The following is a 57671-nucleotide window of genomic DNA, read 5'->3' on the forward strand; positions in this document are numbered from 1 at the left end:
ATGTTGACAAGTGCTCCATAAATAGAAGAATCACCGTGCGGATGGTACTTACCCATGGTATCACCGACAATACGTGCACACTTTCTGTGTGGCTTGTCCGGTCCATTATTCAATTCGATCATAGAATATAAAACTCTACGCTGTACCGGTTTGAGTCCGTCTCGAACGTCAGGAAGGGCGCGGGACGCGATTACACTCATGGCATAATCAATATATGATGTTTCCATCGTCTTTTTCAGATCCACCTCATGAATCTGATCAAAAATCTTGTCATCCATTTGTAAACGTCCTCCTACTAAATATCAAGATTCTGAACATATTTTGCATTTTCTTCAATGAATTCACGACGAGGTTCTACCTTATCACCCATCAAAGTTGAAAATGTAACGTCAATTTCAGAAGCATTTTCATCATGAACCATAACACGCTTTAAGATACGGCGCTCCGGATCCATGGTTGTCTCCCAAAGCTGCTCTGCATCCATCTCTCCAAGTCCCTTATATCGCTGGATCTTATTATTTCCGTCACGACCGATCTCTGTCAAAATGTTATTGAGTTCTTCATCACTATAGGCATACCAGACCTTGCGGTTCTTTTCGATCTTGTAAAGTGGCGGTGTTGCCAGATATACATAGCCCTGCTTGATGAGTTCCGGCATAAAACGATAGAGGAAGGTGAGCATAAGTGTTGCAATATGCGCACCATCGACATCGGCATCTGTCATAATGATGATCTTGTGGTAACGAAGTTTGTAATATCAAAATCTTCGTGGATACCGGTACCAAAGGCTGTGATCATCGCCTTGATCTCGGCATTTGCATAAATCTTATCTTCTCTAGCTTTTTCTACATTTAAAATCTTACCACGCAAAGGCAATATAGCCTGTGTTGCACGACTTCTCGCTGTTTTTGCAGATCCACCGGCGGAATCTCCCTCGACGATAAAAATCTCACAATTTTTTGGATCCTTATCGGAACAGTCTGCCAGTTTACCCGGAAGTGAAGTTCCCTCTAAAGCAGTTTTTCTTCTGGTCAGATCTCTTGCCTTTCTGGCTGCTTCCCTTGCTCGCTGCGCAAGCAGCGTTTTTTCACAGATAGATTTGGCAACCTGCGGATTCTGCTCCAAAAAATAAGTCAACTGCTCACTTACAATACTGTCAACCGCTCCTCTTGCCTCACTATTTCCAAGTTTTTGCTTTGTCTGTCCTTCAAACTGCGGCTCTTCGATCTTGATACTGATAATCGCAGTCAATCCTTCACGGATATCCTCTCCACTAAAGGCACTCTCATTTTCCTTCAAAATCTTTGCTTCTCTTGCATAAGCATTAAAGGTCTTTGTAAGCGCACTACGGAATCCTGCCAGATGTGTACCACCTTCCGGTGTGATGATATTATTAACAAAAGAATAAGACGAATCATTGTAGGAATCATTGTGCTGCATGGCAACTTCTACATAAACGCCATCTTTTTCGCCTTCACAATAGATAACCTCAGGATAAAGTTCCTGATTTCCTTTATTCAGGTAGGTAACAAATTCCTTGATACCACCTTCATAGTGGAAAACGCGTTCATTAATCGGATCTTCCCTCTTATCCTGCAAAGTAATGCGGAGATTTTTTGTCAAAAATGCGGTCTCACGAAGACGCACCTTTAAGGTATTAAAATCAAAGGTCGTTGTCTCAAAAATAGATTCATCCGGTGAAAAAGTAACCTTGGTTCCTGTCTTATCCGGATCACAAGTACCGATCTCTTTCAAAGAATACATGGTCTTTCCACGCTCATAGCGCTGCTTATAAACCTTACCGTCACGGCAGATTTCTACTTCCAGCCAATTAGAAAGCGCATTTACAACAGATGCACCTACACCATGCAGACCACCGGATACCTTATATCCGCCACCGCCAAACTTACCGCCGGCATGTAAAACTGTAAATACAACTTCAACCGCAGGAATTCCTGCTTTTGAGTTGATGCCGACCGGAATACCACGACCATCATCTTCTACCGTAACCGTGCCATCTTCGTTGATACTTACAATAATATGGCTACAAAATCCTGCCAAAGCCTCATCTACGGCATTGTCAACGATCTCATATACCAAATGATGCAATCCACGCTCAGATGTGCTACCGATGTACATACCCGGACGCTTACGAACAGCCTCTAATCCTTCCAATATCTGAATCTGATCTGCTCCATATTCCTGATTATTCTGACTCATTTTTATCCTCCATCATATTGCTATGTAAATGAACGCATCCATTCTCTACTTCGTATACCTTATTCAAGGTAAATCTATTTTTCACAAAATCATCCAGACCCGTACAGGTAATGATAGTCTGTGTATCGTCGATCGCCTGTAAGAGATAATTTTGTCTATTATGATCCAATTCTGAAAGTACATCATCAAGCAAAAGAACAGGTTTATCATGAATGGTCTGCTCTACTAATTTGATTTCTGATAATTTCAGCGACAGAGCACAAGATCTCTGCTGCCCCTGCGAACCAAACTTACGCACATCAATATCTCCCACAGAGATTTTTAGGTCATCCCTGTGCGGTCCGACTGAAGTCTGTGCATATTTTAAGTCTTTTTCCTTGGCACGGATCAATTCATCTTCAAAGAAAATATCCTCAATATTTGGTTCATATTTGATAACCATTTCTTCCCTGCCACCGGAAATCTTGTGATGGATATCATGAACAACTTCATTTAATTCCATGATAAACTGATTTCTTCTGGCAATGATCTTTTTGCCGTAGTTGACAAGCTGCATATCCCATACCGGAAGTGTTTCCTTGAGACTCGGGTTAAAATAAAGATCTTTGAGAAGTTTGTTCCGCTGATTTAATATCTTATTGTAGTTTGTCAGATCCGATAAATAAATCTTATCCAACTGACAAAGTTCTGCATCAATAAATCTTCTTCTCTCTGCCGGTCCGTTCTTAATTATGTTCAGATCTTCCGGCGAAAAGAAAATAATATTTAAAATACCAAAAAGTTCGCTTGCTTTCTTGATGGGAACCTTGTTGATGGCAATGCCCTTTGCCTTATTTTTCTTAAGGTGGATATCGATCTGGTATTCCTTTTCGTTCTTTTCCACCAGCGTCTTGATATGAGACTCTGTCTGGTCAAAACGGATCATCTCTTTATCCCGGCTGCCCTTGTGTGACTTTGTCGTTCCACTGACATAGGCAGCTTCCAAGATATTTGTCTTTCCCTGGGCATTATCACCATACAAAATGTTGGTGCCCTCATCAAATGTAATATCTAAATGTTCATAATTACGAAAATTACTTAATTCTATGGACTTTATGATCATCTGACTACTTTAACGCTCTCTCCCTCAAAAGTAACCACATCACCTGGGTAGATTTTTTTGCCACGACGAAGTTCCACCTCGCCATTGACACTTACCAGTCCATCTAAAATGACCATCTTGGCATCCACACCGGAGGACATCATATTGGCTTTTTTGAGTAATTGTCCAAGTTTGATATAGTCATCGCCCTCTCTTAAACTGATTTCTTCCATTTTATCTTCCTCTTAGTTTGTCGCTGTATTAAAGTTTACCGGAAGAATGAGGTAAATGTACTTGTCCTCATCATCCTTGATAAAACATGGTGCCTTTGGATTAACCATATAAATAGATACTTCTTCTTCATCAATAACACGAAGGGCATCGATAAAGAACTTTGGATTGAATCCGATCAAAATATCCTTACCTTCTTTGCCGATCTCGATATCTTCCTTCATGGATCCGGCAACAGAATTGATCTTTAATTCCATGTTTCCATCGGTAATATCCATGATGATCGGCTTTTTGTCGCCTTCTTTTACCATCAGAGTCGCACGGTCGATACAGTCTAAAAGTTCTCTCTTGTTGATCTTAAACTTTGTCTCATAATCGGTAGACAACATCTGATCGATTTTAAAGTATTCTCCTTCAATCAGACGGGAAACAACCGTTGTATTGTCGAATTCAAAAATAATATGATTGTCTGTAATAAAGAGATTTACCATTTCTTCGGTGGATCCTGGAATGATCTTGCTGACTTCTATCAGGCTCTTTCCTGGAACAACGACCTTTTTATTTTCATAAGATTCCTTTAATTCGATGTTACGAATGGAAATTCTATGACCATCCAGAGAAACCACTTTCAGATGATTTCCTTCAATTTCAAATAATTCACCTGTCATCAATTTGTTATTTTCATTATCTGCAATAGAAAAAATGGTCTGGCGGATCACTTCCTTTAATGTAAACTGTGAAAGTAAGATCGGCTCATTACGAGGAATGATCGGAATATAAGCAAAATCTTCACCGGATTTTCCTACGATAGTAAAGTTTGCCTTTTCACAGGTAATAGTTGTCTTAAAGGTAGCATCTGTTTCAATGGTAACTTCATTATCAGGAAGTTTACGAACAATATCAGAAAAGAATCTGGCATCCAATGCAATGATGCCTCTTTCTTCAATCGTGCCTTCAATGATCGTTTCAATACCAATTTCCATATCATTGGCCGTTAATTTGATCTCATTTGTAGAAGCATCGATCAAGATACATTCTAAGATAGCCATGGTAGTTCTGGTAGGAACTGCTTTTGAAACGATGTTTACTCCTTTTGCTAGTTCTGCTTTTTGACAGGTGATCTTCATAATCGGTAAAACTCCTTTCAGTTTAACATAGATAAATATAATAGAAATTAATAGTAATATTATTATAGGGTGTGCAAAAGTGTATAAGTCGTGAAACGCTGATGGTTTCTGGACTTGTCCTAAAAGTTAAATCAAAAAGTACTGTTGAAAGGCTGAGGAAACACAGAGGATGTTTTGTAGATAAAAGGGACAACCTCTTAAGGTGTTTTACCTTTATCCTCAGGCTGTAAACATAAATTCACAACTTATCCCATATATTTAAACATAGAAATCAACAACTTATACACAATCTCATCTAATTTGGATTGATCTTCTTTTTGATGGTGTCGATCTGTTTACGAAATTCTTCATCATTATTATATTCTTCTTCAATCACATTACGTCCGTGTAGGATAGTAGAGTGATCTCTTCCGTTGAGTAACTGACCGATACCTTCTAAGGTAGCATCTGTCATGGTATTGCATAAGAACATGGCAATCTGACGCGGTCTGGAAACGGATTTACTGCGATCCTTGGAAAGCATCTTTTCCATAGGAATATTATAATGTTCAGAAACAACTTCAATGATGAGTTGCGGTGTAACTTCTCTAGGCTTGTCCGGATAAATGATATTCTGAAGTTCACGCATGGCAATATCCATGGTGATCTCGCTCTTTTCCAGATTGGAGTAGGCAATGAGTTTGTTGAGTGCCCCTTCCAGTTCACGGATGTTGGACTTGATATTCTCAGCAATGTAATCCAAGATATCATCACTCAGATTGATCTTTTCAGATTCGACTTTTTTGCGCAAGATCGCCATTCTGGTCTCATAATCAGGATTGCCGATATCAGCCATGAGTCCGCTTTCAAAACGGGAGCGGATTCTTTCTTCCAAAGTCTCCATCTCTTTTGGCGGCTTATCGGAAGTGATAACGATCTGCTTTCCAGCCAAATAAAGAGTATTGAAAGTATTGAAAAATTCTTGCTGCGTGCTTTCCTTACCTATTAAAATCTGGATGTCATCGATCAGAAGGATGTCAACCGAACGATATTTTTCTCTGGTCTTTGTGATGGCATTGGAAGAATTGGATCCACGAATGCCTTCGATGACTTCATTTAAGAATTGTTCGGAAGTCACATAAAGTACCTTTTTATCAGGATTTTCATTGATAATGAAATTGCCGATGGAATGTAAAAGGTGTGTTTTTCCAAGTCCCGGTCCACCATAGATATAAAGTGGGTTGTATGCTTCGCCCGGAGATTCTGCAACAGCGAGAGATGCCTGTCTGGCAAATTTGTTGTTGCCACCTACGACGAAAGTATCAAAAGTGTATTTTGCATTTAAATTAGAAGTTGCATAGTTGGCTGACTTTGGAATAAAAGTCTCATTGATAGCCGGTGTGCTGAATTCGCCCGGTAAGGCAAAACGCAATTTTACTTCCTTAGTAAAGCCACATACTTCACTGATCATGATGGCAAGAAACTTTGCGTACTTCTTGGTGATATAATTGATTGCCATCTGGTCAGGATCGGATTCCTGATCATCTTTTGGATCAAAGACAACGATTAGTGTATCATCTTCAATGGATGTTGGCTCCAGTGGTAATAACCAGGATTTGAAGGAAATATCAGAAATAGAGTGTTCTTCTTTGAAACTCTGTAAAATATCATCCCATTTTTCCTGAATAAGTTCTAAATTCATATGTAGTCCCCGTTCTTTATCCTAATAACCTATCATCTATAATACCTTAATAAAGCCATTTTATCAACAAAAACATCATAGGTATAGGGGATAATACAGGCACCTTATTTTCTTTATTTTCCAAAATACGACGTTATAGGGCTATCTTTGTGCATAAAGTGGATAATAGACTTAGTATGTGGATAAGTTATAAACCACAATATCTGACACAAAATGACATTTTTAGCAATATATCTGTGGATGAATGTTTTTAAATTTTACACTTATCCACAAAGTTATCCACTTTATCAAGAGAATTTTAGAAAATTGTGGAAAAGGTAAAATACCTAAAAAATGTTGATTTTGCTTGACTTTGAGACTTTTTTTGTTATAATGATAGCGATGTTTTTTCATAAAGGGAGGTGGATACTATGAAGATGACATTTCAACCAAAAAAGAGACAGAGATCTAAAGTACATGGTTTTCGTTCAAGAATGAGTACAGCAGGCGGAAGAAAAGTATTGGCTGCTAGAAGAGCAAAAGGTAGAAAGAAATTATCAGCTTAGGCCACAGACCCTGTGGTCTTTCTTCTTTTTATCAAAAACGATCATGACCCAATTCGAGAGACTTTTTGTCATGGAAAGGTGAGTGGATATTAGTGAAATTCAGTGATTCTTTAAAGAAAAATGCCGATTTCCAGTATGTTTATAAAAACGGACAATCCAAAGCAAATCGATATTTAGTTATGTACGTATGCGAGAATCAAGGATCCACAAATCGAATTGGAATTTCTGTTAGTAAAAAAGTAGGAAACAGTGTAGTACGACATCATTTGACGAGACTGATCAGAGAAAGTTATAGACTACATGAAGAGATGTTCAATAGTGGTTTGGATATCGTAGTCGTTGTAAGAAACAGGGCAAGGGATTGTTCTTATCATGAAATTAATGATGCTTTGCTTCATCTTGCAGGTCTTCACAACATATTAAATAGGTAATAATTGGAAAAGAATATGCAATCAATTTTGAAAAATGGTTTAATCTGGATTATCAAATTCTATAGAAAGTATATTTCGCCAATGAAGACAACGAAATGCCCGTATTATCCCACATGCTCGACCTATGGTCTGCATGCTGTGGAGAAGTACGGTTTTTTTAAAGGCGGAGCTTTGGCTGCCTGGCGTATTCTTCGTTGCAATCCATTTTCAAAAGGTGGTTATGATCCTGTTCCATAAAATGGAGGTTTTTAACATTGACAGAGTTATATTTAACTGCTTATGATGGTGCGATCTTAGGACCAATCGCTAAAGGACTCGGCTGGATCATGGATAAGATATACGTTTTTCTTAGTTCCGTATGTCATATCAACAGCATCGCCCTTACCATCATCGTATTTACGGTATTCATTTACCTGTGTCTGTTCCCGCTGACTTATAAGCAGCAGAAGTTTTCTGTGCTTACAAGAAAGATGCAGCCGGAACTGAATGCTATCCAGAAGAAGTACAAGAATAAAAAGGATACTGCTTCTATGCAGGCACAGCAGGAAGAAACACAGATGGTCTATGACAAATACGGTGTTTCTCCAATGGGTTCTTGTTTACAGATGCTCATTCAGATGCCGATCCTTTTTGCACTTTACCGTGTATTCTGGAACGTACCGGCTTACATTACCAGTGTAAAAGACATTTTTACTGATGTTGTAAACGGCATTATGGCAACCGATGGTTATGCACAGACCATGGAAGCACTTTATAAGAGTGCAGGTCTTAAGAATGTTGCTTTTCATGCAGATGCAACCGGTACAGCAATGAGCAATTCTATCATTGATGTTCTTTACAAATTGAGTGAATCCGGTTGGAGCGCTCTGGCAGACAGTTTTCCTAATCTTTCTGACTCCATCGCAACCACAGCCGCAAACTTAAAAGATATCAACTACATGTTCATCTTAAATATTTCCGATACACCTTGGAATCTGATGAAGACAGCATGGGCTGATAAGTATTGGGTACTCCTCATTGCAGCACTTTTAGTTCCAATCGTTTCTTATCTTGGACAGGTCGTCAATATGAAGTTGATGCCTACACAGGATACTTCCGGATCCGGCAACGCACAGGCAGATCAGATGGCACAGCAGATGAAGACAATGAACATGATGATGCCTTTGATGACACTTTTCATCGCCTTCACCTGTCCGGTAGGTCTTGTTTTGTACTGGACCATGGGTTCTGTAGTCCGTATCGTTCAGCAGATCTTACTGAACAAGCATTTTGAGAAGATCAATCTGGATGATATTATTGAAAAGAACAAAGAAAAAGCAGCAAAGAAGAAAGAGCAGCGCGGTATCCGTCAGGCACAGATCTATGAAGCAGCAAAGATGAATACAAAGAGCAACAGCATGGCTTCAAAGGCAAACATTTCTTCTGACAAGATTGATGCTTTGAACAAGGCAGAAGAAGCGCGTGCACATGCTGCAAGCGGATCTATGGCATCAAAAGCCAATCTGGTAAAAGATTTTAACGAGCGTAATAATAAATAATGGGGGTTTAAAATCATGGAATTTGTAGAATTTAGAGGAAAAACTGTTGATGATGCAATCACAAATGCATTGGTTTCTCTTGGAACAACAAGTGATCAGATTGAATATGAAGTAATCGAAAAAGGCAGCAACGGTATTCTTGGTTTTGGCAGCAAAGATGCAGTCATCAAGGTTGCAAAGAAGTCTACACCGGAAGATGTTGTAAAAGATTTCTTAACAGAAGTTTTTGATAAGATGAACTTAGAAGTTGAGATCATCACAAAGTTTGATGAGATCGAGGGTGTGATCGACATTGAGTTGAAGGGACCTGAGATGGGCGTTCTGATCGGTAAGCGCGGGCAGACATTGGATTCTCTCCAGTATCTGACAAACCTTGCTGTCAACAGAAAGTCAGACAATTATCTTCGTGTAAAGATCGACACAGAGGATTATCGTAGAAGAAGAAAGGAAACCTTGGAAAACCTTGCCAAGAACATGGCTTATAAGGTAAAGAGAACCAAGCGTCCGGTTTCTTTGGAAGCAATGAATCCTTATGAGAGAAGAATTATTCACTCTGCTTTGCAGAATGACAAGTATGTTGTAACACATTCTGAAGGGGAAGAACCTTACAGACATGTTGTTATTACCCTGAAGAAATAATATAAATGGGTTGAAATCTTTGGACTTTATCTTCATAATAAATGGGGATAAGGTCCAATTTTTTCTTATAAGGAATTGATTATGTATAAGACAGATACTATTTGTGCAATCGCATCTGCCATGACAAATGCCGGTATCGGTATTATCCGTGTGAGTGGTTCGGATGCGATTGAAAAAGTTGATCGAATTTATAAAGGAAAACAGAAACTGACGGAAGTAGAGTCTCATACCGTACAATATGGTCATATCGTTTATGATGATAAGGTCATAGATGAAGTTATGGTACTGGTCTTGAAGTCTCCGCGTACTTATACGACAGAAGATACTGTTGAGATCGATTGTCATGGCGGGACACTTGTCATGCAGGAGATTTTAAAAGCCGTTATAGCGCAGGGTGTAAGACCGGCGGAACCGGGAGAGTTTACTAAGCGGGCATTTTTGAATGGCAGGATCGATCTTTCCCAGGCAGAGTCTGTTATGGATGTGATTTCTTCCAATTCCAACTTGGCTCTTCACAATTCCATCAATCAGTTGCAGGGCATTTTTTCAGATCAGATCAAGGATATGCGGTCTAAGATCATTTATGAGATCGCTTATATTGAGTCGGCTTTGGATGACCCGGAGCATATAGACATTACAGGTTATGGGGAAGAACTTTTACCAAAGATACAGGAGATCATAGATCAGATTTCGCATTTGCTTGCAACCGCGGATAATGGTTCTATGTTAAAAGAGGGCATTAAGACGACGATCATTGGCAAACCAAATGCCGGAAAATCCTCTCTTTTGAACCTGCTTGCCAGAAAAGACCGGGCGATCGTTACGGATATTGCCGGAACAACCCGTGATACTTTGGAGGAGCAGATCAGTTTGAATGGTATTTCCCTTCGCATTATTGATACGGCGGGTATTCGCCATACAGAAGATGTGGTAGAAAAGATTGGTGTTAAAAAGGCATATGATACCATGGAAAATGCTGACCTCATCCTTTATGTCGTGGATGCATCAAGACCATTGGATGAAAATGATATTGCCATTATGGAAAAGATCAAAGATCTCAAAGTTATTGTACTTTTAAATAAGACGGATCTGGATCCGGTCGTGGATGCGGACGAGATCCATAAATATCTGTCACAGGACATTTTGCCGTTTTCTGCAAAGAATGGTCAGGGATTGGATTATCTGGAGAAAATGATCACAGATATGTTCTTTACAGGTCAGATCATGGACAGTAATGAGGTATTTCTTACCAATGCCAGACATATTGCAGCGCTTTCTGATGCAAATGAGAGTTTAAAGCATGTTGTGGAAAGTATCTCTATGGATATGCCGGAAGATTTTCTGTCGATCGATCTTATGGATGCTTATGAAAGTTTGGGTATTATCATTGGTGAGTCGGTAGAGGAAGACTTGGTAAATGAGATTTTTGCAAAGTTTTGTACCGGAAAATAGAAAGTGCCCATAATTAGGAAGGAAAAATTATGCCAGTAATAGAAGAAACATATGATGTCGTTGTTGTCGGTGCGGGTCATGCCGGATGTGAGGCTTCTCTTGCCGCAGCACGACTTGGGTTAAATACCATACTTTTTACGATCAGCATGGATAGTGTGGCTATGATGCCGTGCAATCCAAATATCGGCGGAAGTTCTAAGGGACATCTGGTAAGAGAGATCGATGCTCTTGGCGGACAAATGGGTATCAACATTGATCATACTTTTATCCAATCCAAGATGCTCAACAAATCAAAGGGTCCGGCAGTTCATTCTCTCCGTGCCCAGGCGGACAAGGCTGCCTATAGTATGGAGATGCGCAAGACTTTGCAAAATACCGAAAATCTTACCCTGCGTCAGGCAGAAGTCTGTGAGATCATAGTAGAAGACGGAAAGATCACCGGGGTAAAGACTTTGTCCGGTGCTATTTATCATTGTAAGGCATGTGTTCTTTGTACCGGAACTTATCTGAAAGCCCGTTGTCTTTATGGTGATGTGATCGAACATACCGGACCGAATGGTTTAAAGGCTGCTAATCATCTGACGGATTCTTTGGTGGAAAATGGTATTGAAATGTACCGCTTTAAGACAGGCACTCCGGCAAGAATAGACGGTTCGACCATTGATTACGACAAAATGGAAGAACAGTTTGGAGATGAGAAAGTTGTTCCATTTTCCTTTACCACAGACCCGGAGGATGTGCAGATAGATCAGGTGTCCTGTTATCTGACTTATACAAACGAAAAGACACATGAGATCATTCGCGCAAATCTAGATCGTTCGCCAATGTATTCCGGTGTGATCGAGGGCACCGGTCCGAGATATTGCCCTTCCATCGAGGACAAGGTCGTAAAATTTGCTGATAAGAACAGGCATCAGTTGTTTGTGGAGCCGGAAGGCCTCAATACCAATGAAATGTATATCGGTGGTATGAGTTCTTCACTCCCGGAAGATGTGCAGTATGCCATGTATCATACGGTTCCTGGATTGGAGCACGCAAGGATCGTCCGCAATGCTTATGCCATAGAATATGATTGCATCAATGCCAATCAACTTTATGCCACACTTGAGTTTAAAAAGATCAAAGGACTTTTCAGTGGCGGACAGTTCAATGGCAGCAGTGGATATGAAGAAGCTGCCTGTCAGGGACTTCTTGCCGGTATCAATGCTTCTCTTGAAATTTTAGGAAGAGAACAGGTTGTATTAGATCGTTCCGAAAGTTATATCGGTGTTTTGATCGATGACCTTGTAACAAAGGAAAACCATGAGCCATATCGTATGATGACATCCCGTGCAGAGTATCGTCTGCTTTTGCGCCAGGATAATGCGGATCTTCGTTTGACTCCGATCGGTCATAAGATCGGTCTGATCTCTGATGAGCGTTTTGCCTGGGTAGAAGAAAAGCGGCGTCTGATCGAGCAGGAAATCAAGCGCGTGCATAATGTTCATATCGGTGCCAATGAAAAAGTACAGACTTTTCTTGAATCACAGGGAAGCATACCTTTGAATTGTGGTGTGACTTTGGCAGATCTGATCCGCAGACCGGAACTGAATTATGAATGTCTGGCGCCGATTGATCCGGAGAGGCCTCGCCTCCACCCGGAAGTGAGAGAGCAGGTCAATATTCATATCAAATATGAAGGCTATATCACAAGACAACAAAAACAAGTAGAGAACTTTAAAAAGATCGAGTCAAAGAAAATACCGGAGAATATTGATTATGAAGTCGTTCCGAGTCTTCGTATTGAAGCCCGCCAGAAGTTGGAGGCATTGCGGCCACTTAGTATAGGGCAGGCTTCCAGAATTTCCGGTGTATCACCTGCGGATATTTCCGTACTTTTGGTTTATCTGGAAAGTTATGATTATAAGAAAGAACATAATATAGAGTAAAGATTGGAAAAGTGTATGAATTATAATTTAAATCGATTTTATCATGGATTGCAGGAACTTGACATTAACTTATCAGAAGATCAGATCAAGCAATTTCTTATTTATTATGAAATGCTGATAGAAAAAAATAAGGTCATGAATTTGACGGCAATCACGGAATTTGATGAGGTTGTGGAAAAACATTTCTTAGACAGTTTGTCCTTGGTTGAGGTTGCAGATCTTCATAAATCTCAGAAAGTACTTGATCTTGGTACAGGTGCAGGTTTTCCCGGTATTCCGCTTAAGATTGCTTTTCCTGAACTTGAGATCACACTCATGGATTCCTTGAACAAGCGTATTTTGTTCTTGCAGGATGTCATAGATGAACTTAGTCTGGAAAATGTTGAGGCAGTGCATGGCAGGGCAGAAGAAGCAGCGCGCAACAAGAATTACAGAGAGCAGTTTGATCTATGCCTATCGCGTGCCGTTGCTAATATTTCGACTTTGTCAGAATATTGTCTACCATTTGTAAAAGTAGGCGGAGTCTTTATCTCTTACAAGTCATCAAATATTGATAAAGAACTGGATCAGGGAAAGAAAGGTATTTATCTTTTGGGTGGAAAAGTTTCGGATGTGCACAAATTTTCTTTGCCGGATTCTGATCTGCAAAGGTCTTTTGTAGTCATTCAAAAAGAAAAGAAGACACCAAAGGCTTATCCGAGAAAAGCGGGGATGCCTTCTAAGGATCCATTACATTAAAGACATAAAAATGGGATAAGAGGAAATTCTTATCCCATTTTTATTATTCCAAGAAACGCATACGATCGTCTTCCTGACTTTTGAAATCCGGTGTAAGTTGGATTTTTTTATTGTTGTAATTCATGAGGCGCATACAATCCGGACAGAGTGTTCCGAAAGAAACCGGCTTGCCACAACGCTGGCATTTGGTGCCGACGATCTGTGTATCTTTTTCTACATATTCGATACGCCCCTCTTTGATCCAGTTTCTCACTTTTTTTATGGAAATCTGAAAATGATCTGCTACCATATATTCATTTACAACATTGGATCGAATGTAATCTTTCACACGCATAAAGAGGTCTTCCTCCTGACAATGCGGACAGACGTCGCCCTCATAATCAGCGGATAATAATTTGTGACAGATTTTGCATTCCTTTGTATTTTCTATCATAAGCATGTCCCATCTTGTGTAAGTCAATCGTGTTACTTTATGCCAGATAATTCTGAATGATCTTCAGGCATTGATCCGGTACTTCTAACATTGGAAGTAATTTTGAATTGGAAATGTATGTGACATCGATCGCATGATTTTTCTTTACATATTCTTCTGCGATGCTGATGGCTTTCTTCCGGTCTGTACTTTCTATGATGTGAAGATTATCTTTGTCTGTGATGGCTCTTGTCACATCCACGTTTGTATAAGAACATTTTTTGCTGGCATATAAAAATCTGCCGTTACTCTTATGGATGTGTGCAGACTGATAATACAGATCTGTAAATTTCTTGTTGTCCTGTAGTGGGCGGCTCAGATACTTTTTGTCAAAGATAGAACGGATATGATCTTCACTGACATAAAAGTTGTAGAGGGCTGTTCCGACCAGTGGTGCAAACAGGATATTTTTGATCGTCATCTGTAAACGGTTGGTCTCCATCTTCATCTGATGGATGTCAGACGGATTGATCAAAATGATCTGATCGAAAAGATCAGGATTCATTTGATTTGCCATGATGGCAATGGATGAAGCATCTGCGCTGGTAATGACATTTGTCTTTTCACCGATCACATCCTGGATAAAGGAGGTCAGCAACTGCACATACAAAAAATTCGTATAAGTAAGTGATGGCTTGTCTGATCTGCCGCATCCGAGAAGATCCAGTGTGTATACGGTGTGATCCTTTTCTAATTTTTTCAGAATCTTGGACCATTCATAACCGGAACTGATGGTATCTAAATTGTGGAGCAAGAGGAGAGGAGCGCCCTGACCCTGCCTGGTGTAATAGATTCGACCATATTTAAAATCATAAAAATCACCCTTTGCCGTAGAACAAAGATTTTTATCTTTTGCATGATAGTCGATCGCTGTGTTGGTCGCATAGAGAGCAGCCGTTGCAGCAAGCACTGTTTTTAATAAGGAATGTTTTTTACCCATATTTGATCTCCCTAAATTTTCTAATCCTATTATTTTTTATTATAGTGTACTTTATGCGTCTTATCAAATATTTTCTGAAAACTTTTAGAATTTTTCTATAATTTATTTTGTTTTGTTAAGGTAGAATTCTTGCAATGCTAAGTCATAATATTATAGAATATAGGTGGAGTTAAATATCCTAATTATGTATTAAAAAATATTTAATACGGTAGTGTATTAACGTGATAAAATATATAAATATCAAAGGATGAAATATGGTTTACGAATTTCTAAAGAAGCAGCAGGAAGAACTGATCGCTAAAAAAATAGAACTGGATGAGGACTATGAATTAGTCCTTAGCAAAATTAAAGAAAATGAAAAATTCTTAGATCTTTTGGATGAGGAGGATAATTCTTATTTTTCTGATTTCACACCAAGAGATATTAATCAAAAAAACAAGTCCCGTATACAGGAACTGCAACAATTACTGGTAGGATTGAACCAAGATAAAATAAATCTTTCTTCTGAGATAGACAGAGTGCATGAAAAATTATCCGACTGCGAAAAAGCATTGGAAGAGGTAAAGGACACCAAGAACAACCAAGAGCAGTTGAAGGATGTTTCACATGAAAAAGAATTAAAAACGATTTCTTCTTATATTATAAGTGATCCGAGAAGAGCAAAATTGGAACTGGATCATTATATCAGTAAGTATATGTCTTGATATATTATGAGGTAAACAATCCAATATGTTTACCCTCATTTTTTATTTATTCTGTCTTTCATAGATGCGGACAAGTCTTGGTCGGTTGTATCTCTGGATCATAACAAACATACTATCAAATAGGGTAGCACAGATTGCCGTGATCAAGAATACCGGTAAGGCACCAAAAGGTATGGTAAAGAGAATGGACAAGATGCTAAATAGCATGATAAGTTCATGCACAAGTTCTGCATGACACATATTATTGATGACCTCTTGTATGCTATGTATTTTTAAAGAAAATTGGCTTGGATCAAAGACCATGACCTGCCTTTTCCATTGTTTTACTTTAAGTCCTTTGTATAGTTTGGTCTCCCATGTCTTTGGTTGAAACCACCATATCTGGTAGTTATACTTATGATGAAACAGGAGGCTTAGTATAAGAGGAGACAACAGTCTTATCACGATATGATAACTTGTTGTAAAAAATGTGATGGCAAGCGACTCTATCCAGTCAATTTGTAGATGTAGATAGAGTATGGTAAAAAGGATTGTTCCGAGCAGTGCGATGACAAGAGAGACTGAAACTATCCTTGGCCATGGACTGTAAAATTCATCTTCTTTCTTTTTTATTAAAGTCATATACACTCCTTATCCTATAGTTCATGGTAGTATTGTTAAATATCCTCCTGTATTTATCTATTAATTATAGAAAACAAATCAGGATATGACAATATCTAGAAAAGAAAAATATTTATGAAACACTAGATATAGGTACTATGGATGAGATGTTTCACGTGAAACATTATATATATATATACTTATCCACAAATAATGACCACAATATTTAGTGTTGAGATTTGGATAAACTCCAGATGATTTTACTATATCTTGTAAAAATGTTTCACGTGAAACATTCTAATGTGGATAATGTGAATAGACAATATCTAGTATTATATATAGTGAAAGGCTTGATTTTACTAGGAAAAATCGCTTTTTAAAGTTCTATAAAAGTGCTATAATTGGTATCGTTGTAAATAAGAATATACGATAAGAGAATAGAAAGAAAAGGAGTTTCATCAGATGGGAAGAATCATCGCAATTGCAAATCAGAAGGGTGGCGTTGGTAAGACAACGACATCTATAAATTTGTCAGCATGTCTGGCAGAGTTGGGTAAGAAGGTATTGGTTATCGATCTGGATCCGCAGGGAAATACGACCAGTGGATTTGGTATTGATAAAGAAGAAATAGAAAATACAGTTTATGAGTTGATGCTGGGAGAATGTTCCATTCGAGAGAGTATGACAAAAGTGGAAAATATTGAGCATTTATCTTTGATTCCATCTAATGTAAACTTAGCAGGAGCGGAGATCGAATTGCTGGGCATCAATGAAAAAGAATATATTTTAAAGAATGCAGTAGATTACATTCGTGACGATTATGATTTTATCATTATTGATTGCCCGCCATCATTGAACATGCTTACCGTCAATGCTATGACAACAGCAGATTCAATTCTTGTTCCAATCCAGTGTGAGTATTATGCATTGGAAGGAATCAGCCAGTTGATCCATACGATCGACCTGGTACAGGAAAGATTGAATTCAAATCTTAGGATTGATGGTGTGGTATTTACCATGTACGATGCAAGAACAAATCTTTCATCAGATGTTGTAGATACTGTCAAAGAAAATCTGAATGCTACGGTTTATCAGACGATCATTCCTAGAAATGTTCGTTTGGCAGAGGCTCCTTCCCATGGACTGCCGATCAATCTTTACGATCCAAAGTCTTCCGGAGCAGAGAGTTATCGTAATTTGGCAAAGGAAATTATTGAGAGAAAGGATGTCTAGGCATGGCAGCAAAAAAAGGATTAGGTAAAGGACTGGATTCCTTAATTCCAAGTAAACCAATAGAAAGTGCAAAAGAAGTATCAGATCAGAATGCGGTAGAAAATGCAAAAGCAATGGTAAGCATTGACAAGATCGAGCCAAATGCAGAGCAGCCACGAAAAGCATTTGATGAAGATGCTCTGATGGAATTAGCAGATTCTATCAAACAGCATGGTGTCTTATCACCACTTTGGGTGCATGAAGTAAAGAACGGAAAAGATTCTTATTATGAGATCATTGCCGGCGAGCGTAGATGGCGTGCGGCAAAGAAAGCAGGACTGAAAGAAGTACCTGTTATCGTTATGAATCTTTCAGAGCAGGAAATCGTTGAGATTTCTTTGATCGAGAATATCCAGCGTGAGGACTTAAATCCGATTGAGGAAGCCCTTGCTTATAAGAAACTTTTGGATGAGTTCAATCTGAAACAGGATGAAGTAGCGGAGCGTGTGTCAAAGAGTAGAACAGCCGTTACCAACTCTATGCGTCTTTTGAAGTTGGATGAGCGTGTACAGCAGATGGTCATTGACGAAATGCTTTCCACCGGTCATGCCAGAGCCATTCTTGGTATTACAGATAAGGATAAGCAGTACGATTTTGCACAGCGCGTTTTTGATGAAAAACTCAGCGTGCGTGATGTAGAAAAAGAAGTAAAGCGTCTGCAAAATGAGAAAGACAGTGACAAGGTAAAAGAGCCGAAGATCGATCCGAGACTTGAGGCTATTTATGCAGAATTGCAGGAGCAGATGAAAAAGACACTGGGAACAAAGGTAACTATCGTGCCAAAGGATAACAAAAAGGGTAGAGTAGAGATCGAGTATTACTCACAGGATGAGTTGGATCGTATCGTAGGTCTGTTTCAGTCTATCCGTCATGAATAGAACAAATGTTCTGTAAAATACAAAGAAAGAAAAGTTGGTGTTATTATGTTTGAAGAATATTTAGGAATCAGTACCGATTATGTTGTCATTGGTATGGCAGCAGTTATCTTGCTTTTGATCATCCTCATGATCATCAATGTGGTGCAGATGAGCAAGTTAAAGAAAAGATATGCAATCTTTATGAGTGGTAAGAATGCCAAGTCACTGGAAGATACACTTGTATATCGTCTGGAGCAGGTAGATGAACTGATAGAGAGTAATGCGGCAAATGAGAGAAACATTGATGCTTTGTTCAAGAGAATGAAGTTTGGTTTTCAGAAGTACGGACTCATCAAGTATGATGCTTTTCAGGAGATGGGAGGAAAACTTTCCTTTTCACTTGCCATGTTAAATGAGAAGAATGACGGATTTGTCCTCAATGCTGTTCACAGTCGTGAGGGCTGCTATACATATGTAAAAGAGATCATTGACGGCAACTCCATCATTATGCTTGCAGAGGAAGAACAACAGGCTCTCGATGCTGCGCTTGAGAGTAACAAGTAAGGAAAGTAGGAATTTATGCATAGTTATTTACAGGCGATTGGATTTTCCAATATTACAAAAGACGAACTGGATCATTTGATCTATGAAGCGATACGCAAGCCTGATAGTCATGAAGTAGCCCTGGATTCTGATGGAAATGAATTTGTAGAACTTGATTTTGAAGTGTGCGAACATACGGGAATTGCCATTCGTGGTGTATATGATACGGATGACAATTTCAAAGTAGATTATTACTTTCCTTATTGTAAGGGCGGTAATTTTTCTACAGATGCGGAACTGGAGATCATCAAGCAATCGGATAAAGAAAGTTATCAGGGATTTTGTGATGAGATGCGGCTTGGCGTAAATCTGATCTTTTACTTACAGAATGCGATCGAGTATCTGCAAAAGTCCAGCCATGGTTATGATGGAAATCGTTTTCGCAGATCTTATCTGACGGGACTTTCGCTGGAGGGAAAGATATTACTTCCGGTGGCAGAGCCTACCGTAAAAAAGACAGATAAAAAGACGACAGATCGTACTTCACTCGTGGCGGCAGCCAGAGAAGGGGATGAGGATGCGATCGAGAGTCTGACGATCGATGATATGGATACCTATTCCATGATATCAAAGCGTGTCACGAAGGAAGATGTTTATAGCATTGTAAAGACAACCTTTATGCCATATGGTATTGAAAGCGATAAATTTGCTGTGATCGGTCAAATAAAAGAGTTCCATAAATTAACAAATTATGTTACCATGGAAGAGTTGTATGTGATGCATCTGGAAAGTAATGATCTGGAGTTTGATGTTTGCATCAATGCAAAAGATCTATTGGGACTTCCGGAGGTTGGTCGTAGATTTAAGGGCAACATTTGGATGCAGGGAACCGTAGAGTTTTAATTTAATAAAAAGGTCTGTTTTGGCAGACCTGTATTTGTTCTCTTAGTTAAATGGATATAACAAGCGCCTCCTAAGAGAAAGCCGAGGCATTCCCCAAAGGGAAAAAATGAAAAACAACTTTCAGTTCGAATCTATTCTGAAAAATGCTAATGGTGACAACAAAGCATTCCCCAAATTGGGGAACGTTCTAATGTTACCAAATCAAAAAAATCTGTAGATTGACAACTCGAAAGAGAGTTGATAATCTTATATATGGCCGAAGGGAAAAATCCCAGAAACCCAGTAAAATCAAGGGTTTGCGGCATGTGTCGTCATAGCTCAGCTGGATAGAGCACTCGCCTCCTAAGCGAGGGGTCGGAGGTTCAAATCCTCTTGGCGACGGGCTTCAAAGCGTTCGAAAATGTTAGCTGGATTAGCTGACAGCGAACGCTTTTGTTATTTTCTAATCACGTTCGTGACACAAAATTCCATTCAAAATGATCAATTTCCAGCTAACGCAATCCGATTTTTGTTAGCTGACAGCTAATCAAAATTACCGGTTTGCAAACATGGGTTTTAAGAAGTCCAGCTAACATTTGGGTTCCGCTCCGTTGTCACCCCTTATTCGGGGATGTAAATCAGAGAAAAGGCGGGAAAAGAAACAATCTCTCCCAAACCTGCAAACATGAATTAGCTGAAACAGTATTCAATTCTATTAGCTGTAGCTAATGGTCAAACAGCAATGTCTGTTTGGAACTTTACTATCTATAAAAGTTCCAGGCAGGCATTTTTTATTTCCTGAATCCTGGAGGAAAGGAGTCAAGATGACTGAGCCAAACAGACAATCAGGAGAAAACGAAGAAAGAATCATAGAAATTGAGATTGAGCGTCTTCGTCCGTTCAAAAAGCACCCGTTTCAGGTAAAAGATGATAAGGAAATGTTTCTTTTGCAGGAAAGCATTGAGAAGTATGGAATTTTAAATCCGCTGATCGTCAGACCAGTACCGGATGGATACTATGAGATCATATCCGGTCACAGAAGAAAACATGCTGCGGAGAAACTGGGATACCGTAAAGTACCAGTAATCATCCGGGTATTAAGTGAAGATGATTCCATCTTGAGCATGGTAGATTCCAATCTTCACAGAGAACGGATCAGCTACAGTGAAAAAGCTTTTGCTTACAAACTGAAGAATGACGTATTAAAAAGAAAAAGTGGTCGAAAAAGAGCCAAGTTGACCACAAAACACCAAGAAAGCGGGCAATAGAAATCATCAGTGAAGATTGTGGTGATAGCCCAAAACAAGTGCAGCGTTATATTTCACTGACAAAACTGATACCGGAAATGTTGCAGAAACTGGATGATGAGATTATTTCTTTTTGTCCGGCTGTAGAGATAGCTGCATTAAGTGAAAAAGAACAAAGAGAACTGCTTGTAGCAATGGAGTATGCACAGGCGATCCCATCACTCTCACAGGCCCAGAGGATCCGGCAACTGAGTAAAGAAAAACAGTTGTCACTGGAAAAGATGGAAGAGATCATGTGTGAAGTGAAAAAGGGTGAGATCACAAGAGTGGCATTCACAAACGAGCAGTTGCACAAGTATTTTCCAAATTCTTATACACCGGCAATGATGAAACGGGAAATACTGGCACTGTTGAAATTATGGAAAAAAGAATCATGGGAAAGTTAAAGGAGGAAGAAATCATGTGTAAAGTTATATCCGTAGTAAACCAGAAAGGTGGCGTCGGAAAGACCACCACAACCGTAAATGTAGGCATTGGACTGGCAAGAGAAGGTAAGAAAGTGTTGCTGATCGACGCGGATCCACAGGGAAGTTTAACCGCAAGTCTTGGATATGAGGAACCGGATGATCTTCGCATCACATTGGCAACAATCATGATGGATGTCATCAACGAAGAAGAAATCTCTCTGGAAGATGGGATTTTACATCACCAGGAAAATGTAGATCTTCTCCCGGCAAATATTGAGCTTTCCGCACTGGAAGTAACGATGGGAAATGTTATGAGCAGAGAAATGATCATGAAAGAATATATCGATGCGATACGATGCCGATACGATTATATCCTGATCGACTGTATGCCGAGCCTTGGTATGATGACAATCAATGCACTGGTCTCTTCCGATTCTGTGTTGATACCTGTGCAAGCCGCATATCTGCCGGTGAAAGGACTTCAGCAGCTGATCAAGACCATTCTTACAGTAAAGAAAAGACTGAACCGGAAACTGGCGATTGAGGGCATTCTCCTGACCATGGTAGATTTCAGAACCAATTACGCAAGGGATATTGCATCGAGAGTACATACAACCTACGGAAGTCAGATCGAGGTATTTGAAAATGTGATCCCGATGTCTGTAAAAGCTGCTGAGACCAGTGCAGAGGGAAAAAGCATCTACATGCACTGCCCGAAAGGAAAAGTTGCCGAAGCATATAAGAACTTAACACAGGAGGTTTTGAAAAATGAAAAATAGAAGTGGCGAAAAGATTAAACTGGCAAGCATTGATGAACTGCTGGGTGTGGTAAATGAAGAATCTGCAATGGAGATAGAAATCAGTAAGATCCATCCGTTTAAAAATCATCCGTTCAAGGTGCTGGATGATGAAAAGATGCAGGATCTGGTTGAAAGTGTAAGGATCAATGGAGTACTGACACCGGTACTGCTTCGAATGGATGATAATGAAGAATATGAAATGGTATCCGGTCATAGAAGAATGCATGCAGCACAGCTTGCAGGACTTACGACTATCCCGGCAATCGTAAGAGAATTATCGGATGATGATGCCGTGATTGCGATGGTGGACGCTAACATTCAGCGAGAGGAACTGTTGCCCAGTGAGAAAGCCTTTGCTTATAAGATGAAACTTGATGCAATGAAAAGACAGGGGAGTCGGACAGATTTAACTTTGTGCCAAAGTGGCACGAAGTCGAGAACAGATCAGTTATTAGGAGAACAGGTTGGAGAAAGTGCACGAAGTGTTCAGCGGTATATCCGACTGACAGAATTAATTCCGGAACTTCTTGATCTGGTAGATAACAAAAAGCTTCAATTCACGGTTGCTGTCGATATCTCCTATATCGACAAGGAAGTACAGGAATGGATTTACGAATATATCAGCGACACCGGATTTATCAAGCCAAAACAGATTGCAGCACTCAGAAATCAGCTGAATGATGGACCAATCAATCAGATTCAGATGTTATCGATTTTCAATAACTGTGTGATGGCAAAGAAAGTATCCCGGTCTCTTACTTTCTCAGAAAAGAAACTGACAAAGTATTTTCCGGATGATTATACAGCCAAAGATATGGAGCAGGTGATTGAATCATTATTAGAAAAGTGGATGCAGGAACAGTCCTGTTAAGGAGAGAAAAAGCTAAGAAAACAATGTCAAAGAAGTTTAAAAAGAGGACTTCTTAGCAGAAAATGAAAGGAGGAAATTATGGAGAAAAAAATGACATTTAATTATTTTTACGGTACCGAAGCTGATCAGTTCAGCTTCTACCGCATACCAAAAGCATTATTTACAGACAGCTATTTTAAAGATTTATCAAGCGATGCTAAAATTTTATATGGACTGATGTTGGATCGAATGTCTCTTTCCATCAAAAATCAGTGGTTTGACGACAAAAACAGAGCATATATCTACTTTTCCATCGAAGATATCATGGAATTACTGAACTGTGGCAGAAATAAAGCCATCAAATCCATGAGAGAGCTGGATGACGAAACAGGAATTGGTCTGATTGAGAAACGCAGGCAGGGATTTGGAAAGGTGAATGTTATCTACGTAAAAACCTTTATGCCTGAGAAAACAGATGAGAAAAAATTTGGAGAGGAATTAGAGAAGTTTAAAAAACAAACTTCTGTGGAAAATGAAGAGCCTGCAGAAGTTTACAATTTAAACTTCATGAAGTCCCAAAATCAAACTTCTAGAAGTCCCGAAAACAAACTTCAAGAAGTTTACATTTCAAACCCTAATAATACTAATCTTAGTTATACTGAAATGAATGATAATAAATCTAATCCTATCATATCTGTGGATGAGAAAAGATTTGATAGCGATAACCGCTCTGAGGATTATCAGGCTTATGAAAACCTTGTCAAAGAGACCATTGATTATGAATCACTGGAAGTAACCCATCATGACGATATGCGACAGGTAGATGAAATCGTGAACCTGATCGTAGAAACTGTGATGTGTAAAAATGACAAGATATTGATTGCCAGCAATTGGTATCCGGCATCACTGGTGAAGAAAAAATTTCTGATGCTGACCTATTCACATATCGAGTATGTCTTACACTGTATGCGTGGTAACACCACCAAAGTGAAGAACATCAAGAAATATTTATTAGCATCCCTGTTTAATGCACCGTCTACGATGAACGGGTATTATCAGGCAGAGGTGAACCATGATATGCCAGGACTGGTAAGATAGGAGGTGCACATGTTTATTTTAAAACTTGCTGGGAAAATATTATTACTGCCGGTATGGCTGATCCTTTTTGTGATCGGACTGGCAGTAAAGATGACAGTACAGACTTATGCGGTTGTCAGAGGGATCCTTGGGTTTATATTCACTTTGTTGATTATAGCGACTGCATACTGTTACCGTGACTGGGTACAGGTTGCATTTCTGTTTTCGCTGAGTGTAATTCTGTATCTGATCCTTTTTGCAGGAGTGTTCGTAGATACTGTACTGGACATGACAAGAGAACGCATTATTGATTTTATTATATCGTGAGGAGAATATGAAAATGAGCGAAAACAATGATTATATTCAGTTACCACCACTTAAAAAAGACACACCGTCCGATGTGGTAGCATTTATGTGGGAGTACATAAAAGTACCGGAGGATTCAAGAGAAAAAGTTAAGAATCTGCTTAAAGATGCAAATGAAAATGGCGTAAAATTAAGTCATCAGGCACCAACACTGTATGATGTTGTCCCAAAAGAAGAAATTACTGAATTTGAAGAGCTTATGCGCAAAACCATAGCTGACATTGTATCAGAAGCCAGTAGCATTGCCTGTTGGGTGTATGTGCAGAAATATGTGAAACAGAAAACTCTTGACGAAATGCTACAAGAATTGCCAGGAGCAGGCCAGTTTATCATTGTCATGGATACCTGGTTCGAAAGACTGATGGCGGAATAATGGATGCTATGATAGAATAAAGAAAACGATTTGAAGTGCAAATCGGAATTTGTGTGTGGAGGTGATGGTTGTGAAGAAAAAAGTAACAATAGCGTTTGTCATCACTGGCATTCTTGCTATAAGTACAATGATTATATTTTCAACATATAAGTCTTCGGAAGCCTATCGAAAAGCAAAAGCAAAGACACAGTGGGAGTGTTCTGTGGTCTGTGCGGAAAAGTCAACGCCTGATTCCTATGTAATTACATATTCTGACGCAAAAATTTTGTCTAATACAGGCGTGTTGACAGTCCAGAACAGAAACGATTTTGACATTACTGTACATCTGCTCTGTGAAGGAAAACAGGAACTTGTATCTGACAGTATTCCTGCTGGCGGTTGCTATTCTTTTCAGAATGTTACAGATAAAGAATACACGGTAGGTATTCATGCTGAGGTTGATGAAAATACGGATATAAAAGCATTTGTATATGATGGAAAAGACACTGAACCATATACAAGATAAATGGTTTCTAATTGCAAGATAAATTCAAGTTTACAGAACTGAATCAAAAGAGCTCGAAGGAGCTCTTTTTCCTTTTTTATAATAGTATCTGGGACTGTTGTTCCGTTGATAAGATTTTCAAGTTGTTGTGCGACTTCGGCTTGTTTGTTTGGATACAGATGACTATAAGTATTTAAGGTTTGAAAGAATTGTAGAGCAGATGAAACAGGCACAGGGGATCACGGAACAGTTAAAGGCAGAAAATCAGATGGAATGGGTAGCGAGAATGAACAATATATAATCGTGTGCAAGGGAGATTGTGGATACAGAGATGGTTTATCAATAATGGAAATAAAATGAAGGAGAAAAGGCGGCAGTTTAGAAAGGCTGTTGCCTTTTAGGAATTGTTGTTTATTTGTTGTTTTTTATAAGCTATACTATAAGGAAAAGATAACATTAGAGCCAGAGGTGAAATTTATGAACTATAAAATTTTAATGGTTGATGATGATAGAGAATTGCTAAAAATGCTGAATCAATACTTTACATTGAAGAATTATACGGTAATGATTGCAGAAAATGGCATAGAAGCAATGGAAAAGATAAGTGCAAATCCTGATATTATTTTATTGGACGTAAATATGCCGGGAATGGACGGAATTGAAGTGTGCAGAAGAATCAGAGATATGGTTTCCTGTCCGATTATTTTTTTGACTGCAAAAGTAGAAGAACAGGATCGAGTAATGGGATTGTTGTCTGGTGGTGATGATTATGTTTTAAAACCATTCAGTTTGAAAGAATTAGATGCTAGAATTATTGCCCATTTGAAACGTGAAGAACGTTTACATAGGAAAAAAGAACAAAGGTTTTATGGAGAATTAGTGATTGACTATGCCAGTAAATGTGTACATATTAAAGGGAATGCTTTAGAGCTTACGAAATTAGAGTATGAGATCATAGAATTTTTGTCTATGAACCCTGAAATGGTATTTGATAAAGAACGAATCTATGAGAAGATTGGCGGATATGATGCAGAAGGGGACAGCCGGGTGGTTACGGAGTTGATTCGCAGAATCCGCAAGAAAATGAAAATGTATTCGGAACACGAATATATTGCAACGGTATGGGGGAGGGGATATAAATGGGCAAAATAAAAAATCTTTCGTTAAGGAAAACCATTGTTTTGTATATGATAATTAGTTTAATAATTAGTTTTTATCTTTCAGCACTAATTATGCGAATAGCAAGCACAGTACAAAACAACATTTGGTGGAATTATGTAGACCAAGAAGAATATTTTGAAATGGCTGAAGGGGATGGTAGAAGGTATTTGCCAGATGTTCCGAGACCACATTCTTATGAAATGAAAGAATTTGATTATCATGTATCGGAAATATGTGATTTTCTTCAGACATTTACAGTGCTTATCGTATCTGTTGCAGGGAGTATTATAGCGGTATTTCTTTTTTATAAGCATAAACTGAAATGCCCTATCGAAGAATTAGAACTGGCTTCCCGACAAGTTGGTCGAAATAATTTAGATTTCCATATCACTTATGAAAATGAAGATGAGATGGGCGGATTGTGCAAAGAGTTTGAACGAATGAGAGGACAGCTGGCAGAGAATAATCAACAGTTATGGAAAATGCTTGAGGAAGAAAAGGCTTTGCGGGCTGCCATTGCACATGATATACGTTCTCCGCTCTCTGTGCTGGAGGGGTATCAGGAAATGCTTTCAGAATATCTTCCGAAGAAAGAGATAAATATGGAGCAAGCCTTAGAAATGGTAAATGAAAGCAAAAAACAGATTGAACGTATGGATATCTTTGTGGAAACTATGCGAAAGATGAGCAGTTAGATACAAGGGAGTTAGTAGCAGAAGAAATTACCAGTAAACAGGTAGAAATAGACGTACGGGCAGAGATGAACGTGTTTAGGAAAAAATTTGGAAAGCTATATGAATTAGAATGTTCGGAAACAGAAGAAAAATTTTCAGGAGATAAGGAAGTGATTTTAGAGGTTATAGAAAACCTTTTGTCAAATGCCTTTCGTTACGCCAAGACAAAAGTGGAAATGGAAGTGTTTCTTACCTGTTCTGAATTACAGATCAGAATAAAGGATGATGGAGTGGGATTTACAATAGATAAGCAAAAGGCAACAGAGCTTTTTTATCAGCAAAATGTGAAAGACAGTTTGAAACATTCAGGAATGGGCATGTATATCAGCAGATTGTATTGTGAAAAGCATGGTGGTCAGTTACTGATAGAAAATGAAAAACAGAGTGGAGCTGTAATAACAGCAGTATTTCATCGGATTGCATGAGCGGTCCGATTTTTTTATGCTGTTGTCTTTTTGTTGTGATTTATATTTTATGATGTCTATAACGAAGGAAAGGAGGAATACGTATGATTGCTATTTTTAAAAGAGAGATTAGGAATTATCTAAAGCGACCGTTATTTTGGGTAGGTGTTCTGCTTGTGATTTATGGTGTGTTTAATGCGACAAGTCCATATTTAACCACACATTATCTTACAACGGGGGAGGAAATCATCAATGATCAGTCCAACACTTCGGTTGAAGGAGAAGTGTATGAGGGCTATATTCCAGCCACGCCTGAAAAGCACAGAGAGGTATGGCATGAAAAGGTAAAAATAAAATTAACGGATGTGTTTGGATTGACGGATTCAGAAGCACAGAATGTCATTGAAAAGCTGGAAAGCATGAATTTAAAAGAGGCCTATGCGTATTTGGAGCAGGAATATGACTGGTACGGGGCAAGGTATTTATACGAGGACAGTACGTATTATAAGGGAACGGCAGAAGAAATCAACGCATATCTAGATAAAAAATTGGAAGATAAGACATTTTCTTTTTATTACGCAAGAAAATTTGCTGATTTTGCGGGTCTGTATATGGTGTTTTTTGCAATTATTATGTTGGCGGTTTTATTTTTACAAGATACAAAAAAGCATACTTATGAATTGTTGCATACAAAGCCTGTGACTGCCGGGAAGTATGTAATGGGAAAAGTGAGTGCAGGATTTACAATTTGTTTGCTTGTGCTAACTATTTTGAATATACTGTTTTGGGTATTGTGCCGCATCTATACAAAGGATAGTGGATTTGAAGTGCGACTATGGGATTTTGTGGCTTCTACGGTACTTTATATATTGCCTAATATGCTGATGATTGTGAGTATATATACATTGATTTCACTCATATTTAAAAATCCACTTCCGGGTGTACCACTTTTGATTCTTTATATGGTGTATTCCAATTTGGGCGGAACTAATGCAGAGGGAGTTTACGGATATTGGGGCAAACCTTTGGCAATCATGGTACGATTTCCGGGGCAGCTTTTTGATACGACACCGCCCCCGATGGCGCTCTTAAATCAAAGTTTTCTTATTATTGTATCGGTAGTAATTATACTGATTTCGATACAGATTTGGAAGCGGAGGCGAATATAAATGAAGAAGGAAATGAAGATTGTTCTGCCATTTTATAAAATTGCTTATGCAGTATCCTTTGTTGTAATTTTAAGTGTGATTCGTGCAGTTGTTTTCACGTATGAAATAGGACTATCCATAGAGCCGCCTTTTGCGATGTTGACTGCTGTTTTTTGTGCAGATACTTATGTGCAGGAAATTACAAGCAACCGTTCCGAAGTTCAGAGACTGTATCAGATAAAAAAGAGAATCTATTCTATTATACAGAGACTGATGATACAGGGAACTTTTTTGCTGCTGCTCGCTGTTCTTGGATATGGATTGTTTTTTGCGTTTCAGAAACCAATTACACATCCAGTAACAGAAAGTGAAATACTTCAGTTTATTACCTGTTTTGGGGCGATTGTAGTAACTATTTTCTTTTGGGGAATATTGGCTAATACATTGTCTATGCTTTTTCGCAATATGTGGATGGGAATTGGAAGCAGTCTTTTGATATGGGTAGCAACAAATTCCACAGGTGGAGATAAACTTTTTGGAGCATGGAATCTGTTTTCTTATTCTTTTAGAGATATAGAAAATACTGCCGATATTACATGGCTGTATGGGAAAGGCTTGTGTATTTGTATCGGACTGATTTTGTTACTGGCATTGCCGAAGATCGTAAGAAAGAGAGGGTAAATTTATGAGTATTCATATTGAGGATTTAACGGTAAGATTTAAGAATAGTGTCACAGCAATCGACCATGCAGATTTAGATATACCAAATGGGATATTTGGACTATTGGGAGAAAATGGAGCGGGAAAGACAACTTTGATGAGAGTTTTGACTACTGTGCTTAAACCTACAAACGGAATGGTTACATTAGACGGAATTTTGTATAGCGAAGGAAACTATGAAAAAATCCAAAGAAAGATAGGGTATTTACCACAGGAAATTGAACTGTATCCTAATTTGACGGTTCAGGAGTGTTTGGAGTATATGGGAGATCTGGCAGGTGTTCCGAAAGCAGAATGTAGAAAGCGGATAGATTATTATTTGAAAAAGACCAGTCTTATAGAACATCGTAAGAAGAAAATGAAGCAGTTATCAGGCGGTATGAAGCGACGGGTAGGATTGGTGCAGGCGCTTTTAAATGAACCGGAATTTTTAATTGTGGATGAGCCAACTACCGGTTTAGATCCGGAGGAACGTATTCGCATCCGCAATTTGTTAGTAGATTTTTCTGAAAACAGAACGGTTTTGTTTTCAACTCATGTGGTAGAAGACTTAGCTGCCACCTGCAATCAGCTTGCAATTATGCATAAAGGTCGATTTCTGTATGCGGGTTCTATGAAGAATTTGACAGAAGAAGCACAGGGGAAAATCTGGATTTGCAAAGTACCTGATGAGAGAAAAGCAAGAGAAGTGGAACAGAAGTATCGTATTACATCTAACAGTATGTTGAGGGGGGATTGCAGTTAAGAGTGATTTCTGAAATACAGCCAGAATTGGAGTGTATGTCAATTCCTGCAACGTTGGAAGATGCTTATATTTATGTGACGAATCAATACGAGTAGATAAAGCACCATCTGATGCTTTACTACCAGTTGCACGTTGTTCGCTTTGAATATTTGTGGAGAAAAAGTATGTATTATTTTGGCTTTCTATAAAACCTATAAACCAGCCATTTATATCCTGCCCGTTCACTCGTCCGGTTCCGGTTTTTCCATAAATTCTCCATTTTCAGAGGCGGTAAGATGGATGGAATTTTTGACGGCATGAATATTAGCAGGAGTAAAGTTGAAGTTGTTTCGATATAAATTTTTCAAAAGTTCAACTTGTTCTACTGGTGAAATCTTTAAGGATGACTGCATCCAGTAGGAAGAGAAATCTCCGGATATATTTTTATTGCCATATCCTATTTGCTGAAGGTATGAATTTATAGTGGAAGATCCGAGCTGCTTGTCGATTGATTCAAAATACCAGTTTGTATATATCTTTTAAAAGGTATATGATTAAGAAAAACGGCAGGAGGTATCTGAATGAAATCACATAAATATTGGTCTATCGGTGCACTGATTACAATGCTTGGAACTTTTTATACAGGTTATAAGGGATCAAAAGAAGGCCATAAGTACTTTGCAGCAAGTTCTTTGCTTTGCATGATTATGGCTATTTATACAGGACACAAGATGATTTCTGGTAAAAGTAGGAAGAAAAAAGAAGTTTCAGTAGAGAGTGTTGAAGATTAAAAAACAAAATATTTTAATAAATAACGCCGGTGCGGGATTTTTGATATCCAGTACTGGCGTTATTTATTCTACAGGGGCTTGGGGGTGTAGCCACCAAATATACTATTCGTTTTCTGCTTCGGCAAGTTTGTTAAGGATCCACTCCCTATTGATAACTATTTCATCATCATCGCGGAGATCCTTGAAATCATTGCAGTGTGAAGAAGCAAATTCATACATATTGTCAATGTCAACTGCACCAGTAATCTCACCCTTATTAATGATTACAAGAATATTTGTTCCGTCGTCGTCGACAGCAAAGCGCAGTTCATCAAATTCTATATAGGGATCATTTTTGAGAATAGAATCTGTCGCAAGTAATTTAACAAGTTCCATTACCCTGTCATCTTTACCTGCATCAAAGATCTGGATCTTTTCAACGAGCTGATTTGCTGATGTCACAATCCGGTATAAGTACTTTTCGGTACGATAATCAGCCAAAGCATTTTTTTCATAAAATATTTCATATGTCTTCTTTACTTCTGATTCAGGAACCAGATAAATCATGACAAGATCTTCCATCTGGTGATAGAGTGTGGAGTAGTTTAAACGAAAGGTCTCTCCACAGCTCGGGCAGGTATAAAGGAAAATAGATTGATTAAGTACCTTCTCTTTCATTTCAGGATCCAGTGCAGTATTAATACTGTCCCAGAGCTCAAAATCTCCCTCATGATGGCAGGAAGGACAAGTTACCTTTTCTATATGATGTCTTGACATAAATGATCCTCCTTTCAGTGAGATAAATCTATAGTTTTTCTATTGTAGAATAATCTTATCCGCTATTATTTCGCCAGAAAATTACTCTGTATCTCCATCGGCATATGATAAGCCTGGCCTCGTTTTGTCAGGCTGTATAGTTTAAAGCTCATGAGTTCCGGAGTCGCATTCAAAGAGCTGCAGAGTCCGAAATAATCCAGGTCTTCGTTCTGAACCATATCTTCAATCTCCTCATCATCAATCAGAAGATCGGCAGCAAACAGATTGGCCTGGTATTCTGTATTATCCGTCATATTGTAGAGTGTATCATCTTGCATCGGAGCCATTTTCAGCTGGGAACGATGCAGGATGATATGCCCTAATTCATGGGCGGCGACGATCATCTTTTCTTCTTCTGAAAGGAAACTGCTGATCATGACATAGATCGTCTTGCAGCTCATAAAACAATATCCTTTCAGTGTCTTATATCTGGAAGTTTCCCCGACAACAATGTTCATCTGATCCATGATCTCAAATGGATCTCGGGTTCCATATTTCTTGTTTAATTTCTTTGTTTCTGTATATATGTAAGTGTTTCTCAAATAAATCACCTCAAAAGTAAAAAATAAAAGGGCAGAAATATCCTTGTAACTATAAGGTAACAGATTAGGTGTACAATAATCCCGCCTTCTATTATTTTTCCTCTTGGTTTTTCAGATATTTTTTCGGTGTAAATTTCTTTGCACGTCTTTTGGAATCCAGATAAAGGCTCTGGATCTCATCCATAAAAGCTATTTTATCTTCGTCTGTCAGTGATCCACCGGCAAACATAGCTGCAGCTTGTTCCAGAATCTGCTGAGCCTGTCTGGCACCACGGTTACCAAACTGTTCGGATGCTTCTGTGATAAAAGCTTCATTCTCACTCATGAGATAAGAAACGTCACACTGTAATGCATCTGCCAGTTTCTGATACAGAACATTTTGTTTTGGAAAACGTCCTTCTACTTCCCAGGATCGAATGGTCCTATATGAAACACCAACCATACTGGCCAGTTCCTGCTGACTCATCTTTTTTTCTTTTCTTAATGATCTTACTTTTTCACCGAATGTCATAAACATACCTCTTTCTAAGCCTTGTCTTATAAGTCTCATTACCGCCTCAAGGCAAAACGGGAAATGTGTCTCCTAAAAATCAAAAATTAATCTTGACAAAGGGAAATATCTCTCCTATAATGTGAATCACAGATAAGGGAAACATCTTTCCTATAAGATACACAATATTTCCTCTTTTGTCAATGAATATGTGGAATGAATTTCCTATATTTTAAAGAAAACAGGAAGGATGCACAGTCATTGACAGTCAAAATGGGATACATGTTACAAAAAGAGGAAAGACGTATGGGAGGTGACAATGTGAGTCAGGATCAGACTTCTATTATCTGTATTGATCTAAAGTCCTTTTATGCTTCTGTGGAATGCGTAGAACGTGGACTGGATCCGTTTAAAGCAAACCTGGTGGTTGCAGATCCGACCAGATCAAAGTCAACAATCTGCCTGGCAATCACTCCGGCTATGAAGTCTCTTGGCATCAAGAACCGGTGCCGGATCCATGAGATGACTATTTAAAAGATGGTCGTCTGGAGTATGAGAGGGGGAATACCGATGACAGTATTACCCTGACCGAAAAGGCAAAAAATACATTTGAAACAATTGGTGACAAGGAAGGATGTGCTTCCAGTCTGAATATGCTGGCGGTTCTTTTGGGAGCAACCGGCAACGGTAGTATGGCGATCGACCAGCTTTTTCAATGTATTGAGATCGCGCAAAAATATGGCTATCCGATCTATGAGATGATGGGCTATGTCAATATCGGTTGCGAATATCAGGTCATTGGCGCGCATGAAAAGGCTTTGGTCTATTTTAATCTGGCAGAGGAAGTCATCCGCAAGTATCATTTAGATCAGGATCCGAACCAAAAGGAGCGCGTGCTGGGTGCATACATCAATATGCAGGACTCTTATATGTCCTTAAAGCAATATGACATGGTGGAAAAGTTTCTCATTCTGGAGCGTCCATTGATTGAATATATGCCAGATGAGGAGTGGATCCGTTTTGATTATGATGTGATGGAAAGCCGGGTAAATTGGGTTCTTGGCAAGAAAGACCTGGTCTATGAGAAACTGGATTATCTGATAAAATGTGCCACAGAATATACTGCGATTGGCAATTATGTACAAAACTTTACGGAATTATGCCAATTATTGATAGATATGCAGGAATACGATAAATGGAAGCAGGTCATTGAGATCATGGAGAGATATTCGACGAAGGCAAACGTGCTTGACCTCAAGTTGTTTGTCAACGAGATGTGGCGTAAGTGGTATCAGACCTTGGATGATATGCCTTCCTATACGAAAAAATGCATGGAATTGACAGATCTTTACAATGAGAAGATTGAAAAGGACAGATATGACAAAGAGGCAGCCTATGATGTCAGGGTTGCTTTGGAAAATAATGAGAGGGAGTGGAAACAGGCAAAAAAGAAGTCTGATACCGACCAGTTGACAGGTGTATTCAACCGTTACAAGTTGGGCGAAGATCTTGCCGGTTTCTGCAAAAAGGATTTACAGCGCCTCTGTGTAGGTATTCTGGATATTGACTGCTTCAAGGAAAAGAATGATACTTACGGACATCTGAGCGGAGACGACTGCTTAAAAGATATCGCCAGTATTATTCAGGATGTTGTCAGCAAGCACTCTGGCAAGGTTTACCGTTATGGCGGGGATGAGTTCTTAGTCGTCATCTTAAACCATGAAAATGAGGCGATCAAGAAGATCGCAGACCAGATCCGGCAGAAATTGATGGAAAAAGCCATTCCGAATGAAAACTCGCTCGCAGGCGTCCATGTGACCTTGTCGCAGGGTTATAAGAATGGTAAGTTGTCAGAAAACAAGGATTTCCGAACATTTTTTGACGAGGCAGACAAGATCCTTTATCGCGTAAAGCGGGGCGGCAGGGACAATTATATCGTAGAAGAATAGAAAAGTTAAAGGAGGGTTTTATAAATGGAACAAAGAGACAATATGCACAATGGAAAGTTATATGATCCGAACGATGACAGCGTTATGGAAGAACAGATGGTATGCCTGGATCGTTTGTATGATTTCAACCAGACCAGACCGTCGGAAATGGATAAGCGCAATGCTATCATGAAGGAAATGATGGGAGATGTGGGAAAAGATTGTTACATAGAACCGCCTTTTCATGCAAATTGGGGCGGCAAACATGTACATTTTGGAGACGGAGTTTACGCAAATTTCGGCTTGACCTGTGTAGATGATACCCATATCTATGTAGGCAGCCATACTCTCTTTGGACCAAATGTCGTTTTGGCGACTGCAGGACATCCTATGCTGCCGGAATTGCGCAAACATGGCATCCAGTACAATATGCCGATTCATATCGGGGAGAATTGCTGGCTGGGAGCCGGTGTTATCGTTGTGCCGGGTGTTACGATCGGGGACAATGTCGTGATCGGTGCCAGTAGTGTCGTAACCAAGGATATTCCGTCCAATTCGGTAGCAATGGGTACGCCATGCCGTGTCGTTCGACAGATCAACGACCATGATAAAGAGTACTATTTTAAAGATAAGAAGATTGATTGGTCAGAAATGCAGCAGTTTTTAGATTAGTCATCCGTTTTTCTATTGGAAAGTTTGGCAAGACAGGGTATAATGTCTTTAAATGTACAAATATGTCTTAATAGAGGAAAACGGGGGACATTCATGAAAAAAGAAAAAATTACCATTGCTTTTGCCAGTGTGATCGAGGCATTATTTCTCTTGTTGGAAATTTACTTTATGATACACGCCAAAGGCAATTTTCCGGTTTTACTGATTGTTGCCATTTGTATGGTGGCGGTTCTCTTCTTTCTTGTTTTATCGATCATCGAACTGAGCCAGAAAAATAAAGAAAAAGAGAGACTGGATTACGAGGAGATCTATAAGGCGCAAAAGGCATCTTATCTTGCACAGAGAAAATACTTTGATGAGTTGAACGAACGCCTGAACCAGTTAGAGGAAAATACGAATTTTCCGGCGGAAGATATTATCACAGCACAAAAGGCAGTTGCAAAGGTAACGATTTCCAGAAGTAAGGAAAATGCAGACGCGCTTATGAATGCCAATGATGAACTGATTCAGCGCGTGTTTGGATTTGAGGAAAAACTGGCAGACAATAATGATGCCCTTCTTCGCCAGCAGGAGACACTCTTGCAGCAGACGAGAGAAGAACTCGTGGCTAATAATCAGGGAATGCAGGATCAGTTTGCTGCCCTGCATCAGGCATTGGAGCAGATGAAGCAGGAGATTTCCGATCTGGAACTCCGTCAGGCAGCACAGCCGGCGGCAAGTCCGGTAGCAGAAAGCCCGGCAGCGGAAGCACAAGCACCGATTCCGGAGGAGCCAGTAGAGGATGATGCTTTTGCAGCAGCCGAGGAAACTCTTGCACAAGAGACTGTGGAAGAACCTGTAATAGAAGAATCCGTAGCCGAACCGATCATAGAAGAAGCGGTTGAAATGCCGGAGGAAGCAGAAGAAGTGACAGCCACACCGGAGGCAGAGCCTGTTGACAATGGCGGAGAGATCTCGCAGGCAGAGATCGATGCCATGCTTGCAAGCCTTGCATCGGATACAGAGGAAATGCGTCAGGATGAGACCGTGATCGAGGAAGATGCTCCGATGGTCGACGAGGGACCGGTCGCAGCCGAGGAGGCTGAGGCGATCGAAGAAGAGGCAGGGGAGACAGAAGAAGTACCTGTCATGGAGGACATGCCATCTGTAGATGATCTGCCAAGTCTGGACGAGTTGGATGATCTGGATCTGCCGGATCTTGAGGAATATACAGAAAGTGCAGACGATCTGCCGGATCTGGATGCTATAGCAGAGCCGGAACCAATGCCGGAGCCTGCCGCTGAAGAAAAGCCACCAATGCCGGATTTGTCAGATCCGAATAAGGTCTTGTCACCGGATGAGATCGCAGCCTTATTTGCAAATATGTAAAAAATCAGGGGTCGTGATGCGAAATCACGGCTCCTTTTTGAATGGCATATAAATATATTTTTATCAAATTTGAGAAATCAAAATTTATTTAGAAAAAAATGAAAAAAGTACTTGCTTTTTTCATCGAGTCGTAGTAATATATTTTTTGTCGTCAGGAACGACAGACAAGTATATGCGCGATTAGCTCAGCTGGCAGAGCACCTGACTCTTAATCAGGGTGTCCAGGGTTCGAACCCCTGATCGCGCATTTGAAGAGTGTCGGACTTAGAAATGTCTAGGTTTGGCGCTTTTTTATTTTCCAAAAATTTCCCTGTCGGTCGGCAGAGGATCTCCAGACCAGTGCGATAAAAAAGTGAACTAAATTCGTTAATAAACGTATAGTGGAAAAAAACCGGCAATGCTATACTAAATGCAGAATAAGGATCATAGGTCTTATAACAGAGCCTTGTATAATTTTAAATAATTTGAGGAGGTACTTATGGGAAACATAGGGGAATTGATTGCCGGTGGAAAGGCAATCCTCGGAATTGAATTTGGTTCGACGAGAATTAAGCAGTGCTAATCGATGAGGCGCACAAGCCGATCGCAAGTGGGGACCATGTCTGGGAGAACCGTCTGGAAAATGGTTTCTGGACCTACCATGATGATGAGATCTGGGCAGGTTTGCAGGATGCCTATGCCAATCTGAAAAAAGATGTGGCAGACAAATATGATGTGAAATTGACAAAAGTTGCTGCACTTGGTTTTTCTGCCATGATGCATGGATATCTGGCATTTGATAAAGACGGAAATCTGCTGGTGCCATTTCGGACATGGAGAAATTCTACGACCGGTCCGGCTGCCGCAGAATTGAGTCAACTGTTTTCATACAATATCCCGGAGCGCTGGAGTATCTCGCATTTGTATCAGGCGATCTTAAACGGCGAAGACCATGTAAAAGACCTTGCTTTCTTTACGACGCTGGCTGGCTATATCCACTGGCGCATGACAGGGGAAAAGGTGCTGGGTGTCGGTGATGCATCCGGTATGTTCCCGATTGATCCTAAGACAAAGCAGTACGATGCCGTCATGATGGATAAGTTTGAAGATCTGATCGCAGACCGCCACTTTGCATGGCATCTGGCAGATATTTTACCGGAGATCCGTCTTGCCGGAGAAAGTGCAGGAAGTCTTACTGCAGAAGGTGCAAAACTCTTGGATCCAAGCGGTGAATTAGAGGCAGGCATTCCGATCGCTCCACCGGAAGGAGATGCCGGAACGGGCATGGCTGCGACCAATAGCGTCAAACAGCGTACAGGTAATGTTTCCGCCGGAACATCCGTATTTGCCATGGTGGTTCTGGATAAGGAACTTACCAAATACTACCCACAGATTGACATGGTAACGACACCGGACGGAAGTCTGGTTGCCATGGTACATGCCAACAACTGCACAAGTGACCTGAATGCATGGGTTGGATTATGTGGCGAAGTCTTAGATACTTTTGGTGTAAAGGTGTCCGGGGATGAATTATATGGTACGCTTTATCGCAAGTCCTTGGAGGCAGACCCGGATTGCGGCGGATTGCTTTCCTATGGATTTTTGTCCGGCGAAAATATCATGAACTGCGTAGAGGGACGTCCGATGTTCGTACGGACTCCGGAGAGCAGGTTTACACTGGCAAACTTCATGCGGTCTCATCTGTATGCAAGTTTCGGTGCCTTGAAAGTCGGCATGGATCTGCTTTTACAGGAAGAAAAGGTTGAGATCGACGCTATCTATGGACATGGCGGTATCTTTAAGACCAAGGGCGTAGCCCAGAATTATCTGGCAGCAGCACTGGATACACCGGTTTCTGTTATGGAGACGGCAGGCGAAGGCGGTCCTTGGGGCATGGCACTTCTGGCAGCCTATCTGGTCAATAAGGAAGCAGGGGAGACACTTGCCGATTATCTGGCAGATCGTGTCTTTGCAGATGCGGTTGGCTCATCCGTTGACCCGGATCCAAAGGACGTAGAGGGCTTTGATGCATATGCCAAAACCTTTAAGGATGCGATCGCAGTAGAGCAGACAGCGGTAGAGAAACTGTAATTTTTGACAAAATGAGGTGAGGATCTTATGTTAGAGCAATTAAAAAGAGAAGTTTATGAGGCAAATATGCTTTTGCCAAAATATCAGTTGGTGACATTTACCTGGGGCAATGTCAGTGGTATCGACAGGGAGGCAGGACTTTTTGTAATCAAGCCGAGCGGTGTAGATTATGACAAACTGACACCGGAAGATATGGTCGTTGTGGATTTGCAGGGCAATAAGGTCGAGGGCAAGTACAACCCTTCTTCCGATACGGCGACCCACATGGTACTTTACAACCGTTTCCCGGATATTGGCGGTATCGTGCATACCCACTCTACCTGGGCGACATCTTGGGCGCAGGCAGGAAGAAATATCCCTTGCTACGGTACGACCCATGCAGACTATATTTACAAAGACGTTCCATGTGTCCGCAACTTGACTAAGGAGGAGATCGATGAGGCTTACGAACTCAACACAGGAATCCTGATCGCTGATGAGTTTGAGAGACAGGGCATCGACTATATCGCAACGCCTGCGGTTCTTTGCAAGAACCACGGACCATTTACCTGGGGCAAGGATGCACATGAGGCAGTACACAATGCAGTCGTTTTGGAAGAAGTTGCAAAAATGGCGGCAAATTGTGAGATGATCAATCCAAAGGTTGCTCCGGCACCGGTAGAATTGCAGGATAAGCACTACTATCGCAAACATGGAGCAAACGCCTACTACGGACAAAAATAGTCTTGCACACTAGATCAGGTGTTTTAAGTCTTTGCTGAGACAGCGAAAGGATTTTCGCAGGCATTTACAGATCTTAAGGCAGTGAAAAGACCGATAGAAGTAAGGAATATAAAAACAGCATTTCATATAAGGGAAAGTCTCCGGGCTTTCTCTTATTTTATGCATAAATTATGCTTGTGTGCTTTGGCAGGAAATTTCAAAAAAAGATCCTTCCCATGCTTTTCTTAATTTTTGCAGCGTGCTATAATGTTATTTGTACCAAGATTGGTAACACAGGCAGGATTAGTCTATCGGTAGGGCGCCAGCTTCCCAAGCTGGATAGGCGGGTTCGACTCCCGTATCCTGCTTTTCGTATTTTATGAGGGGATCTTATAGTTGATGGGGTGCTGATAGAAACAGCACTTTTTTCTTTATCATTTTATAATACAGGAGGTTTTTCATGGAAAAGTTTAGATGGTGTTTTATCGGAACGGGGAAATTGGGACATCAGGTGGCAGGGCAGTTGCTTGCCAGTGGCAGACATGAGATCGTCTCCTGCTATACCAGAAATATGGATAATGCCAAGGCTTTTGCGGAGGAGTTCCATTGCAAGGCATATGGGAGCGCCGAGGAAGCCATTTTAGCAGATGGTGTGGAGGGCGTCTATGTCGTGACACCCCACAATGCGCATTTCCGTTATGTCAAAGAGGCTCTGGAACTGGGCAAGCCGGTATTGTGTGAAAAGGCGTTTACGGTCACAGCGGAGGAGACCGACAGTCTGATCGCACTTGCAAGGGAAAAGAAAGTCTATCTGGCAGAAGCCATGTGGACCTGGTTCTCTCCGGCTGCCAATCAGGTCAAATTATGGTTGATGGAGGACAAACTGGGAAAGGTGACGGATGCCAACTTCACTTATCATATGAAGTCTGTCAAATATGCACCACGTGTGTCGGATCCAAAGCGTGCCGGCGGTGCCCTTTTGGACATCACGATCTATCCGATCACCTATGCGTATCGTTTGTGGGGCTATCCGGTAAAAATCGAGAGCAGCGGTACGATCGAGAATGGTATCGATTATGGCGAGGATGTGATGCTGACCTTTGAAAATGGACTGACTGCCAGGATCTCCGCGTCTATCGTGGATATGAAGGGGCTGGAAAAGATGACCATCAGCGGAGAAAAGGGTAAGATTCAAGCGTCTTTTTATCATGCGACCAATCAAGTTATTTATAAAAAGAACATCTTTCAAAAAGAAGTGTTTAAGGGTCCGGGACCGCGCATCAATTCTTATCTGGATGAATTTGACGCCGTGGCAGAGGATATCCGGGCAGGCAGGCTGGAAAGTAAGATGGTGCCGCTGCAGGCGACATCCGATGTAATGCACATTTTAGACCGGGTCCGTAAGCAGATCGGACTGGAATATACAGAATTAGAGTAGGAAATCATGACAGAAGGTAAAATTATTAAATCCATTATCATATATGCGATCCCCTTGATATTGGGAAATTTCATGCAGCAGTTGTATAGCACGGTCGATTCTTTCGTGGTTGGTAATTATGTAGGAGCGACAGCACTTGCGGCGGTCGGCGCCAGCGGGCAGTTGACCTATTTTCTGATCGCCTTTTGTCTGGGGGCATCCGCCGGAGGCGGTATTTTGATCTCCCAGTTCTATGGTGCCAAAAGTTACGATGAACTCCACCATGTGATCCACAATATGTTGGGGATTGCCGTGGTATTGGGACTGGTATCGACAGTGGTTGGCGTTGCCTTTTGTCCGCAGTTATTGCGAGCCATGGGAACACCGGAAGATATGATGCCGGAGGCGGTTCTGTATCTGCGCATTTATTTTGGCGGCATGATCTTCATGACCTTTTATAATATGTTGGCAGCCATCCTAAATGCTGTCGGAAATTCCACAAGATCGCTTCAGTATCTTGTGGTTTCATCCCTTGTCAATATTGCTCTGGATTTTCTGCTGATCTGCGGATTTGGTATGGGCGTGGAAGGGGCTGCGATCGCGACGGTCATCAGTCAGGGCGTCAGCAGTATTCTGGCATTCCGCTATCTGGCAAAAGTGGATGCGCCTTATCGCGTAGTATTCCGTGACATCAGCCTGGATAAATATTGGGCGATGCGCGTTGTCCGTATCGGACTTCCGGCTGCCATCCAGAATGCAGTCATCAGTTTTTCCAACATTTTGATCCAGACAGGTGTCAATGCTTACGGAACCAATGTTGTTGCAGGATTTTCCGCCTATATGAAGGTAGACGGCTTCAATATCCTGCCGATCCTCAGTTTTTCCATGGCTGCGACGACTTTTGTCGGACAAAATATCGGTGCAGGCAAGCGCAAGCGGGCTTTCCAGGGTGCAGCCATGATCTTTGTCATCAATTTATGCTATACACTGATGATGACAGCCATTATGTTAGGCTTTGATACCCAGATTATTTCCGCCTTTTCCAAGGAGCCGGAAGTCATTACATCCGGTGTTATGTGCATCTGGGCACTTGCCCCATTTTACAGTGTTTTGGGCGTGATTCACTCCTTAGCAGGGGCTTTGCGTGGAACCGGAGATACCATGGGACCGATGGCGATCATCCTGATCTCGCTCTGTCTTTTCCGTGTGATCTGGATCTGGACCATGACATCGCGTATCGACGGTGTGATGGGCGTGTATCTGACCTATCCGACATCCTTTGTGCTGGGTGCCGTGCTCATGGTTATTTATGTGCTCTTTAAGTATCATCGCAGCAAGCAGAAAAAGGAGAAGTTATGGTAAAAATCGATCTCATCACCGGATTTCTGGGATCCGGGAAAACAACCTTTATCAAAGAATATGCCAGATACCTTATGCGTCAGGGCTTAAATATCGGTATTTTGGAAAATGACTATGGTGCCATCAATGTCGATATGATGCTTTTGCAGGATCTGGAAGGGGAAAAGTGTGAGTTGGAAATGATCGCCGGAGGATGTGACGCAGACTGTCACCGCAGGCGCTTTCGCACCAAACTGATCGCCATGGGTATGTGCGGTTATGACCGGGTGATCGTAGAGCCGTCCGGGATTTATGATGTGGATGAATTTTTTGATGCCCTGCGTGAGGATCCTTTAGACCAGTGGTATGAGATCGGCAATGTGATCACGATCGTGGATGCAAAACTGGAAAAAGACCTGTCGGAGACAGCCGATTACCTCTTGGCAAGTGAAGCGGCAAATGCAGGCTGTATCCTGCTTTCCCATGCAGATGAGGCGGATCCGGTACAGATGGATGAGACCATTGCACATCTGAATGCAGCCATGGAGGGCATTCAGTGCAAACGCAGATTTTCAGAGGAAGTTATCCGAAAGAGCGTTTTGCAATTTGTGGATAAAGATTTTGAGAAGATCGCTAATTGTGGATATCGTATCGAGAGTTATGAGAAACGCTTTGTGGATGACAGCGGCGAGTTTTCCTCTTTATATTATATGAATAAAGCCTTTGATCGTGATCGGCTGGAAGTTCTGGTAAAGCAGGTATTTGCAGATGTATCCTGCGGCAGGGTCTTTCGGATCAAGGGATTCTTTTTGGATCAGGATAAGAAGTGGGTCGAACTCAACGCGACAAAAGACCAGATCCGTTTTGCACCGATCGGGGCAGGACAGGATGTCGTGATCGTGATCGGGCAGGATCTGGTCGAGGAAAATATTGATAAATATTTATCTTAGTCGTCTATGCGGCTGGCGATCAGTTTGCAGATCGGGTTGCCCTTGGAGGAGAACTTTTCCTCGTACTCAGTCATGATGTTACCGGCGTTCATGGACGCATCCTGATGCAGATCATAGGTCTTTGCATCGATCTGCCAGATGCTGGAATTTTCGATCTCTTCTACAGAAAAGTCGAAAAGGTCGCGGTTGTCGGTCTTAAACTCGATGTGACCGCCCTTTTTCAGGATCTTGTCATAGCGGTCTAAAAAGGCAGAAGATGTCAGGCGGCGCTTGGCATGCCGGTCCTTTGGCCAGGGATCACTGAAATTCAGATAGATTCGGTCAACTTCTCCCGGAGCAAAGATCTCCGCAATGTCCTCTGCGTTAAAGCAGAGAAACCGTAAGGAGTCGATCGGGCTTTCCTCGGCTTCCATCTTTTGCACCGCGCGTAAAAGGACGCTGGTGTATTTCTCAATGCCAAGATAGTTGATGTCTGGGTGTGCCTTTGCCATGTCCATGATAAACTGACCCTTTCCCATACCGATCTCGATATGGAGTGGCTGTTTCTGCGAAAAAATAGATTGCCAGTTTCCTGCAAGGGAAGCGGCATCCTGCACACAATAAGGGCTGCTGGCGATCACTTCGTCTGCGCCCGGAATATTTCTTAATCTCATATAGGATCTCCATCTCAAATTATTTTAAAATTTAGCAAAACGATTATATCATAAAATAGGACTTTCGTGGTAGAAATCTGTTGCAGATGAAAAACGATGCGATTATACTATTACTGTATGTGCAAAAAGAAGCACAGATATGGGCAGTATAAAAGAAAAGAGATAGAAAAGAGAAGCAAATGAATAGAATAAAGAAGTGGATAGCATTATGTCTTGCGGGAGCGATCACGGCAGTATCGTCGCTTGGCAGTGCCATAAATACACAGGCAGCGGAGTATTGGCCGGACAATGTCAGCGTGACATCGGGAGCTGCGATCGTCGTAGAGATGGAGACAGGAACTGTCCTCTATGAAAAGAATGCGGATACCTCCCATTATCCGGCGAGTATCACCAAGTCATGACCGCACTTTTGGCACTGGAAAATTGTGAGCTGGACGAGATAGTCACTTTTTCAGAGGAAGCAGTCTATGGCAATGAGGGAGATACCTCTCATATTGCCAGAGAAGTCGGGGAAGAAATGACGCTGGAGAACTGTCTTTACGGTATGATGTTAGAGTCTGCCAACGAATGTGCCTGGGCGATCGGCGAGCATGTGGGCGGCGGCAGTATGGACAAGTTCGTGAAAATGATGAATGCCAAGGCAAAGGAATTGGGCTGTACCGGTACACATTTTGCCAATCCGAACGGACTTCCCAACCCGGATCATTATGTGACGGCGAGAGACATGGCTTTGATCGCGCGTGCGGCTTACCAGTATCCGGAATTTCGCAAGATCAGTTCTACCAGGGCATACACGATCCCGGCAGACAACAAAAAAGAGGCATATGATTGTAACAATACCCATGGTATGATCAGTAATCACAGGGGAAGCAGTAACCTGTATGAATATGCGCTAGGCGGTAAGACCGGTTATACGGATGAAGCGGGAAATACCCTCGTTACCTATGCACAGAAAAATGGTATGACCCTCCTTTGTGTGATCTTAGACAGCAATAATCCGGCGCATTATAATGATACGGAAAATCTGTTTGAATACTGTTTTCAGAACTTTTCCTTATATTCGGTAGCGGACAATGTCAACCTTTCGGATATGAGCGATCAGGCGGCACTGGGATCACTCAGTGATAAGATCGATCTGATCCGTGTTGATGAGGACGGCGTGGTTGTTCTTCCAAATACAGCATCTTTTACCGATGCGCAGGCGACGGTCACACCGACAGATAAAAATGCCGATAAGGGAGCCGTTGCAAAGATCTCCTATACCTATGCCGGAAAGCAGGTGGGAGGAGCCAATGTTATTTATGAGAAGAACACAAAGGCAACCTATCCTTTCCACAATATTTCCGCAGATAAAGGCGGATCCAAAGTAAAGTATTTCCGCATTGATTTTAAGACCATTCTTCTGGTGATCGGCATTATCCTGATCTTTTTATTGGCAGTTTATGTATGGAATGTCATGTCAGGACAGATCCTTTTGAGCCATCACAGAAAGAACGAAGACCGAAAGAAGAGAAGCCGTTATCGTCAGATCAGCCGTAATAAGAGGCGCAAACGAAAAGCGGCAGCAAGCCGTGCAGCGTCAAGCAGAAGCACGGCTACAAGGCGACAGCCTAACCGGACTTCCGGCAAGCCTATCCATAGAAATACAAAACGGTCAAAAAGGACAAGATAATCTGAATTAGACTATAATATATGGTTAAGATATAAAAAACGACAATATACAATTTGTATATTGTCGTTTTGCTATTTGCAGACATTTGTATCTGTACCATATAATGTCGGATATTTAGAGTATATGATATTTATTGTCAGACAATATCAGGAATGTTGCATGAGGCTTTCCAAGAGGATACGGAGTTGGGATGCATTTTTCGTATAGAATAAAAGCCCGTCTGTTGTATCTAAGATCGTGATATATTTGCCGTGACAGGTCTTGGATTCCCGGATCAACTGTAAGAGGTAGGACTTGTAGTTAGGATCTGTTGCTAGAAAGAGTGTCTCATAGTCCTCCAGGGAAGTCACATGTGCCTTGCTTTTTTGCAGCATGAAGGAAAGTTCCTGATCCTGATCCAACTGTTCGGCAGTCTTATTGATGATGAAGTAGCCGTTTGGATCCTTTGGCATATCAAGGGACTTGATGGCACGCTGTACCTGCTTGGTTAGACTGTCGCTGGCTGGGTAGAGTGATTCAAAGTATTTCATGAAATCGGTGGCAGTCTTAAAATGTTCGTTCTTTCCTTTTTCCAGCATCTCGGTCATAAGGATGCGGCGGATGATATCCTCACATTCTTTACGGGATGGGTTCTTGCGAAGTCTTCTTTCCATTTCCGGCATAATGTATCTCCTTACTGTCTTTTGTATTATCAAAAGACAAAAATATTTGTCTTTTATCAATATACGACAAAAATCATGGAAATGCAAGACAAAAAAGAGGAAGAAAGGACAGGTATATAGAATTGACATCAAATATACATATTCTTATAATAAAGGCAAGGAATGTATGAAACTACCTAATGTAAGATCAAGGAGTGGGGAAAATGGAATTAACAAATCTGAGCCGCGAAGAAAAGAAAGCCTATGATCTGGAGCAGATCGATGCCCTGGTGCAAAAAAATCAAGGCATGGCAAAGACAGCGGATATTCTCGCCATGGGGATTGACTACCGACGCATTTTGCAATTTCTGAAGGAAGGTTATCTCAAGCGGGTCAAAAGCGGTTATTATACGACCAAGTATTTTGACGGATCGGAAGAAAGTATGGTGGCGCGCATGTTCTCGGATGGAGTGCTTACCATGGAATCCGCTCTTTTTTATCACGGTTATCTGGAACAGCGTCCTTATGCATGGCACATTGCTGTCAGCAAGAATGTTTCCAAGTCCCGCTTTAAGATGGATTACCCGAATCTGCAGCCATATTACACGGAACCAAAGGTGCTGGGTATGGGCGTGACGACCATAAAACTGGCAGGCGAGCCCATGCAGATCTATACCAAAGACCGTCTGGTCTGCGACTGCCTCAAGTATCAGGATAAAATGGATCGAAACGATTTCAAGAAAGCCATCCTTACCTATATCGGTGATGAGGATAAGGACGTTGCGGCGCTGATGGAGTATGCCAAGGAGCGCAAGGTCTTAAAGAAAGTGCAAAACATGATTGGAATCTGGTTGTAGGAGCATAGCATGATAAACGAAGCATGGATCAAGACAAAGAGTCAGGAACTGGATATTCCTTTTTCCCATATTTTAAGTGCCTATGTCCTGGAGACAACGGTGCGCATCTTGGCAGAATTGGCGGATGCCAAAGACTTCTGGCTGGAGGACAGTGACAGGCTGGGGCTGGATGTTTATAAGAAATCGGTCTCAGAGAAGGTCCGCTACTATTATACCGGTGGCAAAGCTTCAAGGAGATCAAAGAGCGGATCCGACAAGATTTATTGCAGGCATATGAAAAAGAAGGATTTGGCGTAGAACTGGTTTCCGAGGAAAAAGAAGGTCAGGGATTTCAGATGAACTTTTCCATGGAAGTCTGCGGCATGTATGTGCCTTTTCGCGTCAGTCTTCTGCCTTTTGGCGGAGAGCATATTTTTCCAAAGGAAGAAAATCTGCGGCTTTTTTTGGAGAATAACAAGACGATCGGTATATACGCATACCCGGTAGAGCAGATCGCGGCGGAGCATCTGCTGCCCATCGTAAAGCAGTTGGAATTGTTGCAGGACATGGAGCACTACCAAAAACTATACGAGATCCTGAGCAAATACCCTTTGGAGGGACGCAAGGTACAGGAAAGTTTAGGGGCCTTGTGCCGCAAAGACCATGTAAAATGCAGTGCCTTGGTATGGGAAAGTCTGAGCGGATACGGTACATACACTTATATGGAAAAGAAATGGAAAAGCCTTTTGCGTAAGGTGAAGAAAAAAGAGCCAGCCTGGCAGGAAGTGCACGGGCTAATCTGTAGGTTCTTAGAGCCTATCTGGGAAAAACTGATGGAAGATCAGATCTTTTTTGGCGATTGGATGCCGCAACTGGGCAGATTTTTGGACTAATGGCGGATGCTGCTGATGTCCTGTAACTGGTGGAAAAGGGCATAGTAATAGGAATCGCGGTCGCTCAGACGATAAAATTGGTCTTCAAAAGGCATGGTCGAGCAGAGCGCAACATCCGAAACCGGCACATAGTTGATATAGCACTTGGCTTGGATCTGGCTGTTGGTGCGGTTGTTCAAAAGGATGGACTTGCCAAAGGCAGGAATACACGCCTTGGAATACACGCAGGCGATGGTGTCGACATAGTGATCGCGCAGAGCCAGCGAACAGGCATCGTAGTTTTCGGATGCCGCAAGCAGGTGCTTGCAGAGTGACGGCTGGATAAAAGGTGTATCAATGGTTACAAAAAAAGCACGGTTTTCAACGATCATGGTAAGGCTGCTCAAGATCGCCCCTATGGGACCGGCATTGAGATAGATGTCAGGTATCTCCGTGACATCCAGATCCAGATGTCCGTAGTCACCACGCTGGTTGACAGACAGGTAGATGCGGTCAAAGTGGGGCGCAAACTTGTGCACCATATATTCTAATAAGCATTCATCACCGAATGGCAGCAGTGCCTTATCGGTTCCCATGCGGGAACTGTCACCACCACATAAAATGACCAAAGCCTGACTCATTGTAACCTCCAACAAACACGCGAAAAGCCATCCGCGTTTTTTCATGTAGATACTATTATAAGATGATAGAGGGAAAAAGAAAAGAAAAATGTTAGATCATAAATTAAGAGAACTGGCAGATTCGGACTTTTATCCGTTTCATATGCCGGGACATAAGAGACAGCAGACCGGGCTGGAAGACCCATATGCCATTGATATTACGGAGATCCCAGGATTTGACAATCTGCATGATCCACAGGGGCTTATCTTAGAAGCCATGGAACGTATGGCAGGGCTTTATCATGCAAAAAAGTCCTATCTTCTGGTCGGAGGATCGACTTGTGGCAACCTGACAGCAGTCTTTTCCGCTCTGCCGCAAAAGGGATGCATCCTCATGGGACGGGGCAGCCACAAAAGTATTTATCATGCTGCTTGGCTGCGGCAGTGCCGGATCGTCTATACCTATCCCAAGGTAGGGCAGATCGGCATGATCGAGGGAACGTCGATCGCAGAATATGAGCAGGCTTTGCAAGTCAACCCGGATATCGGAGCCATCGTGGTGACATCGCCGACCTATGAAGGGATGATCGAACCTCTGGATGAGATCGTGGCACTGGCACATGCAAGGGGGATCCCGGTCATTGTGGATGCGGCACACGGCGCGCATCTGGGCTTTGATCCCTATTTCCCAAAGTCTCCGCTGGAAAGCGGGGCAGACCTTGTCATCATGAGCCTGCACAAGACCCTGCCTGCGCTGACCCAGACGGCGGTGCTTCACGTCAATGAAAATTCACTTGTTTCGGAAAGGCAGATCGAGACCTATCTGGATGTATTTGAGACCAGTTCGCCGTCTTACGTCCTGATGGCTTCCATATGTCAGTGCATCCGCTTTCTGGAAGAAGAAAAAGCGGCATTTGGGGTATATGCCTCTCGTTTGCAGGACTTTTATAAAAAGTGTCAAAGTCTGGAAAAGATCCGTGTCTCTTCTTTCCCGGGGCAGGATCCGGGCAAGATCGTGATCGACGTATCAAAGACCTGGCTTTCCGGGCATGCGCTGGAAGAGATCCTCTTGCAAAAATATCATCTGGTTCTGGAAATGTCTTCTTTTTCCTATGGACTTGCCATGACAAGTGTCATGGATAGTGAAGAAGGATTTGTCCGTCTTTTTGAGGCACTAAAAGAGATCGATCGGGAAGCCAGTGCAAGAGATACAGACGATCCCTGCCGGACGGGGCAGGTCTTATACGGGCGCGGGCAAAAGGTCATGGAATATCATGAGGCAATGGAAAAAGCGAAAGAACGCTGTGCTCTTGATCAGGCAGAGGGCAGGATCGCAGCGTCATCGGTCGCCATCTATCCGCCGGGTGTACCATTGATCGTACCGGGTGAGCGGATCGATCAGGAGTGGATCGACCTCTTAATCTAGCCCAAAAGCAGGGGCTGACCATTACCGGGCTTGTGGATCATGGGCTTTTCGTTGTCATTTGAGGTGGACTATATTATACTAGATGGTAAGCGCATTCTATAGACAGGCAGAGTAAGGAACATGGGAAAGATTTTTTGTATCATAGGAAAAAGTTCAACAGGAAAAGATACCTTATATCAGCGCATTTTGGGACGGCATGATCTTGCCCTGCGCCAGATCGTGTCTTATACGACCAGACCCATCCGCGCAGGTGAAGTGGATGGGATCGAATACCATTTTTGCACACATGAGGAAAAAGACAGGCTGCTGGCATCCGGCAAGGTCGTGGAGATCCGCAGTTATAATACCTGTCATGGCATCTGGGACTATTTTACCGTTGACGATGGCAACATTGATCTGAGCAGATATGACTATCTGGTGATCGGAACGATCGAGTCCTTTGTCAAGTTGCGGGATTACTTTAGTCAGGATGCGGTTCTTCCGATATATATAGAAGTAGAGGACGGCGTGCGCCTGCAAAGAGCACTGGATCGTGAGCGGTGCCAGAAGCATCCAAAGTATGAGGAAATGTGCCGACGATTTTTGGCAGATGCCGCAGATTTTTCCAAGGAGAAATTGCAGGAGGCAGGCATCCACAGGATTTTCTATAACGAGGACTTGGAGTGCACGGAAGAGGACATCGTATGCTTTATGCGCGAAGTCATGATGAGTGAGGAAGGCTAGCCTATGGATTTAAAGGTAAATGATGTGTCGGGCGTGACGCAGACACAGGAAGTGAATCAGACAAAGCCTACGGATGACGGATTTAAGTTCACCTTGGCGAGTGCCATCGATGATGCGGAATTAAAGGAAAAACTGTCGGGGCTGATGGATGAGATCACGGAGCAGGGAAAGAAGATCTCGGAGCACATGGATATCCGGGATATGAAAAAATACCGCGGTCTGGTCAAGGATTTCATGAATGAAGTCGTCAATCGTTCCCACAAGTTTTCCAGAGAGAACTTTTTGGATCGCCGGGGACGTCACCGCGTCTATGGTTTGGTAAAATTAGTGGATAAAAATCTGGATGATCTGGCTGGAGAACTGGTCAAGGAAGAAAAAGACCATCTTGCCATTCTTGGAAAAGTCGATGAGATCCGGGGATTGCTTCTGGATATTTCCACCTAAAACGGAGTAGTTTAAAATGAAGTTTGCAGACATAAAAGGACAAGAGGATATCAAAGAGCATTTGCAGAACGCGATCGCTTTAGGCAAAACGTCCCACGCTTATATTATCAGCGGGGAGAAGGATGCCGGCAAGATGATGTTGGCGGAGGCATTTGCCCAGACTCTTTTGTGTCAGGACCGGGGCAAGGATGCCTGCGGAAATTGTCATTCCTGCAAGCAGTGCCAGAGCCACAACCACCCGGATATCCGCTATGTTTCGCATGAAAAGCCAAATACCATTTCGGTGGAGGACATCCGACAGCAGATCAATAACGACATTGTCATCAAGCCTTATGCGAGCGAATACAAGATCTATATTATGGATGAGGCGGAAAAGATGAACAAGGCGGCGCAGAATGCCCTGTTAAAGACCATCGAGGAACCACCGCATTATGCTATTATCTTTTTGCTGACCACCAATGCAGCAGGATTTTTGCCGACTATTTTATCCCGTTGTGTGACCTTGGAATTAAAGCCGATCTCTGCGGATATCATCCGAAAAGAGTTGATGGAGCATCACAACATGCCGGATTATCAGGCAGATGTCTGTGCCCAGTTTGCCCAGGGGAATCTGGGAAAAGCCATCAAATTGGCATCTTCCGAGGAATTTAACGAAATGAAATCCCATATGACCTCTCTGATGCGTCGTATGGAAAAGATGGATGTCTTTGGTATTTCCCAAGCCGTCAAGGAATTGGAGGAATACAAGCCTAAGATCGGTGATTATTTGGATTTGATGAACATCTGGTTTCGAGATGTGTTATTATATAAGGCGACAGGTGATGAGAGAAAGATTACTTTTCAGGATGAAAAGATGATCATAAAAAGACAGGCAAGTGAGTGTTCTTATCACGGGCTGAATACCATCATTCAGGCAGAGAATACCGCAAGGCGGCGGATCGCCTGCAATGGCAATTACAATTTGGCAGTGGAACTCATGTTGCTTTCAATAAAGGAGAATATTGCATGATAAAGATTGTTGGTGTGCGTTTTCGCACCGCAGGTAAAGTATATTATTTTGGACCCAAGAACTTAGACTTAAAGATCGGTGACCGCGTGATCGTTGAGACTGCGCGTGGTGTTGAGATGGGAACAGTTGCCGTAGCACCAAAGGAAGTGCCGGATGATGAGGTTGTCCAGCCGCTAAAGACTGTCCAGCGTATCGCGACCGAGGAAGACTTAAACGGGCAGAGAAGAACAAGGAAAAAGAAAAAGAGGCTTTCAAGATCTGTCAGGAAAAGATCAAAAAGCACAAACTGGAAATGAAACTGGTGGACGCAGAGTACACCTTTGACAACAATAAACTGCTCTTTTACTTCACGGCAGACGGCAGGATCGATTTCCGTGAACTGGTAAAGGATCTGGCATCGGTATTCCGTACCAGGATCGAGTTGCGCCAGATCGGTGTGCGTGACGAGACCAAGATCATGGGCGGGATCGGCATCTGCGGCAGACCACTCTGCTGTAGTTCTTATCTGACAGACTTTGTTCCGGTTTCCATCAAGATGGCAAAAGAGCAAAATCTTTCCCTGAACCCGACTAAGATCTCCGGGGTCTGCGGCAGACTTATGTGCTGTCTGAAAAATGAGCAGGAGACTTACGAGTATCTGAACAGCCAGTTGCCGAATATCGGGGACTATGTGACGACACCGGAAGGGATCCGCGGACAGGTTAAGGCGGTCAGCGTCCTTCGTCAGCGCGTCAAGGTATTGATCGAGCAGAATGATACCAAGGAAGAGCGCGACTATGCAGTAGGAGACCTCAAATTCAAGGCAAAGCGCAAGAATATCAAGGTCACAAAAGAAGAATTAAAAGAGTTGGCAAAACTCGAGGATAATAAATAATGGCAGGATCATTTTTACATGAGGGTGAGCGGCTGGATGAACTGCAACGCAACGGTTACAAGATCATCCAGGATCCCAAGCGTTTTTGTTTTGGTATGGATGCTGTGCTTTTGTCCGGCTTTGCAAGGTAAAGCGCGGAGAGGAAGTGCTGGATCTTGGCACGGGAACCGGGATCATTCCCATCCTTTTAGAAGCCAAAACAGAGGGGCAGCATTTTACCGGTCTGGAGATCCAGCCGGAGAGTGCTGACATGGCGGCAAGGAGTGTGGCTTACAATCACTTGGAGGACCGCGTTTCCATTGTCACAGGAGATATCAAAGATGCAACAAATATTTTTGGGGCATCTTCTTTTGATGTTGTGACCTGCAATCCGCCCTATATGACTGACCAGCATGGCATCAAGAATGACGGCGATGCCAAGACCATCGCCAGACATGAAGTGCTCTGTAATCTGGAGGATGTGGTATCACAGACGGCAAAACTCCTTCGTCCGGGCGGCAGATGTTACTTTGTGCACAGACCTTTCCGCTTGGTGGAGATCTTATCCACAATGAGCCGTTACAAGGTTGAGCCAAAGCGGATGCAGCTAGTCTATCCCTATGTGGATAAGGAACCCAATATGGTTCTGATCGAGGGGATGCGGGACGGAAAATCCAGGATCACGGTAGAAAAACCTCTGATCGTATATCAGAGTCCGGGCGTTTATATGCCGGAGTCTACGATATTTACGGTTATTAAATGCTTGCGGGATAAAAGTAGAGCAAAGATAACGGAAAGGAGTGCCGGAGTATGGCAGGTATCTTATATTTGTGTGCGACACCGATCGGAAATCTGGAGGATATGACCTATCGTTGTGTCCGCATTTTAAAAGAAGTGGATCTGATCGCTGCTGAGGATACGCGAAATTCCATAAAACTTTTGAACCACTTTGAGATCGACACGCCCATGACAAGTTATCATGAGTTTAATAAGATCGAAAAGGCGCGTACATTACTGGCAGCCTTAAAAGATGGCAAAAATATTGCCGTTATCACAGATGCCGGGACACCGGGCATTTCCGATCCGGGCGAGGAACTGGTGGCGATGTGTTATGAGGAAGACATCGAGGTCAATGCCGTTCCGGGTGCGGCTGCCTGTATCACTGCGGTGACGAGTTCCGGACAGGCGTGTCGGCGTTTTAGTTTTGAGGCATTTTTGCCAAAAGACAAAAAGGAGCGCGCGCGTGTATTGGCAGAGATGCAGCAGGAGACACGCACCATGATCGTTTATGAGGCACCGCATCATCTGCGTGCGACCTTGCAGGAACTTTATCAGGCACTCGGCGACCGCAGCATCACGCTCTGCCGGGAACTGACCAAGCGTTATGAGGAAAAGAAGAAAATGACGCTGGCGCAGGCTGTGGATTATTACAGGGAAAATGACCCGCGCGGTGAATATGTCCTTGTCATTTCCGGTAAGTCCAAAGAAGAGGTCATGCAGGAGGAGCAGAGCCGCTGGGAAGATTTGAGCATTGAGGAGCATATGCAGATCTATCTGGATCAGGACTACAGCAAAAAGGACGCCATGAAAGCCGTAGCCAAAGACCGTGGCGTCAGCAAGCGCGATATTTATCAGGCGCTTTTATGATGTTCCAAGCAGGGCATCCCGCAGGATATCAAAAGGCGCAGGTCCGGTCTGTAATATCTTTTTATGAAATTCCATATAAGAAAAATCATCTTTTTTTGCATCCTTATAGTCTTTCTGTAGGGATGCAAAATTCATATAGCCTACATAATAATGCAGGTAATTTGCAGGATCTTCCACGATCAACTGGTAGATCTGATCGACGACATCTTGATCTTTGATCCCATAATTTTCTAAAAACTCCAAAAGACTGGCACGATCCCAGCCATAATAATGGATGCCAATGTCGGCAGAGGCATAGAGACTTAGGACAATGCTCTCATTGAGGGCTAGGACGGACGCAAGTTGATCCGGCAGTCCGGCGTATTGATAAGACATATATTCCACATAGGTAGCCCAGCCCTCGGTATATGCCGGAAAGGATAAAAGGGCGCGCACCGGTTCCAATCCGTACTGATAGGACATGGCGGTCTGGTAAAGATGACCGGGAAAACCCTCATGTGCCATGGTGGTAAAGAGGGAAGTCGTGTCGGCATTGCTGTCTGGATTGTAAAAAATATTGTGATAGCCACCAGAATCCAAAGGCGCGATCAGATAGTAGGCGGGCGCACTGGTCTGCCGCAATTGTGGCGCAATTTCATGGATGGTGACGGTAACATTTTCACAAGTAGGAAAGTCATTTTGTATAGAATCCTGTAAATGCTCGATCATGTCATCGGCTGTTTTTAGGGGGCAGGTATAAGAGCCCAGCATGGACGCTAAGGCAGGATTGTGGGCAAAGAGGTCAGCCATTTGGAACAGGTCTTCCTGACGTTTGGCAGCGATTTCTTGGAAAACCGTATAGGGACTTTCCTTTGTGCCGGTGTTTTTTCTGACCAGAAGGGCGTAGTATGTACGTCCTTTTTCTTTGACAGAAAGACTTCCATTATCGTCTGTTTTGTCAATAATCGACGATAATTGATTAGAAAGCGACAAATAAGACGGTAAAACGACATCATAAATGATCGACTGATTCCGGGAGATATAGGACGTTTTTTCCGCTTCATCTAAAAAGGCAGCGTTTTTTATGCGGTCGTCAAAAGAAGTCAGAAGCAGGTGGTCCGCCTGCACCTGTGAAAAAGAGGTACAAAAATCAATGGTCTGTTGCAACGAGTCTGTGTTTTCCATAAGCCCCAATTTGGTCTGTTCTGTAGCAAAGGCATAGATCTGTCCGAAGTAGATATCCATTTCTTCTAAGAGGGACAGGTAACATTCAATATCCTCGGTATCGTGAAAGGAAAAAGAGGACAAAAGAACCGGCAGGGAAGAAGGAATACCGGCGGTCGGCGAGAGCAGATTTTGATAGTAGTAGTAGTCGCCCAGTTTTTCCTCCAGACCATAGTAATCCTTCATAAGGTCATAGACCAGCCTTTGCCGGGCAGTCAGATTATTGCGGTCAATGTCCTTTAAACGGTCAAGCAGATTTTTGATCTCATCCATTTCCTTGATATGTTCTTCCATGGTCAGTGTGCAGAGCGTCTGGTCCGAAAAAGTGATATGATAGGCATCCGGGTTTTCTAAAGTAAAGTGGCAGGACATAGGATCGGCTTCCATCTGCCTGCAAAACCAATCGTCTGTCAGATCCTCAAAAGTATCTGCATCGCTGGTCTGACCCGCATCAAAAAGCCTTGCATTTCCCAGATCCTCTTTGCTGCAGCCTACCGCCGAAAAGGCGATCAGGATAGCAAGGATCAGACAAAGAAATCGTTTTCCCATAATGCCTCCCAAAGAAATACCATAGTTACAGTGTATGTACAATGAAAAAAAATATGATTTCCGGCATAGATTTTCCTTAAAATTCATACATATGAAAAAAAGTCTTGGAGTGCCTATGAATTATCTTTGGGCAGGCATGCTTTTACTTGGCATCGTCTATGGAGGCTTTCGGGGAGAGATGGCAGCAATCACGGAAGCGGCACTTTCCTCTGCAAAGGAAGCCGTTTCTCTTTGTATCACATTGCTTGGTGTCATGTGTTTTTGGGTAGGTATGATGAACATTGCGCAAAAGAGCGGACTATTGCGTACTCTGGCAGAAAAACTGGATCCCCTGCTGAACTTTTTATTTCCTACATTAAAAAAGGAGACCAAGGCAAAAGAATATATCGCGACCAATGTCATCGCCAATATCTTTGGACTTGGCTGGGCGGCAACACCGGCAGGACTTTCTGCCATGCAGGAATTAAAGAAGGTCAGCCGGCAGAAAGAGGGCGTGGCAAGCCGGGAAATGTGTACTTTTCTGGTACTCAATATTTCTTCCCTGCAACTGATCCCGGTCAATATGATCGCCTATCGCAGTCAGTACGGATCGGCAAATCCATCCATGATCACGGGACCTGCCATTCTTGCGACCGCGATCAGCACTTTGGTTGCCGTGATCTTTTGTAAACTGGCATGTATGGGGCGGGAGGATCGGCTATGAAATTGCTTCTATATATATCCGATGCCATCATCCCCATTCTCTTGTTTATCATCCTTTTTCACGCCCTGCTTGGCAAGGGAAGGGTCTATGAGGATTTTCTGGAGGGGGCGAAAGACGGCTTTCACACCGTGATCGGCATTATGCCGACGCTGATCGGGCTTATGTGTGCGGTCGGTGTCCTGCGTGCTTCCGGCTTTCTGACGGATCTGGCAGTCTGGTTGGGAAAGATCATACCCGAGGATGTCTTTCCCTCCGTGCTTCTTCCAGCGGCTATCGTAAAAATGTTTTCCTCCTCGGCGGCGACCGGACTGGTCTTAGATA

Annotated in this window: 58 protein-coding genes, 3 tRNA genes and 10 pseudogenes (2 of these 71 cut by a window edge); 53 read left to right on the top strand and 18 right to left on the bottom strand. The window is 42.0% G+C overall.

Annotated features, from left to right (window positions below):
- The 6 genes and pseudogenes from gyrA to dnaA form a co-directional block, all read right to left on the bottom strand.
- A protein-coding gene (gyrA, locus tag DW996_RS03825; RefSeq protein ID WP_118534925.1) for a DNA gyrase subunit A crosses the window boundary here: on the bottom strand, nt 1-278 show its beginning. The gene continues 2233 nt to the left of window position 1, outside the view; the window shows 278 of its 2511 coding nt (coding positions 1-278); the start codon lies at nt 276-278; its stop codon lies off the left edge, out of view.
- Nucleotides 279-295: 17 nt separating this feature from the next.
- Nucleotides 296-2220 (bottom strand): annotated as a pseudogene (gene gyrB, locus DW996_RS03830) (DNA topoisomerase (ATP-hydrolyzing) subunit B).
- A complete protein-coding gene (recF, locus tag DW996_RS03835) occupies nt 2207-3322 on the bottom strand; it encodes a DNA replication/repair protein RecF (RefSeq protein WP_118534926.1) in 1116 nt (371 codons plus the stop codon). Before recF ends, gyrB begins: the two are co-directional and overlap by 14 nt.
- A complete protein-coding gene (locus DW996_RS03840; protein ID WP_118280660.1) occupies nt 3319-3534 on the bottom strand; it encodes an RNA-binding S4 domain-containing protein in 216 nt (71 codons plus the stop codon). The genes recF and DW996_RS03840 overlap by 4 nt, the downstream gene beginning before the upstream one ends.
- A gap of 12 nt (nt 3535-3546) precedes the next feature.
- Nucleotides 3547-4659 carry a DNA polymerase III subunit beta gene (dnaN, locus tag DW996_RS03845; RefSeq protein ID WP_118280659.1) on the bottom strand — a complete coding sequence of 371 codons (1113 nt, stop codon included), beginning with the start codon at nt 4657-4659 and terminating at the stop codon, nt 3547-3549.
- 295 nt (nt 4660-4954) lie between these two features.
- Nucleotides 4955-6340, bottom strand: a complete 1386-nt coding sequence (gene dnaA / locus DW996_RS03850) for a chromosomal replication initiator protein DnaA (protein WP_118534927.1) — start codon at nt 6338-6340, stop codon at nt 4955-4957.
- A 410-nt stretch (nt 6341-6750) separates the two neighbouring features.
- Between dnaA and rpmH the strand changes: the two genes are divergently transcribed.
- From rpmH to rsmG, 8 genes are all read left to right on the top strand, one after another.
- Complete coding sequence (gene rpmH, locus DW996_RS03855; RefSeq protein WP_005334681.1) at nt 6751-6885, top strand: 50S ribosomal protein L34; 135 nt, start codon at nt 6751-6753, stop codon at nt 6883-6885.
- A 92-nt stretch (nt 6886-6977) separates the two neighbouring features.
- The gene (gene rnpA / locus DW996_RS03860) at nt 6978-7316 is read left to right on the top strand and encodes a ribonuclease P protein component (protein WP_118280712.1); all 339 of its coding nucleotides are present in this window, start codon (nt 6978-6980) and stop codon (nt 7314-7316) included.
- A gap of 15 nt (nt 7317-7331) precedes the next feature.
- Nucleotides 7332-7553 (top strand): membrane protein insertion efficiency factor YidD, encoded by a 222-nt coding sequence (yidD, locus tag DW996_RS03865; RefSeq protein ID WP_186854249.1) that lies wholly within the window; start codon nt 7332-7334, stop codon nt 7551-7553.
- 17 nt (nt 7554-7570) lie between these two features.
- Nucleotides 7571-8854, top strand: coding sequence for a YidC/Oxa1 family membrane protein insertase (locus DW996_RS03870; RefSeq protein ID WP_243098660.1), 1284 nt, complete (start codon nt 7571-7573; stop codon nt 8852-8854).
- A 15-nt stretch (nt 8855-8869) separates the two neighbouring features.
- Nucleotides 8870-9493, top strand: a complete 624-nt coding sequence (gene jag / locus DW996_RS03875; protein ID WP_118280657.1) for an RNA-binding cell elongation regulator Jag/EloR — start codon at nt 8870-8872, stop codon at nt 9491-9493.
- Between the two features lie 81 nt (nt 9494-9574).
- Nucleotides 9575-10945, top strand: a complete 1371-nt coding sequence (mnmE, locus tag DW996_RS03880; protein ID WP_118534928.1) for a tRNA uridine-5-carboxymethylaminomethyl(34) synthesis GTPase MnmE — start codon at nt 9575-9577, stop codon at nt 10943-10945.
- 29 nt (nt 10946-10974) lie between these two features.
- Nucleotides 10975-12873 (top strand): tRNA uridine-5-carboxymethylaminomethyl(34) synthesis enzyme MnmG, encoded by a 1899-nt coding sequence (gene mnmG, locus DW996_RS03885; RefSeq protein ID WP_118534929.1) that lies wholly within the window; start codon nt 10975-10977, stop codon nt 12871-12873.
- 15 nt (nt 12874-12888) lie between these two features.
- Entirely contained in the window at nt 12889-13611 is a 723-nt protein-coding gene (gene rsmG / locus DW996_RS03890) for a 16S rRNA (guanine(527)-N(7))-methyltransferase RsmG (protein WP_186854246.1), read from the top strand.
- A gap of 43 nt (nt 13612-13654) precedes the next feature.
- Here rsmG and DW996_RS03895 read toward each other — a convergent pair whose 3' ends face one another.
- Both DW996_RS03895 and DW996_RS03900 read right to left on the bottom strand, forming a co-directional pair.
- Nucleotides 13655-14044 (bottom strand): FeoC-like transcriptional regulator, encoded by a 390-nt coding sequence (locus DW996_RS03895; RefSeq protein ID WP_118534931.1) that lies wholly within the window; start codon nt 14042-14044, stop codon nt 13655-13657.
- Nucleotides 14045-14081: 37 nt separating this feature from the next.
- Nucleotides 14082-15023, bottom strand: coding sequence for an alpha/beta fold hydrolase (locus DW996_RS03900; RefSeq protein ID WP_118534932.1), 942 nt, complete (start codon nt 15021-15023; stop codon nt 14082-14084).
- 254 nt (nt 15024-15277) lie between these two features.
- On the opposite strand from DW996_RS03900, the gene DW996_RS03905 reads away from it, so the two are divergent.
- Nucleotides 15278-15727, top strand: coding sequence for a hypothetical protein (locus tag DW996_RS03905; RefSeq protein ID WP_118534933.1), 450 nt, complete (start codon nt 15278-15280; stop codon nt 15725-15727).
- A 42-nt stretch (nt 15728-15769) separates the two neighbouring features.
- Here DW996_RS03905 and DW996_RS13165 read toward each other — a convergent pair whose 3' ends face one another.
- Complete coding sequence (locus DW996_RS13165; protein WP_118534934.1) at nt 15770-16348, bottom strand: hypothetical protein; 579 nt, start codon at nt 16346-16348, stop codon at nt 15770-15772.
- Between the two features lie 441 nt (nt 16349-16789).
- Here DW996_RS13165 and DW996_RS03915 point away from each other — a divergent pair, with 441 nt between their 5' ends.
- From DW996_RS03915 to DW996_RS04005, 19 genes and pseudogenes are all read left to right on the top strand, one after another.
- Nucleotides 16790-17560: a ParA family protein gene (locus DW996_RS03915; RefSeq protein WP_118534935.1), complete on the top strand. Its 771-nt coding sequence runs from the start codon at nt 16790-16792 to the stop codon at nt 17558-17560.
- Nucleotides 17561-17562: 2 nt separating this feature from the next.
- Nucleotides 17563-18477 (top strand): ParB/RepB/Spo0J family partition protein, encoded by a 915-nt coding sequence (locus tag DW996_RS03920; protein WP_118280648.1) that lies wholly within the window; start codon nt 17563-17565, stop codon nt 18475-18477.
- Nucleotides 18478-18522: 45 nt separating this feature from the next.
- On the top strand, nt 18523-19020 hold the full coding sequence (locus DW996_RS03925) for a DUF4446 family protein (RefSeq protein WP_118534936.1): 498 nt from the start codon (nt 18523-18525) through the stop codon (nt 19018-19020).
- Between the two features lie 15 nt (nt 19021-19035).
- Nucleotides 19036-19902 carry a DUF3881 family protein gene (locus DW996_RS03930; protein WP_118280646.1) on the top strand — a complete coding sequence of 289 codons (867 nt, stop codon included), beginning with the start codon at nt 19036-19038 and terminating at the stop codon, nt 19900-19902.
- Nucleotides 19903-20209: 307 nt separating this feature from the next.
- Nucleotides 20210-20283: transfer RNA gene (locus DW996_RS03935), tRNA-Arg, on the top strand.
- A 326-nt stretch (nt 20284-20609) separates the two neighbouring features.
- Nucleotides 20610-21574 (top strand): annotated as a pseudogene (locus DW996_RS14755) (ParB/RepB/Spo0J family partition protein).
- A 14-nt stretch (nt 21575-21588) separates the two neighbouring features.
- Entirely contained in the window at nt 21589-22374 is a 786-nt protein-coding gene (locus DW996_RS03950; protein ID WP_055148854.1) for a ParA family protein, read from the top strand.
- Entirely contained in the window at nt 22364-23266 is a 903-nt protein-coding gene (locus DW996_RS03955; RefSeq protein ID WP_101872287.1) for a ParB/RepB/Spo0J family partition protein, read from the top strand. The genes DW996_RS03950 and DW996_RS03955 overlap by 11 nt, the downstream gene beginning before the upstream one ends.
- 78 nt (nt 23267-23344) lie before the next feature.
- Entirely contained in the window at nt 23345-24343 is a 999-nt protein-coding gene (locus DW996_RS03960) for a DUF6017 domain-containing protein (RefSeq protein WP_005334866.1), read from the top strand.
- A gap of 9 nt (nt 24344-24352) precedes the next feature.
- Nucleotides 24353-24649 (top strand): hypothetical protein, encoded by a 297-nt coding sequence (locus DW996_RS03965; protein ID WP_055171371.1) that lies wholly within the window; start codon nt 24353-24355, stop codon nt 24647-24649.
- A 7-nt stretch (nt 24650-24656) separates the two neighbouring features.
- Complete coding sequence (locus DW996_RS03970; RefSeq protein ID WP_005334861.1) at nt 24657-25061, top strand: hypothetical protein; 405 nt, start codon at nt 24657-24659, stop codon at nt 25059-25061.
- A gap of 64 nt (nt 25062-25125) precedes the next feature.
- Complete coding sequence (locus DW996_RS03975) at nt 25126-25566, top strand: hypothetical protein (RefSeq protein WP_005334752.1); 441 nt, start codon at nt 25126-25128, stop codon at nt 25564-25566.
- 172 nt (nt 25567-25738) lie between these two features.
- Nucleotides 25739-25846, top strand: a pseudogene (locus tag DW996_RS03980) (TnpV protein); the annotation flags it as partial.
- A 176-nt stretch (nt 25847-26022) separates the two neighbouring features.
- Nucleotides 26023-26697 carry a response regulator transcription factor gene (locus tag DW996_RS03985; RefSeq protein ID WP_025580965.1) on the top strand — a complete coding sequence of 225 codons (675 nt, stop codon included), beginning with the start codon at nt 26023-26025 and terminating at the stop codon, nt 26695-26697.
- Entirely contained in the window at nt 26685-27401 is a 717-nt protein-coding gene (locus DW996_RS13180; protein WP_243036676.1) for a histidine kinase dimerization/phospho-acceptor domain-containing protein, read from the top strand. The genes DW996_RS03985 and DW996_RS13180 overlap by 13 nt, the downstream gene beginning before the upstream one ends.
- Before the next feature lie 71 nt (nt 27402-27472).
- A complete protein-coding gene (locus DW996_RS13185) occupies nt 27473-27865 on the top strand; it encodes an ATP-binding protein (RefSeq protein WP_243036677.1) in 393 nt (130 codons plus the stop codon).
- A gap of 83 nt (nt 27866-27948) precedes the next feature.
- Nucleotides 27949-29013 (top strand): ABC transporter permease, encoded by a 1065-nt coding sequence (locus tag DW996_RS03995; protein ID WP_022037030.1) that lies wholly within the window; start codon nt 27949-27951, stop codon nt 29011-29013.
- Nucleotides 29014-29673: a hypothetical protein gene (locus DW996_RS04000; protein ID WP_118534937.1), complete on the top strand. Its 660-nt coding sequence runs from the start codon at nt 29014-29016 to the stop codon at nt 29671-29673.
- A gap of 4 nt (nt 29674-29677) precedes the next feature.
- A pseudogene (locus tag DW996_RS04005) lies at nt 29678-30552 on the top strand (ABC transporter ATP-binding protein).
- 73 nt (nt 30553-30625) lie between these two features.
- Here DW996_RS04005 and DW996_RS15010 read toward each other — a convergent pair.
- Nucleotides 30626-30682: pseudogene (locus DW996_RS15010) on the bottom strand (hypothetical protein); the annotation flags it as partial.
- A complete protein-coding gene (locus tag DW996_RS14760; protein ID WP_081016920.1) occupies nt 30679-30972 on the bottom strand; it encodes a penicillin-binding transpeptidase domain-containing protein in 294 nt (97 codons plus the stop codon). The pseudogene DW996_RS15010 and the gene DW996_RS14760, both read right to left, overlap by 4 nt.
- Before the next feature lie 45 nt (nt 30973-31017).
- Here DW996_RS14760 and DW996_RS04015 point away from each other — a divergent pair, with 45 nt between their 5' ends.
- Nucleotides 31018-31227: a DUF6219 family protein gene (locus tag DW996_RS04015; protein WP_008392833.1), complete on the top strand. Its 210-nt coding sequence runs from the start codon at nt 31018-31020 to the stop codon at nt 31225-31227.
- Between the two features lie 102 nt (nt 31228-31329).
- On the opposite strand, the gene DW996_RS04020 is transcribed toward DW996_RS04015, so the two are convergent.
- The 3 genes from DW996_RS04020 to DW996_RS04030 all read right to left on the bottom strand — a co-directional run bounded on the left by DW996_RS04020 (nt 31330) and on the right by DW996_RS04030 (nt 33114).
- A complete protein-coding gene (locus tag DW996_RS04020; protein WP_118534938.1) occupies nt 31330-31983 on the bottom strand; it encodes a CpXC domain-containing protein in 654 nt (217 codons plus the stop codon).
- A 65-nt stretch (nt 31984-32048) separates the two neighbouring features.
- Entirely contained in the window at nt 32049-32564 is a 516-nt protein-coding gene (locus DW996_RS04025; RefSeq protein ID WP_330428765.1) for an ImmA/IrrE family metallo-endopeptidase, read from the bottom strand.
- Between the two features lie 91 nt (nt 32565-32655).
- Nucleotides 32656-33114, bottom strand: a complete 459-nt coding sequence (locus DW996_RS04030) for a helix-turn-helix domain-containing protein (RefSeq protein WP_118534939.1) — start codon at nt 33112-33114, stop codon at nt 32656-32658.
- A 246-nt stretch (nt 33115-33360) separates the two neighbouring features.
- On the opposite strand from DW996_RS04030, the pseudogene DW996_RS04035 reads away from it, so the two are divergent.
- From DW996_RS04035 to DW996_RS04085, 11 genes and pseudogenes are all read left to right on the top strand, one after another.
- Nucleotides 33361-33579, top strand: a pseudogene (locus tag DW996_RS04035) (Y-family DNA polymerase); the annotation flags it as partial.
- Between the two features lie 143 nt (nt 33580-33722).
- A complete protein-coding gene (locus DW996_RS04040) occupies nt 33723-35003 on the top strand; it encodes a GGDEF domain-containing protein (RefSeq protein ID WP_158575188.1) in 1281 nt (426 codons plus the stop codon).
- Nucleotides 35004-35027: 24 nt separating this feature from the next.
- Nucleotides 35028-35654: a sugar O-acetyltransferase gene (locus tag DW996_RS04045; protein ID WP_118534941.1), complete on the top strand. Its 627-nt coding sequence runs from the start codon at nt 35028-35030 to the stop codon at nt 35652-35654.
- Between the two features lie 93 nt (nt 35655-35747).
- A complete protein-coding gene (locus DW996_RS04050; RefSeq protein ID WP_118534942.1) occupies nt 35748-37022 on the top strand; it encodes a hypothetical protein in 1275 nt (424 codons plus the stop codon).
- A 174-nt stretch (nt 37023-37196) separates the two neighbouring features.
- Nucleotides 37197-37269 (top strand) — tRNA-Lys (locus DW996_RS04055).
- Nucleotides 37270-37500: 231 nt separating this feature from the next.
- Nucleotides 37501-39092 (top strand): annotated as a pseudogene (locus DW996_RS04060) (xylulokinase).
- A gap of 27 nt (nt 39093-39119) precedes the next feature.
- The gene (locus tag DW996_RS04065; protein WP_118280618.1) at nt 39120-39815 is read left to right on the top strand and encodes an L-ribulose-5-phosphate 4-epimerase; all 696 of its coding nucleotides are present in this window, start codon (nt 39120-39122) and stop codon (nt 39813-39815) included.
- 276 nt (nt 39816-40091) lie between these two features.
- Nucleotides 40092-40162, top strand: a tRNA-Gly gene (locus DW996_RS04070).
- Nucleotides 40163-40254: 92 nt separating this feature from the next.
- Nucleotides 40255-41232, top strand: a complete 978-nt coding sequence (locus DW996_RS04075) for a Gfo/Idh/MocA family protein (protein ID WP_118534943.1) — start codon at nt 40255-40257, stop codon at nt 41230-41232.
- 6 nt (nt 41233-41238) lie between these two features.
- Nucleotides 41239-42573, top strand: coding sequence for an MATE family efflux transporter (locus DW996_RS04080; protein ID WP_118534944.1), 1335 nt, complete (start codon nt 41239-41241; stop codon nt 42571-42573).
- On the top strand, nt 42567-43499 hold the full coding sequence (locus DW996_RS04085; RefSeq protein WP_118534945.1) for a GTP-binding protein: 933 nt from the start codon (nt 42567-42569) through the stop codon (nt 43497-43499). Before DW996_RS04080 ends, DW996_RS04085 begins: the two co-directional genes overlap by 7 nt.
- Here DW996_RS04085 and trmB read toward each other — a convergent pair.
- Complete coding sequence (trmB, locus tag DW996_RS04090) at nt 43496-44152, bottom strand: tRNA (guanosine(46)-N7)-methyltransferase TrmB (protein WP_118534946.1); 657 nt, start codon at nt 44150-44152, stop codon at nt 43496-43498. The genes DW996_RS04085 and trmB overlap by 4 nt on opposite strands.
- Before the next feature lie 326 nt (nt 44153-44478).
- Between trmB and DW996_RS04100 the strand changes: the two are divergent.
- Nucleotides 44479-45824, top strand: a pseudogene (locus DW996_RS04100) (D-alanyl-D-alanine carboxypeptidase family protein).
- A 146-nt stretch (nt 45825-45970) separates the two neighbouring features.
- Here the strand turns inward: DW996_RS04100 and DW996_RS04105 are convergent.
- Nucleotides 45971-46486, bottom strand: coding sequence for a hypothetical protein (locus DW996_RS04105; RefSeq protein WP_118280612.1), 516 nt, complete (start codon nt 46484-46486; stop codon nt 45971-45973).
- Nucleotides 46487-46689: 203 nt separating this feature from the next.
- On the opposite strand from DW996_RS04105, the gene DW996_RS04110 reads away from it, so the two are divergent.
- From DW996_RS04110 to DW996_RS04120, 3 genes are read left to right on the top strand one after another with little or no spacing between them, the layout of a single operon-like run.
- Nucleotides 46690-47322 carry a type IV toxin-antitoxin system AbiEi family antitoxin domain-containing protein gene (locus DW996_RS04110; protein WP_118534949.1) on the top strand — a complete coding sequence of 211 codons (633 nt, stop codon included), beginning with the start codon at nt 46690-46692 and terminating at the stop codon, nt 47320-47322.
- 9 nt (nt 47323-47331) lie between these two features.
- A complete protein-coding gene (locus DW996_RS04115; protein ID WP_118534950.1) occupies nt 47332-47619 on the top strand; it encodes a hypothetical protein in 288 nt (95 codons plus the stop codon).
- Nucleotides 47586-48194: a hypothetical protein gene (locus DW996_RS04120; RefSeq protein ID WP_147403521.1), complete on the top strand. Its 609-nt coding sequence runs from the start codon at nt 47586-47588 to the stop codon at nt 48192-48194. Before DW996_RS04115 ends, DW996_RS04120 begins: the two co-directional genes overlap by 34 nt.
- Here the strand turns inward: DW996_RS04120 and mobA are convergent.
- The gene (gene mobA / locus DW996_RS04125; protein WP_118534952.1) at nt 48191-48814 is read right to left on the bottom strand and encodes a molybdenum cofactor guanylyltransferase; all 624 of its coding nucleotides are present in this window, start codon (nt 48812-48814) and stop codon (nt 48191-48193) included. The genes DW996_RS04120 and mobA overlap by 4 nt on opposite strands.
- Nucleotides 48815-48902: 88 nt before the next feature.
- Here mobA and DW996_RS04130 point away from each other — a divergent pair, with 88 nt between their 5' ends.
- The 7 genes and pseudogenes from DW996_RS04130 to rsmI all read left to right on the top strand — a co-directional run bounded on the left by DW996_RS04130 (nt 48903) and on the right by rsmI (nt 54895).
- Nucleotides 48903-50219 (top strand): aminotransferase class I/II-fold pyridoxal phosphate-dependent enzyme, encoded by a 1317-nt coding sequence (locus DW996_RS04130; RefSeq protein ID WP_118534953.1) that lies wholly within the window; start codon nt 48903-48905, stop codon nt 50217-50219.
- Between the two features lie 120 nt (nt 50220-50339).
- On the top strand, nt 50340-50942 hold the full coding sequence (locus tag DW996_RS04135) for a guanylate kinase (protein WP_118280607.1): 603 nt from the start codon (nt 50340-50342) through the stop codon (nt 50940-50942).
- A 3-nt stretch (nt 50943-50945) separates the two neighbouring features.
- Nucleotides 50946-51386: a YaaR family protein gene (locus DW996_RS04140; RefSeq protein ID WP_118280606.1), complete on the top strand. Its 441-nt coding sequence runs from the start codon at nt 50946-50948 to the stop codon at nt 51384-51386.
- 16 nt (nt 51387-51402) lie between these two features.
- Nucleotides 51403-52395, top strand: coding sequence for a DNA polymerase III subunit delta' (gene holB, locus DW996_RS04145; protein ID WP_118280605.1), 993 nt, complete (start codon nt 51403-51405; stop codon nt 52393-52395).
- A pseudogene (locus tag DW996_RS04150) lies at nt 52392-53269 on the top strand (PSP1 domain-containing protein). Before holB ends, DW996_RS04150 begins: the two are co-directional and overlap by 4 nt.
- A pseudogene (locus DW996_RS04155) lies at nt 53269-54007 on the top strand (tRNA1(Val) (adenine(37)-N6)-methyltransferase). Before DW996_RS04150 ends, DW996_RS04155 begins: the two co-directional pseudogenes overlap by 1 nt.
- 51 nt (nt 54008-54058) lie before the next feature.
- Nucleotides 54059-54895, top strand: a complete 837-nt coding sequence (gene rsmI, locus DW996_RS04160; protein ID WP_118534954.1) for a 16S rRNA (cytidine(1402)-2'-O)-methyltransferase — start codon at nt 54059-54061, stop codon at nt 54893-54895.
- On the opposite strand, the gene DW996_RS04165 is transcribed toward rsmI, so the two are convergent.
- Nucleotides 54890-56647 carry a DUF885 domain-containing protein gene (locus tag DW996_RS04165; RefSeq protein WP_158575190.1) on the bottom strand — a complete coding sequence of 586 codons (1758 nt, stop codon included), beginning with the start codon at nt 56645-56647 and terminating at the stop codon, nt 54890-54892. The two genes, rsmI and DW996_RS04165, sit on opposite strands and share 6 nt — an antisense overlap.
- 115 nt (nt 56648-56762) lie before the next feature.
- Here DW996_RS04165 and DW996_RS04170 point away from each other — a divergent pair, with 115 nt between their 5' ends.
- Together DW996_RS04170 and DW996_RS04175 are read left to right on the top strand one after the other, a co-directional pair.
- Nucleotides 56763-57350, top strand: a complete 588-nt coding sequence (locus DW996_RS04170) for a nucleoside recognition protein (protein ID WP_118280600.1) — start codon at nt 56763-56765, stop codon at nt 57348-57350.
- Nucleotides 57347-57671, top strand: the 5' portion of a protein-coding gene (locus tag DW996_RS04175; RefSeq protein WP_118534956.1) for a spore maturation protein. Its footprint extends 200 nt past the window's final position; the window shows 325 of its 525 coding nt (coding positions 1-325); it begins with the start codon at nt 57347-57349; its stop codon lies beyond the right edge, outside the window. Before DW996_RS04170 ends, DW996_RS04175 begins: the two co-directional genes overlap by 4 nt.

Origin of the sequence: Roseburia sp. AM51-8 (assembly GCF_003478275.1) — a bacterium.
Taxonomy (GTDB): domain Bacteria; phylum Bacillota; class Clostridia; order Lachnospirales; family Lachnospiraceae; genus Pararoseburia; species Pararoseburia lenta.

Coding starts and splice junctions, on each gene's coding strand:
- recF (WP_118534926.1), bottom strand. CDS start 3,322: ATGATCATAAAGTCCATAGAATTAAGTAATTTTCGTAATTATGAACAT.
- DW996_RS03840 (WP_118280660.1), bottom strand. CDS start 3,534: ATGGAAGAAATCAGTTTAAGAGAGGGCGATGACTATATCAAACTTGGA.
- dnaN (WP_118280659.1), bottom strand. CDS start 4,659: ATGAAGATCACCTGTCAAAAAGCAGAACTAGCAAAAGGAGTAAACATC.
- dnaA (WP_118534927.1), bottom strand. CDS start 6,340: ATGAATTTAGAACTTATTCAGGAAAAATGGGATGATATTTTACAGAGT.
- rpmH (WP_005334681.1), top strand. CDS start 6,751: ATGAAGATGACATTTCAACCAAAAAAGAGACAGAGATCTAAAGTACAT.
- yidD (WP_186854249.1), top strand. CDS start 7,332: ATGCAATCAATTTTGAAAAATGGTTTAATCTGGATTATCAAATTCTAT.
- jag (WP_118280657.1), top strand. CDS start 8,870: ATGGAATTTGTAGAATTTAGAGGAAAAACTGTTGATGATGCAATCACA.
- mnmE (WP_118534928.1), top strand. CDS start 9,575: ATGTATAAGACAGATACTATTTGTGCAATCGCATCTGCCATGACAAAT.
- mnmG (WP_118534929.1), top strand. CDS start 10,975: ATGCCAGTAATAGAAGAAACATATGATGTCGTTGTTGTCGGTGCGGGT.
- rsmG (WP_186854246.1), top strand. CDS start 12,889: ATGAATTATAATTTAAATCGATTTTATCATGGATTGCAGGAACTTGAC.
- DW996_RS03895 (WP_118534931.1), bottom strand. CDS start 14,044: ATGATAGAAAATACAAAGGAATGCAAAATCTGTCACAAATTATTATCC.
- DW996_RS03900 (WP_118534932.1), bottom strand. CDS start 15,023: ATGGGTAAAAAACATTCCTTATTAAAAACAGTGCTTGCTGCAACGGCT.
- DW996_RS03905 (WP_118534933.1), top strand. CDS start 15,278: ATGGTTTACGAATTTCTAAAGAAGCAGCAGGAAGAACTGATCGCTAAA.
- DW996_RS13165 (WP_118534934.1), bottom strand. CDS start 16,348: ATGACTTTAATAAAAAAGAAAGAAGATGAATTTTACAGTCCATGGCCA.
- DW996_RS03915 (WP_118534935.1), top strand. CDS start 16,790: ATGGGAAGAATCATCGCAATTGCAAATCAGAAGGGTGGCGTTGGTAAG.
- DW996_RS03920 (WP_118280648.1), top strand. CDS start 17,563: ATGGCAGCAAAAAAAGGATTAGGTAAAGGACTGGATTCCTTAATTCCA.
- DW996_RS03925 (WP_118534936.1), top strand. CDS start 18,523: ATGTTTGAAGAATATTTAGGAATCAGTACCGATTATGTTGTCATTGGT.
- DW996_RS03930 (WP_118280646.1), top strand. CDS start 19,036: ATGCATAGTTATTTACAGGCGATTGGATTTTCCAATATTACAAAAGAC.
- DW996_RS03950 (WP_055148854.1), top strand. CDS start 21,589: ATGTGTAAAGTTATATCCGTAGTAAACCAGAAAGGTGGCGTCGGAAAG.
- DW996_RS03955 (WP_101872287.1), top strand. CDS start 22,364: ATGAAAAATAGAAGTGGCGAAAAGATTAAACTGGCAAGCATTGATGAA.
- DW996_RS03960 (WP_005334866.1), top strand. CDS start 23,345: ATGGAGAAAAAAATGACATTTAATTATTTTTACGGTACCGAAGCTGAT.
- DW996_RS03965 (WP_055171371.1), top strand. CDS start 24,353: ATGTTTATTTTAAAACTTGCTGGGAAAATATTATTACTGCCGGTATGG.
- DW996_RS03970 (WP_005334861.1), top strand. CDS start 24,657: ATGAAAATGAGCGAAAACAATGATTATATTCAGTTACCACCACTTAAA.
- DW996_RS03975 (WP_005334752.1), top strand. CDS start 25,126: ATGGTTGTGAAGAAAAAAGTAACAATAGCGTTTGTCATCACTGGCATT.
- DW996_RS03985 (WP_025580965.1), top strand. CDS start 26,023: ATGAACTATAAAATTTTAATGGTTGATGATGATAGAGAATTGCTAAAA.
- DW996_RS13180 (WP_243036676.1), top strand. CDS start 26,685: ATGGGCAAAATAAAAAATCTTTCGTTAAGGAAAACCATTGTTTTGTAT.
- DW996_RS03995 (WP_022037030.1), top strand. CDS start 27,949: ATGATTGCTATTTTTAAAAGAGAGATTAGGAATTATCTAAAGCGACCG.
- DW996_RS04000 (WP_118534937.1), top strand. CDS start 29,014: ATGAAGAAGGAAATGAAGATTGTTCTGCCATTTTATAAAATTGCTTAT.
- DW996_RS04015 (WP_008392833.1), top strand. CDS start 31,018: ATGAAATCACATAAATATTGGTCTATCGGTGCACTGATTACAATGCTT.
- DW996_RS04020 (WP_118534938.1), bottom strand. CDS start 31,983: ATGTCAAGACATCATATAGAAAAGGTAACTTGTCCTTCCTGCCATCAT.
- DW996_RS04030 (WP_118534939.1), bottom strand. CDS start 33,114: ATGAGACTTATAAGACAAGGCTTAGAAAGAGGTATGTTTATGACATTC.
- DW996_RS04045 (WP_118534941.1), top strand. CDS start 35,028: ATGGAACAAAGAGACAATATGCACAATGGAAAGTTATATGATCCGAAC.
- DW996_RS04050 (WP_118534942.1), top strand. CDS start 35,748: ATGAAAAAAGAAAAAATTACCATTGCTTTTGCCAGTGTGATCGAGGCA.
- DW996_RS04065 (WP_118280618.1), top strand. CDS start 39,120: ATGTTAGAGCAATTAAAAAGAGAAGTTTATGAGGCAAATATGCTTTTG.
- DW996_RS04075 (WP_118534943.1), top strand. CDS start 40,255: ATGGAAAAGTTTAGATGGTGTTTTATCGGAACGGGGAAATTGGGACAT.
- DW996_RS04080 (WP_118534944.1), top strand. CDS start 41,239: ATGACAGAAGGTAAAATTATTAAATCCATTATCATATATGCGATCCCC.
- DW996_RS04085 (WP_118534945.1), top strand. CDS start 42,567: ATGGTAAAAATCGATCTCATCACCGGATTTCTGGGATCCGGGAAAACA.
- trmB (WP_118534946.1), bottom strand. CDS start 44,152: ATGAGATTAAGAAATATTCCGGGCGCAGACGAAGTGATCGCCAGCAGC.
- DW996_RS04105 (WP_118280612.1), bottom strand. CDS start 46,486: ATGCCGGAAATGGAAAGAAGACTTCGCAAGAACCCATCCCGTAAAGAA.
- DW996_RS04110 (WP_118534949.1), top strand. CDS start 46,690: ATGGAATTAACAAATCTGAGCCGCGAAGAAAAGAAAGCCTATGATCTG.
- DW996_RS04115 (WP_118534950.1), top strand. CDS start 47,332: ATGATAAACGAAGCATGGATCAAGACAAAGAGTCAGGAACTGGATATT.
- mobA (WP_118534952.1), bottom strand. CDS start 48,814: ATGAGTCAGGCTTTGGTCATTTTATGTGGTGGTGACAGTTCCCGCATG.
- DW996_RS04130 (WP_118534953.1), top strand. CDS start 48,903: ATGTTAGATCATAAATTAAGAGAACTGGCAGATTCGGACTTTTATCCG.
- DW996_RS04135 (WP_118280607.1), top strand. CDS start 50,340: ATGGGAAAGATTTTTTGTATCATAGGAAAAAGTTCAACAGGAAAAGAT.
- DW996_RS04140 (WP_118280606.1), top strand. CDS start 50,946: ATGGATTTAAAGGTAAATGATGTGTCGGGCGTGACGCAGACACAGGAA.
- holB (WP_118280605.1), top strand. CDS start 51,403: ATGAAGTTTGCAGACATAAAAGGACAAGAGGATATCAAAGAGCATTTG.
- rsmI (WP_118534954.1), top strand. CDS start 54,059: ATGGCAGGTATCTTATATTTGTGTGCGACACCGATCGGAAATCTGGAG.
- DW996_RS04165 (WP_158575190.1), bottom strand. CDS start 56,647: ATGGGAAAACGATTTCTTTGTCTGATCCTTGCTATCCTGATCGCCTTT.
- DW996_RS04170 (WP_118280600.1), top strand. CDS start 56,763: ATGAATTATCTTTGGGCAGGCATGCTTTTACTTGGCATCGTCTATGGA.